The organism is Microbacterium sp. 22242, assembly GCF_052045495.1.
GTDB lineage: Bacteria > Actinomycetota > Actinomycetes > Actinomycetales > Microbacteriaceae > Microbacterium.
On record NZ_JBQEOZ010000012.1, the window covers coordinates 1 to 54884 of the forward strand.

The window sequence follows — 54884 nt, forward strand, 5'->3', positions numbered from 1 at the left end:
GAGCGGGTTCTAACGGTGGTCGCAACACCCCGAGTTTCGGGAGGTTGCGACCACCGTGTCGTTTTCAGAGGAGCAGGATCAGCGTCGGGCTGAGTTCTTCGCGTTGTTGAGTTCGGTGGGCAGTGTCTCGCTGGCAGCGCGGGAGTTGGGCATCAACCGCAACACGGCGTTCGGCTGGGCGAGGAAGGGTGGGTTCCGCTCTGGAGGGAAGTACCCCGCCCGCCCGGATCCACGTCGTGACGAGTTCGCGCGATTGCGGGCGGAGGGCATGTCGCGACGGGACGCTGCTGCCAGGGTCGGCATCCATGAGCGGACAGCCGAGGACTGGGACCATGGGGTTCGCAAGTCGCGGAACTCGCGGTTCTACCCGGACGGGCGGCGGGTGGATTACGCGACCGGGCGGGTCACGATGGAGACCATGGAAAGTCCACCACCCCTGGTTCCGGAACAGATCGGGTCCAGGTTGTTGTCCCTGATCGAGCGGGAGAAGATCGCGGATCTGCACCGGGCTGGTCTGTCGTTGCGCGCGATCGGGCGGGAGCTGGACCGACCGGCGTCCACGATCAAACGTGAGCTCGATGCGCACACGACCGATGGTCGGTATCTGCCGCACGGTGCGCACCGGGCAGCCGCCGCGGCGCGGGCGCGGCCGAAGCCGGGGCTTCTGGTCCAGCCTGGTCGGCTGAGGGACTACGTCGCGGCCGGTCTGCGAGAACAATGGTCTCCGGAGCAGATCCGCAACCGGATCCGCGAGGACCATCCTGACGATGAGGGCATGCGAGTGAGCACGGAGACGATCTACCAAGCCATCTACGTCCAAGCGCGCGGCGGCCTGAAACGCGAAATCACCGATGCTTTGCGCACCGGGCGGACCCGCCGCAAACCGCACCGGTCGCCGGAGCACCGCACCAGCCGGTTCGTCGATCCGATGGTGATGATCAGCGACCGCCCCGCGGAGGTCGAGGACCGCGCCGTCCCCGGGCACTGGGAAGGGGACCTGATCACCGGGGAACTGAACAAATCCGCGATCGTCACGCTCGTCGAACGCACCACCCGTTACGTGATGCTCGGGCACCTCCCCGGCGGGGACCACACCGCCGAGACCGTCCGTGATGTTCTCGTGGGCCTGATCGGCACCCTGCCGGAGCACCTGCGCGGGTCGTTGACCTGGGACCAGGGCGCGGAGATGGCCGGCCACAAAGCGTTTCGGATCGCGACCGGTGTCCCGGTCTACTTCTGTGATCCCGCATCGCCCTGGCAGCGCGGGTCGAACGAGAACACCAACGGACTGCTGCGGCAGTACTTCCCCAAGAGCACGGACCTGACCGTCTACGGGCCCGAGGACCTCGAACACGTCGCCCAGAAACTCAACCGCCGCCCACGCAAAACGCTCGGCTGGAAAACTCCAGCCGAGCGTCTGCTAGAACTTGTCTAGTTCAATCGGTGTTGCGACGACCCCTTGAATCCGCCAGGCGGAGCGACCGGCCCTTCGTGGTGCGTGCTTACTTCTTCTTCTTGCCCGGGGGCGCGGTCGTCGGCGCGGGCGCCGGCGCGGCGGTGGCCGGGTTCAGCGTCACGCGGTAGACCGCGGACTCGGACGTGCCGATGTAGGCGTCGGAGCCGTTCACGGCGAGAGAGCTCGAGCCGACCGGGTTCTGGATCGTGGTGGTCCCCTCCTGGAACGGCTCGCCGAGCGGGTTGGCGAACGTGGCGCGCGTCTGCCAGGTCGTTCCGTCGGTCGTGGAGGAGACGTACGACTCGCTGGCCGCCGCGTTCTGGCTCAGTGCGTACAGCACGCCGGCGGACGCGAAGAGGTCGATCACCCGGCCCGGCATCGGGACGTACGCGGGCGCGTACTTCCCCGAGGGGCGGGTGGTCGCCGGCTGCACCCAGACGCCGTAGCCGGAGCCGCTGAGGGCGAATCGGGAACCGCCCTGCACGACGTTCCCGTTGAACACCGTCGTGCGGGCGCCGTCGAAGCGGGTCCCGCCGAGGGTCCCCGGGACGTCGCGGCCGGTGAAGGTCACGCCGCCGCGCTGGGCGAAGGTGCTCCAGCTGCCGGCCGTCCAGACGTCGACGGGCTGCACCACGCCGCTGTCGAGCGTGGCCTGCGCGTAGAGAGTGTCGCCGTCGACGGTCAGCTGGTAGTAGCGGTCGTAGCCGATCGCGGCACTGCCGGAGTCGCGCCATTTCTCGATCGTCCAGGTGGCCCCGCCATCCGTGGACTTCTTGATCACGGCGAGCTCGTTCGCGGCGCCGTAGACAGCCTTGTCCGGGTTGAGGATCTGGCCGGCGAGGAAGATCGTGCTGCCGATCTTGGCGACGTCGAAGACGTGCTCGAACGGCGTGCCGAACACGTAGTGCCAGGATCCGCCCGCGTTCGTCGCATACCCGACGTTCGCATCCCAGGCGAGCTTCGGGTCGATGTCCGGTGCGTAGACGTCGCCGTCGAAGATGCGGAAGTGGTCGACCGCCTCGCCGTTGAGCGTGAAGTCGTCCGTCGCGGCGCCGGTGCCGAGGGCGTAGGACATGATCTGGGTCGGCCCGGTGTTCAGACCGTAGTCGCCGTATCCGGTGTACAGCTGGTCGCCCACGACCGCGAGGTCGCTGATCGGCATCTTCGGCCGGATGGTGTTGTCGTGGGCTGGCGCGTTCGTGGCGAACAGGACGGGGGTCGTGTCGCCGGCCATGGCCGCGGACGGGGTGAGCAGGACGCCGCCGGCGACCAGGACCGCGACGGGCAGGGCGATGGTCCGGGCGGCGGGCTTGCGGGGCGTGGGGACCGTGGTGATGCGCTGCATTGCGCTGTTCATGTTCAGGTTTCTTTCGCTGATGTCCCCAGCCGGATATCCCCTTGAGGATACCGGGATATCGGATCCGCGCCACGAGTCCGGCGTCGACGTCGTCGCGCCCGCCCGATCGGGTCCCGTCCGGATGTCCGGGGCGAGGGCTAGCGTCAGGACATGACGACTCCGCGGGGCGACGACGACCGTCGGGATGGGTTCGACTTCGACACGATCGACTTCGTCACCTCCGACACGCATTTCGGCCACGCGCGCATCAGCGAACTCGCGCAGCGCCCGTTCACGACCGTGGAGGAGATGGACGCGGAACTCGTCCGGCGGTGGAACGAGACGGTGCCGCCGGATGCGGTCGTGCTGCATCTCGGCGACCTCGCGCTCGGCCCCATCGCCGAGAGCATCGCCCGCACGGCGACACTGAACGGCCATCGGCTGCTCGTGCCGGGCAATCACGACCGCGTCTCTCCGGCGACACAGACCCGGCGCGCGGTGGAACGATTCCGCCCTGTGTACGAGGAAGCAGGCTGGACGCTGCTGCCGGAGACGCTGCGCGGCGCCCGGCGCGGACGCGTCCTGCTCGCCTCGCACTATCCGTACCACGGCGACACGCAATCCGAAGAGCGTCATGTGGCACGCCGTCCCGTGGATGAGGGGCTGCCGCTCATCCACGGGCACATCCACGCCCGGGATCGCGGATCCGATGGCCGCCAGTTCCACGTCGGCGTCGATGCTTTCGACTTCCGCCCTATCCCGTTCCGCCTGATCGACGATTGGCTGGATCGGCTGGATCGGCTGGATCGGCTGGATCGGCTGGATCGGGACGGCTGATCGGTCCGCGCGATCTGTTCAATCCTGCGTCGGCGGACGCTCGTAGCGTCGCACGGGCGGGCCGGTTCCGCGACACGTTCCATCGCGCACGTCAGGAAACGAGGTTCGATCATGGGCAAGGTCATCTGTGGCTTGGCTGTCTCCGTCGACGGCTGCATCACCGGACGCGATCCCGGACCGGGGCGCGGACTCGGCGACGGGGGCGTGCTGTTCGACTGGTACGGGAGCGGCGACGTGCCCAGCCGGGTGTTCCCCGGCTTCCGGCTCACCGCGCCCAGCGCCCGGATCTTCGATGCCCTCGCCTCCCGCGTCGGCGCGACCCTCGCCGGCCACACCACCTACACCGACTCGGACGACTTCGCAGGTGGTGGCCCGCACCCCTCGGCGCCGCTGGTCGTGCTCAGCCGCACCGCGTTCCCGCCCGCCAATAACCGGCAGACGATCGTGAGCAGCGGCATCGAGGAGGCGGTCTCGGTCGCCATCGGGCTCGCCGACGGCAAGGACGTCGGGCTGATGGGCGGCGTCCTCGTGACCGAGGCGCTGAAGGCCGGGCTCGTCGACGAGTTGATCCTGCACCAGGTCCCCGTGCTCCTCGGCGGCGGCCGGCGCTTCTTCCATGAGCTGCCGCAGCACATCCGGCTGCGCGTGCGCGAGGTCGTCTCCGCGCCCGATGTGACCCACCTGCATTACGACGTCGAGAAGCAGGACGTCGAGAAGCAGGACATCGAGAAGGCCGAGGAGCGGTGATCCTCGTCACCGGCGGTCTCGGCATGATCGGGGCGCACACCGCCGGCGCGCTCGCCGACCTCGGCGAGGACGTGCTGGTCGTCGCGCGGCGCGCGGCCGATCTGCCGTCGTTCCTCTCCGGACGGGTCGCCGTCGAGACGCTCGACCTCGGCGATCGCGACGCCTTCCTGGGCCTCGGCGACCGCCACGACATCCGGGGCATCGTGCACCTGGCGGGCAGCATCCCCGGGCCGGATCCGATCGACTTCTTCCGGCACGACACCGCCGTACTGCTCAATGCGCTCGACGCCGCGCGCACCTGGCAGGTGTCCCGATTCGCAGTGGCGAGCAGCGTCAGCGTGTACGAGGGGCGCCAGGAGAGGTCGTGGACCGAGGATCTGGCACTCCCTCTCGCAGAGCTCCCTCATGCGATCGCCGCCTTCAAGAAGGCCGTCGAGCCGATCACGATGTTCGCCCTGGCAGGCACAGGCGTGAAGCCGGTGCTACTGCGCATCGGCGGCACTTGGGGTCCGCTGATGGACGCGGAGTCGCCGTTCAACCCGATCCCGCGCACGGTCAGCGCGCTGCGGCGCGGCGAGCGACCCGCCGCCCTCAGCGAGCACGGCGACTTCTGCTACGCACCGGACGCCGGCCGGGCGATCGCGCTGCTCGCGACGGCCGACGCGCTCGCGCACGAGGTCTACAACGTCTCCAGCGGGATCCGCTGCACGGGCGAGCAGGTGACCGACGCGCTTGCCGCCGCCTTCCCGGATGGCTCGTTCGGTCCGGCCGAGGGCGGATCCGAAGACGGCGACGCTCCCCACCTCGACATCGCCCGTCTCCGCGCGGAGACGGGATTCGAGCCGGCGTTCGACGTCCCGGACGCGATCGCCCACTACGTCGCCTGGCGCGCGCAGTACCCGCGCTGAGAGTCGCGGCGGAGACCCGTTCGGCCGAGGCGGCGATCCGCGAGATCGTCGCGCTCTTCCACCGCGCCACCAGACCAGAAGGAGCATCATGACCCTGACCGCACGTCACCCCGAAGCGGTTCGGAGCGCCCTCGAATCCGTCTCACGGCTGTGGTGGCTGTGCGCGGGCGTCTCGGTCCTCGCCCTCGTCGCGGCGGCGATCCTTGCGGTCGTCGACCCCGCTGAGGTGAACTGGGTCGTATGGCTGCGCGGATCCGTCGTCGCGGCGGCGAGCCTGATCTTCGTCCTGGTGACGCGGGCCGCCGCCCGGGGGAGCCGCGCCGCGTACACGCGGATGAGGTGGATCTCGATCATCGCCCCCATCGGCATCGGCCTGATCATCGTCTCCCCGGATTCGGGCTACCCGGTCTGGATGAAGCTCGAGCAGGCCGTCGTCGGCGTGATCATCGTCGTGATCGCGGTGCTGCTCAACCGGCGCTTCATGCGCGAGTCGTTCCCGAAGGCCCGCTGACCCGGCGAGGCCGGCCGTGACCGATTCGTACGTCGAACGGGCGCCGGCTCCCGAGCTCGCCGGGGCGGTGCGGACGGTGTGGATCCAGCGCACCGGTCACGCGGCGTTCGTGCAGCGGCATCTGCCGACGGGCGGCATCGAGCTCCACGTCCCCGTGGGCGGACGCCCGCAGCTGATCGGACCCCTGACTCGGCACTGGCTCGAGCCCATCCCGCCGCGGACGACCGTGATCGGGGCGCGGTTCCTCCCCGGGGCTGCGCCGCAACTCGCCGTCCCGCTCGACGAGCTCGTGGACCAGCGGATCCCCCTCGCCGACGTGTGGGGTGCGGCGGCCGAGCGCCTGGCGGAGGAGATGGCTGCCGCGGGTAGGGCCGAGCATGCTGTCGGTGTCCTCGAGGACTTCCTGGTGCGGCGGCTGCGCATCGGAGGTGCGGATCGGGTGGTCCGCGAGGCGGTCTCGGTGCTGATGCCGTGGCGCCCGGTCGAGGTGGGAGTGGTGGCCGCGCACGTCGCTCTGTCCGAGAGCCAGCTGCGCCGCCGGTCGCTGCGGGCCGTCGGGCTGAGCCCCAAGGTGCTGCAGCGCACGCTCCGCTTCCAGGGCTTCCTCGCGCTCGCGCAGGCGGCGGCCGTGCCCAGCGGCCGGCGCGGTGCCGACGGCATCTCCGGGCTGGCGGTCGACGCGGGCTACGCGGACCAGGCGCATCTCAACCGCGAGTGCCTGCGCCTCACCGGGCTCACGCCGCGGCAGCTGCTGCACGGCGATCTCGAGCGCTGCGCCTGCGGACACGACCATTCGGCGTCGTACCTGCCGTTCCTCGCCGGGCGCGGAGCCGCCCTCGCACGTCACTGACGTCACTGACGTCACTGACGTCGCTGACGTCACTGATTACGCGCCGGCGCGGACGGGATCGTGCGGATGCGCGCTATTTAGCTTCAGTGCTAGATTGCCAACATGAGCGATGAGAACAGCGTCTTCGAGGCGCTCGCGCATCCGACGCGGAGGCAGATCCTGCAGGACCTGAAGGACGGCGAGCAGGCGGCCGGGGAGATCGCGGCGCGCTTCGCGGTGACGGGGCCGACGATCTCGCGGCATCTGCGGATCCTTCGCGGTGCCGGCCTGGTCGTCGAGCGCCGGGACGCCAACCGGATCCTGTACTCGCTCGCGAGCGACCGGCTGGCGCTCTCCGTCGGCGACTTCCTCTCGACGGTGTGCCCCGAGCAGATCGTGCTCCGCGAGGTGCGCAAGCGTCGTTCGCCTGCGGATCCCGAGCCGGCGGTCTCGCGGTGACCGTGGTGCGGCGCGTCCGCGCGCACCTGCGGCGCCGGTTGCTCGTCAGCTATCGGCTGGATCCGGAGGTCGCCAGGGAACTCGTGCCCGCGCCGCTGCGCCCACAGCTCGTGCAGGGACAGGCGCTGGCCGGCTTCTGCGTGCTCGGACTCGACGCCGTCCGCCCGTGGTGGATGCCCGGTCGATGGGGCCTGCGCTCCGAGAACGCCGCGCATCGCATCGCCGTGGAGTGGGACGAGGCCGGCGGTGCGCAGCAGGGCGTCTACATCCTCGAGCGGCACAGCTCGGCCTGGCATCCGGTGCTGTTCGGCGGACGCCTGTTCCCCGGCGTGCACCGGCACGCGCGCTTCTCCGCGGCGGAAGGCGGCGGACGCTACGCGATGACGATGGACGCGGGTGCGGCTCATCTCGATGCCGACGTGGAGGTCGGCGGTCCGTGGTCGAGCGCCCTGTTCCCCGCTGTCCAGGACGCCTCCGCCTTCTACCGCTCGGGCCACGTCGGCTGGTCGCGCGGGCATGATGGAAGGACCCTCGAGCCGGTCGCGCTCGCCGCCGAGGGGTGGGCGGTCGAGGCGGCGCAGATCCACGGCGTGCACTCGTCGTTCTTCGATGCCCTGCCGCCCGGATCCGCAGTGCTCGATCACGTCGTCGTCATGCGCGACCTGCCGATCACCATGGTGGCTGCGGATCCGCAGGGCCTGCAGCTCGGGCGGGAGTTCCTGCGCGCCGAGGCCGAGGATTGCCCGGCCGGTCTCGGTCCGCGAGGCGATCTCGGATCCACTTCTCGAGGTCATCGAGGGCCGCTCGCGCCATGCTCGTAGCATGGCCGGTGAAGCCGTGCGGTGCCGCGGGATACACCCGCAGATCGACATCGACTCGCGCCGCGGACAGCCGCCCGGCCATGGCCAGGTTGTCGTGGAGCAGGATGTCCTCCGCGCCGACGATCAGCAGCGTCGGCGGCATCCCGGTGAGGTCGGCGAAGATCGGCGAGATGTCGGGATCGGTCCGGTCTGCGGCCCGCCGGGCATAGGCCCCGAGGAACCACTCGTCGGCGATGAGGCGACCGCTCGGCGTCTGCGCGCTGAGGTCGTACGTGCCGAACTGCAGCACGGCGCCGGTGAAGGCGTCGATCCCGCGATCGCGGAGGCGGAGCGGGGCGGTCACCGCAAGGGTCGACCCGGCGGAGAACCCCGAGATCAGGAGCCGATCGGTGCCGAAACGTCCGACGGCGTTCTCGGCGAGCCAGAGCGCGGCCGTCTCGACGTCGTCGGGCGCGGCAGGCCACGGATCCTCGGGGGCGAGCCGATGGTCGACGCTGACGACCGCGACCCCGAGCGCATCCGCCAGGGCGCGGTTGCGAAGATCGTCTCGGCTGCCAGGGCCGAGGTAGAAGCCGCCGCCGTGGATCTCCAGGATCACCGCGCGCGGCGCGCCCGAGGTCGGGGTCTGGATCCGCACCGGGACCTCCCGCCCGGCGTGCATGACGCGCTCGGTGACGGCCGGTGGATCCGACGGAACCAGTGCCGGCGCCGCGGCCCGGACGTCACGGAGCTCCTGCTCGTCGCTCGGGCCCCGGCCGGTGCCGCGGCGGGCGTAGAACGCGCGCGTTTCGTCCGCCAGCGGCAGCAGGCGGGGATCGATGAGGTGCGCGAGTCCGAGCTTCACCGGATCACCCTAGCCGCGGCGCCGTGCGCATCTCATCACGGTCGTCAGCACGTCAGCACGTCAGCACGTCAGCACGTCGGCACCTCGGCACCTCGGCCGATGTCGCGGCCCGTGGGGAGGGCGCGGCCGGCGCAGTGCTCCGGTGCCGGGCGATGACGCGATCGCCGTCGACGGGACTCCGACCTCGCCGTTCCGCGCTTCGCGAGCACGAAGCCGACGGAGGACATCGCCAGCGACGCGATCGGAGCAATCCCCCCGCCCGGACGACCGGCAATTCCACGTCGGCGTCGATGCCTTCGACTTCCGTCCCGTCCCGTGCCGTTCGCCGTGATCGATGAGTGGCTGGAGGCGCTGTAGGCGCGACGTGGCCCGTCTGGCACTTCGGGACCAGGGTTCCCGGCGCGATCATAAGAGCGGTGACGACACTGAAGCGGTGAACCGTCAGGGCGGAGCCGAGTGAGCGACCATCGCCAGCGCGGGGATCTCGTCCTTCTGCTTCCGGACGTCGCGTGGCACCAGAACCGGATCCGGTGGGCACTCGCGGCAGGCTGCTTTCTGTTGATCCTTGCGGGGCCACTGCTCCTCGGCATCGTCGACGCGGTCCGCGGGACGATCGCCGACCCCGGTGGCGAGGATCCTCTCGGGCCACTGGATGTGGCCGTGATACTCGGTGGTGTCGTCTGCCTGGCCACCGCGTTCGCGCTCTTTCGCAGCGCCGCAGTCCACCGCAGGATCGCGGCCGTGCTGGTGTCGTGGCAGGCCGTCGATCGATGTGGACGTCGAGTGTCCGAGCGTCGGCTGAAGCGCCACATCGGGAGCATGGTGCGGCTGCGTCGCCGGCTGGACCGCGAAGGAGAGAGGATCGTGGAACTCTCGAGCGTGAGCGACGCTCGTCGGCGTTGGCTGCTCTACCTCGCCGCGCGGAACATGCCGGGTACCCGGCAAGAGCGGTCTGAGCGCTTCGGCGAGTCGGTTGCCGTCGACTATGAGCGTGCCCAGCGGTTGCGGTGGACCGTGGCGATCCTGAGCTGTCTCGCCGTCGTCTGCATCGGCGCGATCGCCATGATCGGATACATGCGAGACCGCTTCGTGTCATCGCCCTATCTGATCGGCCGAGAAGTGCTGGCGTTCGCGGTCATCCTGAGTCCTGTCGCCGGTGCCGTGCTGCGTCGATCGCGGCTCGGTCTGCGTCCTCTGGTGCAGCGCGTGCTGCCGGAACTGCGAACGCGGGATCCGGAGATCGATGAGAATCTCGCTCTCGCGTTGCTCGTGAAGCCGCGTCTGTACGAGGTGTGGCGTGAACTGCACCCGCTCGGTGCCGGGGAGCGCCTCAGCTTTGCGCCTCGTTCGGTGTCGCCGCCTCGGCGGTGAACGAGACCGCGTGGGCTTGCCGCCCGAGAGCGGTGAGCAGGATCACGGCGAGCGCGGCGATCCCCACGGTCGACGCCATCGCCCAGCCGTATCCCCAGTGCGGCGCGAGCGCCTGCTGGATGGGCAGGTTGAACGCCGCGATCACGTTGCCCAGCTGGTAGGTCACCCCCGGATAGAACCCGCGGATCGCGTTCGGGGACATCTCGTTGAGATGTGCCGGGATCGCACCCCATGCGCCCTGGGTCGTGAACTGGATGAGGGCGGACCCGAGGCACAGCAGGCCGGCAGTCGTCGAGAACGCGAAGATCGGGATGATCGGCAGCGTGAGCGCGGCCCCCAGGATGATCGTCGCCTTTCGGCCCCAGCGGTCGGAGAGGGATCCGAGCACGATGCATCCGATGATGGCGCCGACGTTGTACCCGACGGTGATCCACCCGGCGGTGGCCGCATCGAGCCCGGCGCCACCGTTCTCGGTGGACTTGAGGAAGGTCGGATAGATGTCCTGTGTGCCGTGGCTCATCCAGTTGAACGCCGCCATCAGTAGCACGAGGTAGACGAAACGGCGCAGCACCTTGCCGTTGAAGAAGACGCTGCGGATCGAACTGCCGCTCGCGCGCATCTTGACCCTGGTCGTCTCCCAGACCTCGGACTCGCGGACGCGGGAGCGGATGATCAGCGAGATGAGTGCGGGAAGGATGCTGAGTGCGAACATCCAGCGCCAGTTGAGGCCGAACACCGAATGGATCAGCAGAAAGGCGAGGGCTGCGAGGAGATAACCGGCCGAGTAGCCGGCCTGGAGGATGCCCGAGTAGAGCCCGCGGCGGGTGCGCGGCACCTTCTCCATGGTCAGCGCGGCACCGAGGCCCCATTCTCCGCCCATGCCGATGCCGTAGAGCAGCCGCAGGACGAACAGGACCGTGAAGTTCGGCGCGAACGCGCAGAGGAACCCGACCACGGAGTAGAAGCACACGTCGGCGATGAGCGGGATGCGCCGGCCGACGCGGTCGGCCCAGATGCCGAACAGATATGCGCCGACGGGGCGCATGATCAGGGTGATGGTGGTGAGGAACGCCATCTGCTCGAGCGGGACGTGGAACTCTTTGCCGATCTCGGCGTAGACCAGCACGATGATGAAGTAGTCGAAGGCGTCCATCATCCAGCCCAGCAACGACGCCGCGAACGCGTTGCGCTGGTCGGGGCTGAGTCGGCGGGAGGCGGCGGTGTCGGACATGGCTCTCCTCAGGATCTTCGACGATCGGCTCTCCGATTGAGAAAGCGTTTACCCGAGGGAGGTTAGACCTGTCACGAAAGGCTGTCAAACGGGATCGGCCGCCGGCACCGGCTCGCCGAGGGACAGCATCAGCCGGTTGGCCCAGTTGAAGAACGCGGCGCTCTGCACCACGTCGACGACGGCCTGGTCGTCGAGGCCGGCCGCGCGGAGCGCCTCCACATGCGCCGCCCCGAACCGCGACGGCGTGGCGGTCAGCGCCGCCGCGGCCTCGATGATCGCCGTCCAGCGCTCGTCCTGGGTGCCGTCGATCCCCTCGTCCAGGAGCCGCTGCACGTCGTCGCGGCGCGAGGGCGCCTGGATCGTCGCGAACCGCGAGTGGACCGAGGCGCAGTACAGGCAGCCGTTCACGCGCGAGGCCGCGGCCGCAGAGATCTCCCGCTCGGCGCGGCCGAGGCCGGCGTCGGTGTTGTAGAAGATGTCGTTGTCCGCGCGGGTGCGCGCTCCCAGTACGACCGGATCGCGCACGAGCAGCCGGAAGTACGGGTTCGCGGCACGGGAGCGCTCGACGAGAGCGGTGTAGTCCTCCTCGGTGAGCTCCGCCTCGGGCTTCGGCTCGAGCCACGGCACCCAGCCGAGCTCCTCCGACGTGAACACCGCCGGCGGGGTCACCTCGGGGTGACGCAGAACGTTCTCGGCCATGTCAGATCGCCTCCTTGAGGACGGTGAGGCCCGCGATCACGCGGAGCTGGAAGTGGGTGAACGCGACGAGCTGCGAGACCGTGACGACGCCGTCGGTGCTCCAGCCGGCGTCGAGCAGCGTCTGCAGCGCGTCCGGACTGGCATCCCTGGGACGGTAGGTCAGCAGATGCGCGTGCTCGAGCGCCGCGGCGATCCGATCTCCGACGACCGCGCGCAGGTCGGCCGGCGTGGTCCAGCGCAAGCCGTCCTCGTCCTCGACGCTCAGCGGCCCCTCGGGATAGGAGCCGTACGGCCCCGTGGTCAGCGCACCCGGCAGCGAGGCATCGATCGCTTCGCGCAGGGACGGATCGATCGCGTCGAGCAGCGCACGGTAGTGGCCGGCGAGGCCCTCGGCGCGGCTGAGCGCGGCGACCCAGTACCCGATCGCGGCGCGCTCCGCCGCGCTCGCCCGCACCAGGTCGGCGGGGGCGGTGACGAGCCCGTCGTACGTCGCCTGGGCGTCGCTGCGGGCGACGGGGCGCTTCGCCCGCAGCGCGTCCAGTGGGCTGCCCGGGGCGATCCCGACCAGGGTGTCGATGAGATCAGACATGGCTCTCCTCTGCGATGGCGTCCACGGACTCGGCGTCGGAACCGTCGGCCGCTGTCCCCCGACTCCAGCCGAGCGCCGGGGCGACCTCGGCGGCGATCAGCTCGAGCGAGCGCAGCAGCACCGCGTGCGGCGGATCCACCGGGTGGGACTGGAAGACGATGTCGGTCGCGGAAGTGAGCACGTGGTCCTGCGCGAGCTCCTCGACGATCCGCTGCGGCGTGCCGACGTGCAGGTCGAACAGGATCCGCAGCTCCTCGTCGCTCGCGCCCTCCGGGACCTGGATCCCGAGTGCGCGGGCGGAGGGCAGGGAGCGCTCGATGCCGCGTCGCACGAGCGGCGCGACGTCGGCCTCATCGTCGACCACGACGAGGCCGCGGGAGGCGAACGTGCGCGGCGCCACGCCCTCCGGCAGGGCTGCTGTGTACGCGTCGATGACGAGGCGCTGAGTGTCCGCGAGGGCGGTGACGCCGGATCCGACGGTGTGCGGTTGCGACTTCGACAGCATGAGCCCGGATCCGGCTGCCCCGATCCGCGTCGCGCCCTCGGGCGAGAACGTCGCCTGCCAGAGCGTGTCGAGCAGCCCGGGCGCGGCGGGGTAGAGCGCCCCGCCGTCCGCGGTGACCTCGTCGCCGCGCAGCGTCTGCTGCAGCCGGGCGAGGTGGCGCGCGTAGATGGCGCCGCGCTCCTTCGGGTCGTGCCCGAACGGCGGGAACGAGCTCGGCGTGCCGCCGCTGCCGATCCCGAGCTCGAAGCGGCCGCCGCTCAGCAGCGACAGCACCGCGGCATCCTCTGCGACGCGCACCGGCTCCTCGAGCGGCAGCGTCACGATGCTCGTGCCGAGCACGATGCCGGTCGTCCGCGCGGAGGCGTGCGCGAGGAACACGAACGGCGAGGGCAGGCCGCCCTCGGCCTCGTGGAAGTGATGCTGCGCCACCCACGCCGTGTCGAACCCGAGCCTCTCCGCGGTGCGGATCTGCTCGAGGGCGAGCCGGTAGCGCTCGGCGGGCGGGGCGTCGTCGAGCACCCGGGTGAAGAATCCGAGTCTGGGGTTGCCTGCGGTCATGAGCCGCTCCTTCCGAGGTAGGCCTCCTGGATGCGGGGGTCGTGCAGGAGCTCCTGCGCCGACCCCTCGGCGACGATCTCGCCCGTCGCCAGGACGTAGCCGCGGGACGCGATCGACAGCGCGAGCTCCGCCTGCTGCTCCACGAGCAGCACCGCGACGCCGAGCTCGCGGTTGAGTCGCGCGATCTCGTCGAGCACCTGATCCACGAGCTTGGGCGACAGCCCCATGGTGGGCTCGTCCATGCAGATCAGCCGCGGCCGGCTCATCAGCGCCCGGGCGAACGCGAGCATCTGCTGCTCGCCGCCGGAGAGCGTGCCCGCTTCCTGGCGTCGTCGTTCGGCGAGGCGCGGGAAGTGCTCCCGCATCCGCTCGATGTCCTCCGCGATCCCGGCGCGGTCGCGACGCGTGTAGGCACCCGCGTACAGGTTCTCGTCCACGGTCATCTGCGGGAACACCCGCCGCGCCTCGGGCACGCTCGCGATCCCGGCCCGCACCCGGCGCGCCGTGGACTGGTGGGTGATGTCGGCGCCCGCGAACGCGATCCGCCCGCCCTTGACGCGGTTCAGCCCGAGGATCGACTTCATGGTCGTCGACTTGCCGGACGCGTTGCCGCCCAGCAGTGACACGATCTCGCCCTCGCCGATGTGGATGGACACTCCGCGCAGCGCATGGAACGGGCCGTAGTAGACGTCGACGGCGTCCAGGCTCAGCAGCTCGCTCATGCGGGTCCCTCCTCGCCGTCGCTCGCTTGCGGGTTCTCTCGCCGCCGGCCGAGATAGGCCTCGATCACGGCAGGGTCGTTGCGCACGGTCTGCGGGTCGCCCTCGGCGATGATCCGCCCGCCGTCCATCACGATCACCCGGTCGGACACCGTCATCACGAGGTCGAGCTTGTGCTCGACGAGCAGGATCGTCTGCCCGGATGCCTTGAGCTCGAGCAGCTGGGCGAGCACCTCCGCGGTCTCGGACTGGTTCATGCCGGCGGTCGGCTCGTCGAGCACGAGCAGCTTCGGCTGCAGCGCGAGCGCTCGCGCGATCTCGGTGCGCCGGCGGTTGGCGTAGCTCAGCGTGTACGCCGGATCGTTCCGCCGCGGTCCCAGCCGGGACTCGAACCGGTCGACCTCGAGAGCCACGACCGCGTCGATCTCGGCCCGCTCGCGGCGCGCCGCCGGGGTGCCGAAGATCGCGACGAACAGCTCCGCGAGCAGCGGGATCCAGCGCAGCAGGAACAGGTGCGAGAGCCGGCGGAACGGCCGGTGCGCGTGCAGCTGGGAGTGGATCCCGACTTCGATGTTGTCGGCGACGGACAGCGTGGCGAACACGCGCCCGTTCTGGAAGGTGCGCGCGATGCCGTGCTCGGCGATGTCGACCGTCTTGGCGTGGTCGATGCGGGTGCCGTCGAGTGCGATCGTGCCGCCGTGCGCGGGGATCGTGCCGGTGACGAGGTTGAGCGTCGTCGTCTTGCCGGATCCGTTGGGTCCGATGATCGAGACGACCTCGTGCGGCTGCACCCGGAACGAGACGCCGTCGACGGCGCGCACGCCCTCGAAGTGGCGCTGCAGGTCGGTGACATCGAGCAGCGCGGTCATGAGTTCCTCACCAGGACGCCGCCGGGCCGGAAGCGCACGACGAGGATGAGCACGAGGCCGTAGACGATGATCCGCCACTCCGGGGTGAAGCGCAGCAGCTCCATCGCCCCGATCAACACGATCGATCCCACGACCGCGCCGTAGGGCAGGCCGACGCCGCCGAGGATCACGATCGTGACGACGAGCAGCGACATCATCATCGTGAACATCGTGGTGTCGATGTAGGTGTACTGATGCGCGAGCAGGGATCCGCCGATGCCGGCGAAGAACGCCGAGATCGCGAAGGCGAGGGCCTTGTAGTCCCGCACCCGCACGCCCGAGGCGAGCGCGGCGACCTCGTCGGATCCGACCGAGGAGATGATCCTGCCGAGGTGCGAGCGCCGGATCCGCCACATCACCAGCAGCGTGAGCACGAGCACCACGAAGTCGATGAGGTAGTACGCGACCGGGGCGTTCAGCTCGACGCCTGCGATCGACGGGACCGGGATCCCGTACACACCCTGCGGCACGATGAGCTGGATCACGGCGACGATCGCGACGCCGAGGCCGAGCGTGGCGATCGAGATGTAGTGGCCCTTCACGCCCCAGATCGGCGAGGCCAGGACCGAAGCGATGACCGCGGCACCGATGCCTGCGAGCGGCAGCGCGAGCCAGAACGACAGGTGCAGGTGCACGCTCAGCAGCGCGGAGAGGTAGGCGCCGATCGCGATCGGGCCCGCCTGGCCGAGCGCGAGCACGCCCGCCTGCCCCGCCGTGACGGTGAACCCGGCGGCGATGATCGCGTAGATCAGCACCTGGGTCCCGGTCGTGAGCACGTAGGTGTCGGCGAGGATCGGCACCAGCACGCCGAGCACGACGAACGCGGCAGCCCACACCCAGCGCGGGATCCGCAACGGGCGACCCTTGCCGAGGAACGTCCCGGTGAGCGGCTCGGTGGAGATGAGCGGCACCCGGCCGAGCAGACCGCCCGGCCGCACGATGAGCACGATCAGCAGCACGACGAACACGATGATCTGCCGCGAGGCGTCGCCGAACCAGTAGATCCCGAACGCCTCCAGGATGCCCAGCACGAACCCGCCCACGACCGCGCCGACCAGCGATCCCAGCCCGCCGAGCGCAGCGGCCACGAACGCCGTCATGCCGATGTTCATACCCGAGGTGGGGTTCACGACGCCGATGTAGAGCGAGAAGAAGATGCCGGCGAGACCGCCCAGTCCCGACGCGATCACGAACGAGATGTTCTGCACGGATCCGACCGGGATGCCCATCTGCAGGGCGGCCTCCTGGTCCTGGGCGGTCGCACGGATCGCCCGCCCGGTGCGGCCGAACTTGAGGAACAGCGACATCGCGACCATGACGACCGCGGTGACGCCGAGCATCACCAGGTCGCTGGTGCCGAAGCGCATGTTCCCGAGGTGCAGGTTCGAGGTGGGCAGCACCTGCGGGAAGGAGCGGAACTGCGCAGAGAACGCGAGCTGGGATCCGTTGTCCAGGATCTGCGCGACCGCGTACGTGGACAGCATGGCGGCCAGCGGCAGGAACTTCGCGAGGGGGCGCACCACGGCGATGTTGATCACGAGGCCGAGCGCGGCGCAGATGACGAGCACGAGCGGCAGCGCGATCCAGAACGGCTGCTGCAGCTGCACGACGAAGAACCAGGCGAGCATCGCGCCGAGCCCGAAGAAGGAGAACTGCGCGAAGTTGACGACGTTCATGACGCCGAAGACGAGCGAGATGCCGACCGCTCCGAGGGCGTAGACGTTCCCTCGGAGCAGGCCGGCGATCAGGGTGTCGAGCATGCGGCGGTCAGCCCTGGAGCGCGGCCCAGGCGCCGTTCTTCAGCACGACCGGGGTCAGCTGCGGCGAGGCGACGCGACGGGTCGAGGGGTCGAAGGTGATCTTCCCGTAGATGACGCTGGGGACGTCCTTGACGGCCTTGAAGCCCTTCAGGATGCCGGCGCGGTCGGTCCCGCCCTTCTTCGCCGCCGCGACGGCGACGTGCAGCGCGTCGTACGCGTTGGCCTCGAAGAGGGTGACCTCCTTCTCCTCCGGGTACTTCTTCTTGAACGCCTTCACGAACGCCTGCACCTCGGGGTTCGGGCTGCTGGAGACGAACTCGGTGCCGATGACGGACCCCTCCGCGTCGGGCGTGCCGTCGAAGGACTGCTCGTCCTGGCCGCCGTAGAACGTGCCCGTGAAGCCGATCGCGCGCAGCTGCGTCACGAGCTTGGCGGCGTCGGGGCCGTACCCGATGTGCGCGAACGCCTTCGGGCTGCCGGCGACCGCCTTGGTGAGCGAGGGGCGGTAGTCGTCGGACGCGGGGTCGATCGCCTCCGCATCGGTGATCTTCAGGCCGATCTTGTCGGCCTCGGCCTTGAAGGCCTGGAACGCGGGGATGCCCCAGTCGGCGGTGTTCAGGTAGGTCACGCCGATCGAGTCGACGCCCTGCTTCTTGATGTAGTCGGCGGTCCACGCGTAGGTCGCGCTCGTGGTGATCGAGGTCGACCACTGGTACTCGGTGCCCTTGGCGGTGAAGTCGGGGTTGGAGTTGTTGAAGCCGTACTGCATCAGCTTCGCGGACGTGTAGATCGGCGAGGCCGGGATCGACGCCGCCGACGAGTAGTCGCCGAACACGAGCGAGATCTGCGGGTCGTTCACGAACTTCTGCGCGACCGTCACCGACTGCTTCGGGTCGGACTGCGAGTCCTCGTATTTGAGTGCGACCGGGTGCCCGTCGATTCCGCCGTCCTTGTTGACCTCCTCGACAGCGAGGTCGAACGCCTTCTTGAACTGCTCGCCGTACTGCGCGTACTGGCCGGTCTGCGCGGCCGAGACGCCGAAGTAGACGGTGCTGCCGGCCGAGGCGCCGCTGGAGGGGCCGCCCGCGGAGGCGGTGAGGCTGCACCCGGCGAGCGTCACGGCGGCGGCCGCGGCCATGAGCCCGGTGATCGCGATGCGTCGAGTCTTCCCTGCCATGGTGGCCTCCCTCAGGTCGTCGCACCCGGACCGGTGCGTTCGGACGCCGTGCGATGGACGGCGCCCCGCGGTCGCCCGCGGTGCGGGTCGACCCGGGCGTGACTCCACCGTCACACGGTCGAGGCGTCGTGTGCTGTTGTGTGTCGGTTTTCGACGGCGTGTGACGTCATGGGAATGCGGCGGGTGGCGGACGGTGTTCGGGATGGGCGGAGTCTGCACCTCCGGCCGTGACAAGTCTCCTTGACAGCGCTTCGGTGCCGGACGTAGCCTGACACCATGACAAGCGACCTTGACACGGCGGGGGAGTCCCCCTCCGAAGTCCATCGGCGGCGGCGTTTCCAGATCCGCATCTGGATCGGATCCGGACTCTTCGTGCTGTCGTTGTTCGCGCTGTCCGCGTGGGGTCATCAGCAGACGCCGTGGCGGTGGGTGCTCGTGGTGCTGCCGCTGATCCCGTTCCTCTGGATGGTGATCGTCACGGTGCTGCGGGTGCGCGAGATGGACGAGTGCCAGGTGAAGCTGTTCTTCCCTGGTCTCGCGGTCGGCTTCATCGTGGCCTTGCTGGCTTCGGTCACGTTCGGCGTGCTCAGCTCCGCCGGGCTTGCGGTGCCGAACGGGGGATGGTTGATCTGCGTGGTCAGCGTGCTGGCGTGGCAGGTCACGAACGTGCTCAGCAACGCCCCTCGCGCCTGATGCAGAACCGGATCCGCGCCGAACGCGAGGAGCGGGGCTGGACGCAGGCCGGGCTCGCCGAGCAGCTGGACGTGTCGCGCCAGACCGTGGTTGCGCTCGAGACGGGCAGGTACGATCCGTCGCTGCCCCTGGCGTTCCGCATCGCCGCGGTGTTCGGCAAGCGCATCGAGGAGCTGTTCACCCCGGCGGCGAAGCCCGCGAGCAGGAGGTAGACCGCGCCGCTGTGCTCGGCTGGGTCACGAACGGCCGGCGGGGCACGCGGCGACCGGTCGGCCCTGCTCGGCGTGGACGCGGTTGCTTCAGGCGCCCGCGCCGGGTGCGTTCCGTCCGTTGCGGGAGCGTGCCGCGAGGAGGATCCGCGAGCGACGGTGCTCCTCGGTGAGGTCGTGCCGCCGCGCGTGCAGGAGATCCTGCACGTCGATGCGCCCGATGACGGCGCCGGTCTCGTCGACGACCGCGGCGGAGGACTTCCCGGTCTCGGCGAACCGGTACGCGACCGCACGGAGGGTGTCGCTGGAGCGCACGCACTCGGCATCGGCGGTGGCGGACGCCGGATGGGACAGGGGCGTCATGACCTCCCGGACGAAGAACGTCTCCAGCGGATCGGTCGAGTACTCGCGGGTGAGGTGCAGGTTGCGGCGCGCGATCTTCTCGGTGAGGACGGACCGCTTGAGCAGCAGGACCGAGAGCGCGTAGGCGGACGTCGACGCGATCACCAGGGGGAGCAGCGCGCCCCAGGCGTGGGTCAGCTCGAGCGTGAAGACGACGCCGGTCAGCGGTGATCGCATCACTCCGCCGACGACGGCGGCCAGCCCGCACATCGCCCAGAAGCCCGGGATCGCCGCGGGGAAGATCGTGCCTTCCAGCGCACCCAGGGCGCCGCCGATCATGAAAACCGGCGCGAGCACGCCACCGGAGGTGCCGGATCCCAGGGACAGAGACCAGATCAGCGTCTTGACGACCAGGATCCCGAGGATGAGGCTCAGCGTCGCCCGCCCGGTGAGCAGCTCATCGATGACGTCGTAGCCGACGCCGAGCGCACGGGGCTCGACGAGGCCGCCGAGGCCGATGATCAGGCCTCCGATGGCCGGCCACCACATCCAGTGCACCGGCAGCTTCTGGAACGCGTCCTCCGCACGGTAGACGAGCCAGGTCGCGGCGATCGCGAGCAGGCCGCCGGTGAGTCCCGCGGCGACCGCGAACACCTCGATCGCGGGAGTCAGGTGCAGGCCGGTCGCGTCCACGGGGAAGACCGGTGCGTCGCCGAGCAGGAAGCCGCGCACGACCGTTCCGACCGCCACGGCGGCGACCGTGGGCACGAAGCTGCGAGGGCGCCATTCGAACAGCAGCAGCTCGACGGCGAGCAGGATCGCGGCCAGCGGCGAGTTGAACGTCGCGGCCATGCCAGCCGCCGCGCCGGCGACCAGCAGGGTCTTGCGCTCGTCCGCGCTCAGGTGCACCAGCTGCGCGAGCATCGAGCCGAGGGCCCCGCCGGTCATGATGATCGGGCCCTCGGCGCCGAACGGGCCGCCCGTGCCGATGCTCACGGCGGCGGATATCGGCTTCAGCGCCGCGACCTTCGGCTGCACGATGCTCCCGCCGATGAGGATCGCCTCGATCGCCTCCGGCATGCCGTGCCCGCGGATCTTCTCCGAGCCATACCGGGCCATCATCCCCACGATCAGGCCGCCCACGATCGGGGCGCCGAGGATCAGCCACCACGGATGCGGGCCGGACCCCGGAGCGACGAGCGTCGTGTCCCAGCGCCAGAAGAAGACGAGATTCGTGGTCAGGCCGATCAGGCGGAGCAGCGCCCAGGCCGCGAGGGCGCCGAGCGCGCCGATCGGGAGCGCAAGGGCGGTGATCAGCAGCATCCGGGGCCGCACGGCGAAGTCGCCCAGGGCCGCCTGCCGGACTCGCGTGGCCCCGCTCACAGCGCCACCGGCCCGGGAAAGCCGCTCGAATACGAGGCGGCAGCCGTTTCGGCGAACTGCTCGAGGCCGGCGGTCGTGGCCGAGCGCAGCTCCGGGTCGAGACCTGCCAGGAGCCGGCCGAGCTCCTCATGCCGCCACGCGAGAACGCGATCCACCAGCCGGCGACCGGCCTGGCTGAGCTCGAGCGTGACGACGCTGCGGGAGTGCTCGTCCGAACCGCGCGTCACGTAGCCTTCGTGGACCAGGCGGTCGGCGAGGCGCGTGACGGAGGAGGCGTTCACTGCGAGCGCGTGCGCGACCCGCGTGGATGGCGCGCGGCCGAGGTCGTTCAACGCGAGCAGCATGCGGAACTTCGGCAGCGAGAGTTCGTCGCCGGCCACATCCAGGCTGCGCAGCGCGATGCCGATCAGATCTCGGCCGGCGGCATGGAATGCACGCACCTCCCGCTCCGACGGGAGCGGCCGGGGGGCGGCGGAGTGAGGTTCTTGCATATAACAAGGGTTGCATACTGCAAGAGGTGGGCAGCGCCTCGAACGTCACCGCGCGTAACCTCTTACGGCGGTGTCGTCGTGGCCGTCGTCGTGGCGTCTTGCGGGGTCCACGCAGGCGACGGTATGGATCGCGATGATGTCCGCGTGCGCGACACCGACGACGGCGAGCGGGGGCGGGTCCGCGGCGCCGCGATCCGGATGGAGCTGGAGCTGGCGCTAGCGACCCCCAGTTTGGTCGCGGGCGTTGCGCCGCGCTGCCTCGCTCGACGATCGGGTGAGCGGCATCGAAGGACCAGTTGAGAAGTCATCCCCACCAGGGAAGCGATTCCGAGCGATCACCGTATGGATCGGACTTGCATGGATCCGGGTGACCTTTCGATTTTCAGTTGGATTCGGCGAGGTAGCAGGTGCTCGTTGGTCGCGGTTGTCCGCGTGATTCCGCGGAAGTTGTCGCGGTTGGTCACGGCTGGTTGAGGGTGGTATCAAGGGAGCTACCGGCACGGAACCGGCACACCGATCGCGCTGGCGCGGTTGCTGAGTGCGCAGTAGGTTCGCATCTAAAACCAACGAAGCCGCTTCGCTGGCCGATCCATCCACAGTCTGTCGTTGTGAAGTAGAGTGTGAAGCGTGATGACTGAGTCTGAGGGGCCCTTCGCCCGCGAGCACCCGGAAGTTCATCTCGATCGCGCGCCACTTGTGCGCGTGCTGTGTCAGGTGCAGTGGCCTGAGCACACGCTACTGTCGACGCGTTTCTCGACGGTCTCGGACGAGATCGGGACCAGGCTATCGGACGAGTATCCGCTAAGCCCAGTCTCGCAGGGCATTGCGTTTGAGCTGGACGCTCAGACCGGTCAGGTTCGCCCTCAGGCTGTCCCGGCGGTTCGGCAGTGGGTGTCAGTGGACGACTCCTGGAGTGTCCATTTTGCGCCCACATTCGTAACACTCGAGAATCGTGGGGCCTACACTTCGCGGAAGGACATGACGCAGCGCTTCGCTCGAATATTGGATGTAGTGTCTGAACTGACCAGTCTTCCCGCGGCGCAGCGCGTCGGATGGCGATACGTCAATCGTATTAGTGATCCCTCGGAGTACAAGGATCTTCACGAGCTGGTTCACGCGACCGTGCTTGGCGCTGGCGCCGTCCCCGCTCCGGACAACGTCGAGCTTGTCCACTCGTTTAGCGAGTCGCTGTTTCGTTCGGATCGCGGAAATCTGCTCGCTAAGTGGGGGTTCATGCCACCGAATGCCATCCACGATGCTAGCCTTGCCGCGGTTGCCGATCCGAGCTGGGTATTGGACATTGACGCTTTTGATGAGACGCGTAGCGCGTTTGAGCCTGCACAATTGCTAAGTCGGCTTGAGGGCCTCGCGGTATTGGCATACGGGTTCTTCCGCTGGTCAGTGAAAGACTCGTTCATCGAGAGATTCGGGGGTTGAGCAATGCTCACGACGCTTGATGCACCGTCGCGCGCTCCGGGTGCTACCAGTGGTGACTATTCGCGCCCCTCACTCCACCCGAAGCCCGCGCCAGTCCTGTTTTTTGTCGTCGGGGCAGCGACGGCAACATCCGTTCTACTTGGCGCGCCCGCCGTGTTGCCCACTGTGATGAACGGAACGTCCGTCATCGCAAAGGCGCCAGCGATGACGCCGCAGAAAGTGGTGGAATCCACGGCTTCGATCGTGAAACGGGTGCGCGAAAGATCTGGCTTGACTTGGGACCAGTTCGCACGAGCCTTCAATGTGTCGCGTCGCGCTGCCCACCACTGGGCGTCAGGCGGAAAGCTCAGCGCCTCAAACTCAACGCTTCTCGCGGAATTCAATCAGCTTGTGACTGCCATCGACTCAACAGACCCGGATGAGGTGCGGAACCGGCTCATCAATGCTGACGGCTCCGGAGAGAGCCCCTTGGAAGCATTCCGGAAGCTTGCGCTTGGAGCGTTTGCAGAGGCTCGTCCACGTGTTGCGTCGCTGGAAGCGACACTGGACCAGAGCTAAGCGTGGACGATGGTGAGCGTCTCGACGCGTTCTGTCGGGAGCTTCGACAAGGAGACATGCTCGCGTTGCGCGAGATCTATGTTGGTTCAGAACTCGTCGACTGCCCGGATGGCGTAGTGATTATCTCGCAGACGTGCGATCTAGTTCGTCCCGTCGAGCGGCCCAACATTGTGGTGGCGAAAGCCGTGCGGCTGGATCCCGGCGTCGCAAACGATGCTCTGCGCGGAAAACGTCCAAGATGGGTCGCGGTCCGCGAGGAGCCCGATGTTGTCTTCGCGGACCTAGAGATGATTTCCTCGATCTCGAAATCGGCGGCGTTGGAGCTGTCCGTCGAGCGATCCATACCTGACCACCAATGGGACGCCCAGCGGCGATTTGCTCAACGAGTAGGGCGTAGGTTTTCGCGGCTGGCGTTGCCGGATAACGTCGTGCCGTGGTTCGGTGGGCTCAGTGATCTGGTTCTCAGCAAAGCAGGAAAGCCGAATAGTCCCGTGGGCCGCGCGATCGAAGCGATCGCGGAGATACGAGTTGCGGCCGACGACTGGACCAGGATCGGCGCATCCGTGGACCTGTATATCGTGTTGGAGCCGGGTGAACTGCCTATGCTGCCTGACGAGCCAGAGGAATGGACTCCTTCGTCATCCGACGAGAAGTCGCTCCGCACTATGGCGGGCGTAGCCGAGCGCTTGTTCCCGGCTAACGGAGTCCGGCCCAGCGGTGCTGAGCGAAATGCATTGTGGTGGCGGGTGGCGGAATTCGTCCAGGAGATCATCGTCCCGACAGGCCCATTCGCCCAGGTCTCAGCAGTGAAAGAAGCTATCGCGTCGGTGGCCGTGTCGATTGTCGATGAGACCGAGTTCACGATGGCCCAGTACCGCCGGTCTGACGAACTGGATCTGTCTCATCTTTCGCCGCCACTGCCTCTCGCGAATGACGGTGGGGTGATCGATCAGGAAGCGTGAGGAGCGCCCGGACCGCGGCGGGGCGAGGACCGGACGCACGGCAGAGCGGCCATGCCCGCGCCGGCCGGAGGCCGGCCATGAACGAGTAAAGAAAGTTCTCACAGCTCCCACGCCCTCATCGTGGCACCTCTCTACGTCCGGCACGTTTTGCGAACGCGTCAATCGCGTCGAGGATTTCCGTGCTGCGCCAGAACGGGCCGAGCTTGTGCTCCGCTTTCGCGGTGAGGATGCCCGCCTCCACGAGCGTCTTCAGCGGTGGGTAGACGTTCGGGCGCTGGACTCTCAGTTCTTGCGCTGCCGTGGCGGCATCCAGCACTGGCCGGCGGGCGAGGACTTCGAGAAGCCGCCAGGCGTTGCTCGATCGGCGAACGGTGAGCCTTGTCGTCCACGACTCCTGGATCCGGTCGATATCTGTGACGAGTTGCCGGGCGTTGTCGATGGCGCGCATCGATGCGTTGGCGAAGGCCATGACGATCGGGGAGACATCGCCTGACCGGTACTCCGTAAGTGCTCGGTGATAGCCCCCTACATCTGCGAGCAGTCCGGCGGAGACGGGCGCAGCAACGTTCCGCGTGACGCCTCTGTGACGGAGCATGGCCTGCGCCAGGGCGCGTCCGGTGCGCCCATTGCCGTCGCTGAACGGGTGGATTGTTTCGAACTGCGCGTGTGCGACGGCCACCGCGGTGAGCGGGGGAAGATCCGTCCGCTCAGCGAAGGCGGCAAGGTCCGACATGAGGGAGGGGATTCGGTCGTGGCTGGGTGCGACGAACTCGGCGCCGATCGGGCTGTCCGATCGAGTTCCGATCCAGACCGGTTCGTCGCGCCACTCGCCCGGCGTGTGGCGTGGTTGCCCAGACATGAGCACGCGGTGCATCTCGCGCACTGCAGCGGGAGACACATCATCGCTGAGTTCGAGGGCGGCTCGCAAGGCGAGTGTGTTGGCGGCGATCAGCTCCGCATTGCGACTTGTCTTCGCTCCGAGTTCTGCGCTGAAGATCGCTCGGGCGCTCGCGGTTAGGTTCTCTATTTGCGATGAAGAGGCCGACTCGGATCGGAGCAGTACGGGGGCGAACGCGGCGACGCGATGACCCAGTTCCGCATCGAATCGACTCAGCTCAGTGGTTGCGGTCGCGGCCGCATCTGTGGCTTCGAGGGACGGGGTGGGCATCAGGCCGGCGATCGGCGGCGGGATGGATGCCCTATATGGTCCGAGGCCGAAGCCACTCGTCGGCCGCCAGGTCTTGTCTGCCCAGGTCAGCGACGGCCAGGCGTGGACGGGGGTGCTCATACCCGCCCGCGGCTCTCCGTATGGGTAATCGAGTTACTCATAACATGAGACTACGTCGTGTATGAGTAAGTCGTACAACAAGTGGAGGAGAATCTTCACGACCATGCCACTCCGAACAGGCGGATGCGGAGCGTGATGGCGTCGGCGACAGGCCGTTCGATTAGCGGCTTAACGAGACGGACGATGATCGCGTCTTCGCCCGGCTGGCCAGCGCCTTGTCGACATCGTGGGGGTGCCTGGTCCAATTAGGTGGCTAAACGGCATCTGTGCGCTCCTACGCGGTCGGGGCCCGCGGGGAGGGATAGGCGTGGGGTGGCCTTCGGTTGCCCTTGCCGGCACCAAACCGGCCCAACTCTCGTTGGCGGCGGGTCTTGTCTCGCTTCGCTCGCTCAGCGACCGGGGGCTTCACTCGCTCAGCGACCGGGGCTTCACTCGCTCTACGACCGGTCGTAACAGCCAAGGGCACCGGCCGAGAAACCGTCTCTCACCTGGGGAAAGACGAAACCCCCGCGATGTAGAAGCTACGCGAGGGTTCCTGGGGTGATTGTAACGATCACCCGTGTGGCTCCGACCGGCATCGATCCGGTGACCTTTCGATTTTCAGTCGAACGCTCTACCAACTGAGCTACAGAGCCGCACAAGCCGGAAGGTGGAAGCTTCTGACCTGCGCCCTAGACGAAAGGCCTTTCCGAAGAAAGGCCCGTCGCTTGGAGCGACCCTGACGGGACTTGAACCCGCGACCTCCGCCGTGACAGGGCGGCACGCTAACCAACTGCGCTACAGGGCCAGAACTATGAAATTGTATCGGAAAGAGTGACCCCAACGGGATTCGAACCCGTGCTACCGCCGTGAAAGGGCGGCGTCCTAGGCCGCTAAACGATGGGGCCGGAGGCGAACCTCGGGGGTTCCCTTGCCGACGCTCAAGCATAAGGGGTTCCCGAGCGAAAACGCCAATCGAGGGCGCGTCAGGCTGGATCCCGGGCGTGTCCAGGAGGATGATGGCTGGTGGCCCGAACCCGACCTGGCACCCTGTCCACCCCTCCTGATCCGCAGAGATCCGCGATCCGAAGGGGATGCGAGGGTTGCGCCCGTGGCTGATGTTGTTAGTGTGACATGAGTGAAACCGGCGAAAGGGAGCCGCGTGAACCATCCGAACTTCTCAGGCGTCAGGCGCGGATCCGGGCCGACGTCCGCCGTTCGGCGTGCCCGCGCGGCCCGCCGCTCCCGCCGCGGCCTCTTCAGCGCCGCACTGAGCCTCGGCGCCGTGGGCGCCCTGGTGCTCAGCCTCTTCGTGGGGACGCCCGCCGCCCTCGCGGACGACTACCCCTCCTGGGATGACGTGCAGGCGGCGAAGGCCAACGAGGCCGCCGCGGGCGCCGAGGTCTCCCGCATCCAGGGCCTGATCGCCGGCCTCACGCAGAACGTCGCCGACACCAAGGCCGCGGCCGAGGCCGCCGGAAACGAGTTCTTCGCCGCGCAACAGGCGATGAACGAGCAGGCCCGCCGCACCGACGAGCTGCAGGCGCAGGCCGACGCGAAGAAGAAGCTGGCCGACGAGACGGCGAGCAAGGCCGGCCAGATCGCCGCACAGCTCTCCCGCGACGGCGGCGACACCACGGCGCTGCAGCTCTTCTTCTCCGAGTCCAAGAGCAACACCGACCAGCTGCTGCACCGCCTGGGCCAGATGGACCGGGTCCTCGCCGGCACGCAGGCGATCTACGACCGCGCGCTCCAGGCGAAGAACACCGCGCAGTCGCTGACGGATCAGGCCACCGCGGCGAAGAAGGAGCGCGACCGCCTCGCCCAGGTCGCCCAGGACAAGATGCAGAAGGCGCAGGCCGCCTCGCAAGCCGCACAGGCCGCGCTCGCGGATCAGCAGGCCCACCTCGGTCAGCTGCAGGCCCAGCTCACCGCCCTTCAGGACACGACGGCGAAGACCGTCGCGGGCTATCAGGCCGGAGAGGCCGCCCGTGCGGCCGCCGAGGCAGCCCGTCAGGCGGCCGAGGCCAAGGCCCGTGAAGAAGCCGCAGCAGCTGCGGCCGCTGCCGCGAACAACGGCGGAGGCGGCGGTGGCGGCGGAGGCGGCGGCGGTGGTGGCGCATGGGTGCGTCCGTTCGGCGGCTACCAGTCCTCCGGCTACGGCCCTCGCGTTCCCGACTGCAACTCGAGCGGCTACTGCTCCTCGAGCTTCCACTACGGCGTCGACCTCGCCGACGGCAGCTGCGGAGATCCCATCTACGCGGCGCACTCCGGCACCGTCGACTACGCGGGCTGGAACGGCGGCTACGGCAACTACATCCGCATCGAGAACAATGACGGCACCGGGATGGGCACCGGCTACGGGCACATCAAGGACGGCGGGTTCAACGTGGGATCCGGTCAGTGGGTCAACGCCGGACAGGTGATCGCCTACGCGGGCAACACCGGCGGATCCTTCGGCTGCCACCTGCACTTCGAGGTCTACCAGGACGACAGCCCGATCAACCCGATCATCTTCATGGAGAACCAGGGCGTCGACATGTCCTGATCCCCGGGATCCGACGACAAGACCCCGGACCGCTCATGCGGTGCCCGGGGGTCTTTGTCGCTGCGGGGTCCGCGACCGACCGGGGACGAGCCGGCGATCGGTCGCGGAGCGGTCAGTGGCCGTCGTCGGCGAAGCGCTCGATCGCCTCGTTCAGGATCCGCTGCGCCTCGGCGGCGTCGCCCCACGCGTCGACCTTGACCCACTTGTTGGGCTCGAGGTCCTTGTAGTGCTCGAAGAAGTGCGCGATCTCCTTCTTCGTGTACTCGGCCAGGTCGTCCACGTCCTGGATGTGCGACCAGCGCGGATCCTTCGAGAGCACGGCGACCAGCTTGTCGTCGCCGCCGGCCTCGTCGCTCATCTTCAGCACGGCGACCGGGCGCACGTTCACCACGACGCCGGGGAAGATCGCCTGGTCGAGCAGCACCAGCACGTCCAGCGGGTCGCCGTCCTCGCCGAGGGTGTTGTCGAAGTAGCCGTAGTCGGCCGGGTAGCCGAAGGTCGTGTAGAGCACGCGGTCGAGGTGCACTCGCCCGGTCTCGTGGTCGACCTCGTACTTCACGCGGCTGCCGCGCGGGATCTCGATGACGGCGTCGTGTGCGCTCATGCCTGTGCTCCTGTGGTGATGCGAAGGAAAGACGGGAAGGATGGCGACCAGCCTACCGGGGCGGATGCGGGCGGCTAGCGTGGGGACATGCCCGATGCCCCGCTCTCGCCCGCCGTCGCCGAGGTCAGGCTGGCCGTGCGCGCCGCGCTCACCGCGCTGCCGGATCCCCCCGCCGCCGTGATCGTCGCGCTCTCCGGCGGTGCGGATTCCCTCGCGCTCGCCGCCGCCACCGCGTTCGAGGCCAGGGCGGCGGGGATCCGGACGCTGAGCGTGACCGTGGATCACGGGCTGCAGGAGGGCTCCGATCGCATCGCCGCCGACGCTGCAGCCGCGGCGCAGAGCCTCGGGATCGACGCGAGGGTGCAGCGGGTCACCGTCGCAGCTTCCGCGGACGGGCCGGAGGCGGACGCCCGCGTCGCGCGCTACGCGGCGCTGCGCGCGGTCGCGCAGGCCGAGAACGCGCCGGTGCTGCTGGGGCACACGCTCGACGATCAGGCCGAGACCGTGCTGCTCGGGCTCTCCCGGGGATCCGGCGCCGCGAGCCTGCAGGGCATGGCTCCGGTGCGCGCCGACGACGACGGCGTGCGCTGGGTCCGCCCGCTGCTCGCCGTGCGCCGCGCGACCACGAGGGCCGCCTGTGCCGCGTCGGGCCTGGGCGCCTGGGACGACCCGCACAACGCGGATCCGCGCTACCTGCGCGTGCGCGTGCGGGAACGGGTGCTGCCCGTGCTCGAGGCAGAGCTGGGCCCGGGCATCGCCGAGGCCCTCGCCCGCACGGCGGAGCAGCTGCGCGAGGACGCCGAGGCGTTCGACGAGATCATCCACGAGACCATCGAGGACATCGTCGAGCACGCGGAGGCAGGCATCTCGGTGAGCGCCGCCGCGCTGGCCGCCAATCCGGCCGCCCTGCGCAACCGCATCATCCGTCTGGTCGTGCAGAGCGAGTTCGGAGTCGGGCTGACCCGCCGCCAGACCCTCGAGGTCGCCCGGCTCGTCACGGACTGGTCCGGCCAGGGCCCGATCGACCTGCCGGGGTGCACCGCCGCACGCCGGGGCGGGCGGATCGTGTTCCGGTCCCGCTGAGCTCGCCGCCCAGAGGAGACGTCTACTTCTTCGCGCCGAAGAGGCCGCCGAGGATCTCGCCGATCACGGCGCCGGCGCCCGCGGCGGTCGACGATCCGCCGGATCCGGACGAGCTGCCGCCGAACAGTCCGCCGAGACCGCCGAGGATCTCGCCCAGCCCGCCGGATCCGCTCGTTCCGCCCGTGCCTCCGGAGCCGCCCTCGCCGCCGAGCAGGCCGCCGAGGATGTCCCCCAGCCCACCGCCCCCGGAGGCGGACCCTCCTGTCTTGCCCTTCCGGCTGTTCGCGATGATGCCCATCACGATCGGGGCGAGGATCGGCAGCAGCTTGCCGAAGTCGATGCCGGCGGTCTTCGGCGCGTTCGTGAGCGCCTCGGCGACCTGCTTCTTGTCGTCGCCGAACACGTGCGACACGATCTTCTCGCCGTCCGCCTGATCGACGTCGTTGACCGAGGAGGCGCCGGAGAAGCCGTCGTGCTTCGAAAGGGCCTGCTCGAGCGCGGCGGAGCCCTCCGGCGTCTCGGCGTTCTTCGCGAGCCCGCCGATGAGCGCGGCCCCGCCCTCGTGGACGGCCTGACGGGCGACATCGTCGCTGACGCCGAGCTTCTGGGCGATGTCGCTGATCGGCACCTGCGCGAGGATCTCGTCGATGTCCATGGGAATCCTTCCGTTCCGGCGGGTGCTCGGGTTCCGGTGCACTCTGCCCGCCGTTCCCGCTCACCGTATCGGTCAGCGCACTGTCGAGGACAGAGCCACCCTGTCGCATAAAATCGACGCATGCGCGCTGCGGACATCCAGGACGACCTCTCCCAGATCCTCGTCACGGAGGAGGAGATCCGCGCGAAGCTCGACGAGCTCGCCGCGCGCGTGGCCGAGGACTACGCGGGCAAGGACCTGCTGCTGGTCGGCGTGCTCAAGGGCGCGATCATGGTCATGGCCGACTTCGCCCGCGCGCTCCCGTTCCACGCCCCGATGGACTGGATGGCGGTGTCGAGCTACGGGGCGAGCACCAAGTCGAGCGGCGTCGTGCAGATCCGCAAGGACCTCGACACCGACCTGAACGACAAGCACGTGCTGATCGTGGAGGACATCATCGACTCCGGCCTGACGTTGAGCTGGCTGCTGGAGAACTTCGCGTCGCGCGGGGCGGAGTCGATCGAGGTGCTCGCGCTGCTGCGCAAGCCCGAGGCCGCGAAGGTGCACATCGACTGCAAGTACGTCGGCTTCGACATCCCCACCGAGTTCGTGGTCGGCTACGGCCTGGACTACGCCGAGCGCTACCGCAACCTGCGCGACGTCGCGGTGCTCGCCCCGCACGTGTACGCCTGAATCGACGCGCGCACCGCGGTTCGCCATGGGCGAATCCCCAGCAGGGGCCAAGCGCTGTCGCGATACGCTGATCCGATCATGGATGTCAAGAAGATCACGCGCAATCCGCTCACTTATGTGGCGTTGATCGGTCTGCTTCTGGTCGGCGGGTTCCTGCTGATCACGAACCTCGGATCCTCCTCGCAGGTGTCCACCCAGCAGGGGCTGGACCTGCTCAAGGGCGGATCCGTCACCAAGGTGCTCAACACCGACGGAGACCAGCGCGTGGACATGACGCTGTCCAAGCCGTTCCACGGCGCCGACACCGTGCAGTTCTACTACGTCCAGGCCCGCGCCGCGGAGGTCGTCAAGGCGGTCGACGATGCCGCCCCCAAGGACGGCTACAACGACGCCGTGCCGAAGGCGAGCTGGTTCGACAGCTTCCTGTCCATCATGATCCCGGTGCTGGTGCTCGCCCTGCTGTTCTGGTGGCTGATGTCCAGCGCGCAGGGCGGCAACAGCAAGATCATGCAGTTCGGCAAGTCGCGGGCGAAGCTCGTCAACAAGGAGAACCCGACGGTCACCTTCGCCGATGTCGCGGGTGCCGACGAGGCGATCGAGGAGCTCCACGAGATCAAGGAGTTCCTGCAGGATCCGGGCAAGTTCCAGGCGATCGGCGCGCGCATCCCGAAGGGCGTGCTGCTGTACGGCCCTCCCGGAACCGGAAAGACCCTGCTCGCCCGCGCCGTCGCCGGTGAGGCGGGCGCCCCGTTCTACTCGATCTCCGGATCCGACTTCGTCGAGATGTTCGTCGGCGTCGGCGCCTCGCGCGTGCGCGACCTGTTCACCCAGGCGAAGGAGAACGCCCCCGCGATCATCTTCATCGACGAGATCGACGCCGTCGGCCGGCACCGCGGCGCGGGACTCGGCGGCGGCAACGACGAGCGCGAGCAGACACTGAACCAGATGCTCGTGGAGATGGACGGCTTCGATCCGAACGCGAACGTCATCGTGATCGCGGCGACCAACCGCCCCGACATCCTCGACCCCGCGCTGCTGCGTCCGGGCCGCTTCGACCGGCAGATCGGCGTGGACGCGCCCGACCTCAAGGGCCGCCAGCGGATCCTCGAGGTGCACGCGAAGGGCAAGCCGCTCGCGAACGGCGTCGACCTCGAGGTCGTCGCCCGCAAGACGCCGGGCTTCACCGGCGCCGACCTCGCCAACGTTCTGAACGAGGCGGCGCTGCTGACCGCCCGCTCGAACGCGCAGCTCATCGACAACCGGGCGCTGGACGAGGCGATCGACCGCGTCATCGCCGGCCCGCAGCGCCGCACCCGCGTGATGAAGGACAAGGAGAAGCTCATCACGGCGTATCACGAGGGCGGTCACGCGCTCGCGGCGGCGGCGATGAACTACACGGATCCGGTCACCAAGATCACGATCCTGCCCCGCGGCAAGGCCCTCGGCTACACCATGGTGCTGCCGCTGGACGACAAGTACTCGGTCACCCGCAACGAGCTGCAGGACCAGCTGACCTACGCGATGGGCGGCCGCGTCGCCGAGGAGCTCGTGTTCCACGATCCGACCACGGGCGCCTCGAACGACATCGAGAAGGCCACGGCGATCGCCCGCAAGATGGTGCTCGAGTACGGCATGACGACCGACCTCGGGCCCGTGAAGCTGGGCGCCGAGGGCGGCGAGCCGTTCGCGGGCCGCGACATGGGCCGTGGCCGCGAGTACTCCGAGACCATCGCCGAGCGGGTGGACACGCAGGTGCGCGCGCTCATCGAGCAGGCGCACAACGAGGCGTACCGGGTCATCAGCGAGAACCGCGACATCCTCGACCGGCTCGCCCGCGAGCTGCTCGAGAAGGAGACGCTGGACCACAACCAGATCGCCGAGATCTTCACCGAGATCCGCAAGCTCCCGGAGCGCCCGCAGTGGCTCTCCAGCGAGGACCGCCCGGTGTCGCTGCTGCCCCCGATCGAGATGCCGCAGCGCGGCGTTGAGGTGGGCGCCGCCGCGAACGAAGCGGCGCAGCCGTCATCCGAGCGGCGGCCCGCGGGCGGCGGGAAGCCGCGTCCCGCGACGGCCTGACCGTGGCCGTCGACCGGGAGCGCGTCGCCGCGCTGACCCGCGAGCTGCTGCTCGCGATCGGCGAGGATCCGGAGCGGCCGGGGCTGAAGCAGACCCCGGCCCGGATCGCCGACCTCTATGCGGAGTTCTTCGCGGGTGTCGGCGAGGACCCCGCGGCTCCTCTCGCGCACACGATCAGCGTCTCGCACGGGCCCGCGCCCGACACGCTGCCCTCCGGAGCGGTGCTGCTGCGCGGGATCCGGTTCCGTTCCGTGTGCGAACACCATCTGCTGCCGTTCGCCGGGCACGCGCACATCGCGTACCTGCCGGGGGAGCACGTGGTCGGGCTGGGCACCCTGGTGAAGGTCGTCGAGATCCTCGCCGCCCGTCCCCAGGTGCAGGAGCGCCTCGGCGAGCAGGTCGCCGAGGCCATCGCCTCCCACCTCGACGCGCAGGGCGTGCTGGTCGTGATGGACGCCGTGCACGAGTGCGTCACGATGCGCGGCGGCCGGCAGACCGAGGCATCCACGCTCACGATCGCCGCCCGCGGCGTGTACACGGATCCGGTCGCCCGCGCCGAGCTGATCGCGCTGATCGGCCCTTCGACGGGCTCAGGGGCCGGTTCGTCCGCGGGCGCGAGCGGATGACGGCGATCTGGGGGATCGTCAACGCCACCCCCGACTCGTTCAGCGACGGCGGCCGCTACGCCGACGTCGACCGGGCCATCGCGCGCGGCCTGCTGCTGCGCTCCCAGGGCGCGGCGGTGCTCGACATCGGCGGCGAGTCCACCCGCCCCGGGGCCGAGCGCGTTCCCGTCGCCGAGGAGCAGCGCCGCGTCCTCCCGGTGATCGAGCGCCTGGCCGCCGAGGGGATCCCGGTGAGCGTCGACACCCTCAACGCGACGACCGCGGTGGCGGCCGTGGCCGCGGGAGCGCGGATCGTCAACGACGTGTCCGGCGGACTCGCGGATCCCGACATGCTCGTCGCCGTCGCCGAGAGCGGCGCCGACATCGCCCTCGGACACTGGCGCGGCCCCTCCGCGGACATGTATGCGCGGGCCGAATACACCAGGGTCGGACGCGAGGTCGCCGCCGAGCTGCGTGCGCGCATCGCGGCGGCCGCAGCCGCCGGCATCGCCCCGTCCCGGATCATCGTGGACCCCGGCGTCGGCTTCGCGAAGACTGCGGGGCAGAACTGGGACCTGCTGCGCGAGCTCTCCGACGTCGTCGCGCTGGGGCCGCGCGTGCTCGTGGGCACCTCGCGCAAGCGGTTCCTCGCCGATGCGCTCGGCGGCGACGCCGATGAGCGCCGCAGAGACCTGGCGACGGCGGTGACGAGCGTGCTCGCCGCGCGCGCCGGCGTCTGGGCCGTGCGCGTGCACGACGTGGCGGCCACCCGCGACGCCCTCGCCGTGCGCAGCGCCTGGGACGGCTGAGCGCTTGCTCGACCACGCGGTGCTCGGGATGTGTCCCCGGGCCGCCGTACGCTAGGGGTCATGGACTTCCTCGACGAGATCTCCTTGACGGGACTGACCGTCTACGGCTACCACGGCGTGTACGACCACGAACGCGCCGAAGGGCAGCCCTTCCTCGTCGACCTGCGTCTGCACCTCTCGCTGCGGACTGCCGCGGAGAGCGACGACGTCGCCGACACGGTGCACTACGGCGAACTGGCCGAGCGGGTCGCCGCGGTCGTGGCGGGTGAGCCGGTGAACCTGCTCGAGAAGCTCGCGGCGCGCATCGCCGACATCGTCCTGGAGGACGAGCGCGTACGTCACGTCGCCGTCACCGTGCACAAGCCGCAGGCGCCGATCCCGCTGACCTTCGCCGACGTGTCCGTCACCGTGCACCGCGGCCGGAGCGACGCATGACCCCGCCCATCCGCCCGATCCCGCCGCGCGGTCACCGCCTGCCGGCGATCGACCCGCGCCCCGAGGAGGAGGCGGTCCCCGCGGTCGTCGCGCTCGGCTCCAATCTCGGCGACTCCGCCGCCACGATCGCCGAGGCGGTGCAGGCGATCCGCCGGCTGCCCCTCGTCGACGACGTGCGGGTGTCCCGGATCTTCCGGACCGTGGCGGTGCGACCGGAGGGGCCGGATCCGGCCGCACCCGAGTTCGCGAACGCCGTCGCGATCGTGACGACGCGGCTCGCTCCGCCGGTGCTGCTCGGCATGCTGCACGCGATCGAGGAGCAGCACGGCCGTGTCCGCGCCGAGCGCTGGGGCGACCGGACCCTCGATCTGGATCTGATCGCGTACGGCGATCTGCAGAGCGACGAGGAGCACCTGCTGCTGCCGCATCCCCGTGCGGCGGAGCGGTCCTTCGTGCTCGCCCCCTGGCTGGACGTCGATCCCGACGCCGTGCTGCCGGGGAAGGGCAGGGTCGCCGATCTGCTGGCCGCGCTCGAGGGCAGCGCATGAAGCGCATCTCCCCGATCCTGCTGCTCGTGCTGGCGCTCGCCGGCGCCGCGGCGGGCTTCCTGCTCGATCACGCGCTGACGATGGCGGGGCGGGCGACCTTCACACCGGCGCTGGTGCTGCCGATCTTCCTCGTGCTGCTGGGCATCTCCGTGTTCGTGTTCGCGTGGCCCATCCGGCGCAGCGTCCGCTCGACGCCGCGGCGAAGGGTGGACCCGTTCCGCGCCGTGCGCGTGGCCATGCTGGCGCGGGCGTCGAGCCTGCTCGGCGCCGTCATCCTCGGCATCGGCGTCGGTCTGGGCGCGTACCTGCTGCTCCGGCCGATCGAGCCGCCGATAGGCTCGATGACGGCCGTCGTCGCCACCGCGGTCGGTGCGCTGGTGCTGACGGTCGCGGCGATGATCGCCGAGAGCTTCTGCATGCTGCCCGGTGGGGGTGGCCCGCACGACCCCGACGGCCCGACCGGGCCGCACCTGGAGGACGACGATGACGACCATCCCCGAGCCGCCGCGAACACCGGGCACTGAGTCGGCGTCGGCGCCGGAGGCGCCTCACACGGCGCCCGTGTCCGCGCCCGTGCTCGACGAGGACACGTACCCCGGTCTGCGTCTGCCGAAGGGGCGGGGAGCGCTCGCGCTCGACGGATCCTGGCACCAGATCTCGCCCAAGTTCGTGGTCGCCGAGGTGATCCTGCGCGTCTTCTGGCTCGTCGTGCTGGCCGTCGCCGCCTATGCGATCTCGACGTTCGTGCAGCAGACCTGGGCGTGGTTCGTGGCGGGCGTGCTCGCGGTCGTGATCCTCGTCGAGCTGGTGATCCTGCCGCGCCAGGCCAAGGCGATCGGGTACATGCTGCGGGCGGACGACATCGTGTTCCGCCGGGGGATCATCTGGCAGCGCATGATCGCGGTGCCGTACGGCCGCATGCAGCTCGTCGACATCACGCGCGGTCCGGTGGATCGTGCGTTCGGGATCGCGAAGCTCAAGCTCGTGACCGCGGCCGCGACGACCGGCGTGGAGATCCCGGGGATGACCGAGGCGGCCGCGGAGGCGCTGCGCGACATGCTCATCGACGTCGCCGAGATGCGCCGGACGGGCCTGTGAGCACGGCCGGCGGGCAGCCGCCCTACGGTGCACCGGGCGCGGCCGGCCCCGCATCGACGACCGGGCTCGCATCGACGACCGCGCCGCGGACGTCCGGCTCCTCGCTCGCCGACGGCGCCTGGCACCGCATGCATCCGCTCACGCCGCTGCTCAAGGGCGGCCTGGTGCTGGTGGTGGTCCTCGGCTACCTGGTCGCGAACCTGCGCGAGCGGCTGGTGTACTGGGCGATCTCGCTGTTCACCCCCACGCGTGTGCCGGAACTCGGCGGCGACCCGGTCGACTGGGTCGTGAACAACAACCTCGTGCTGGTCGTGCTGCTGGGCGTCGTGGTGGTCGTGGTGGTGCTCATCGGGCTGTTCTGGCTGATGTGGCGGTTCCACGACTTCCGGATCACCGAGGCGCACGTCGAAGTGCGCAAGGGCGTGATCTTCCGGTCGCACCGCCGTGCGCCGCTGGACCGCGTGCAGGGCGTGAACCTGACCCGGCCGTTCCCGGCGCGGCTGATCGGACTCGCCAAACTCGAGGTGGACGGCGCCGGCAACGACGCGAACGTGCCTCTCGAGTACCTCTCGACCGCCAAGGCGGAATCGGTGCGCGCCGACATCCTGCGTCTCGCCTCCGGGGCCAGGCACGCCAGGGAAGCCGCGCACGGCGGCACGGATCCCGCCGCCGCACGCACCGTGCGCGCCCAGCTGGCCGATTCGATGAACGTCGGCGTGACGGGGCTGATCGCGGGCGTCGACCTGGACGACGTGGCGCCGGAGCAGCTGCTGCGGATCCCCACCGGGCGGCTGGTCGGCTCGCACCTGCTCTCCGGGCTGGTCTGGCTGGGATTCCTCGCTGTGATCTTCGGGATCGGCATGGCGGTGTTCGTGCCCACCATGGTCTCCGAGGGGGACGCGGGAGCCGGGCTGGCGGTGCTCGGCATCGGTCTGGTGATGGGCATTCCGCTGCTGTTCGCCGCCGTCGCGGTCACCTGGGGCAGGATCGCGCGGGCGCTGCGGTACTCGATCGCGGCGACGCCGGACGGCGTGCGGATCACGTTCGGGCTGTTCACGACGGTGACCGAGACGATCCCGCCGGGGCGCATCTTCGCCGTGGAGGTGTCCCAGCCGTTGCTGTGGCGTCCGTTCGGCTGGTGGACCGTGCGGATCAACCGGATGACCGGCCGGACGGCGTCGCGGCAGCAGTCGAGTCAGGCGCAGCAGTTCAACGTCGTGCTGCCGGTGGGCGCCAGGACCGACGTCGAGCGCGTCCTCGCGCTGATCCTGCCCGACACCCCGGCCGAGGTGGTCCCGCTGATCTGGGAGCAGGGCGTGCTCGGTCCCCGCGAGGGCGACCCGTACGCGACGATCCCCGCGCGGGCCGGCTGGCGTCGGCCGCTGTCCTGGCGGCGTCACGGCATCGCGCTCACCGACTTCGCGCTGCTCATGCGACGGGGGCGGATCTGGCGGCAGCTGGTCGTCTTCCCGCTCGCGCGGCTGCAGGGCTTCTCCCTGCACCAGGGGCCCATCGATCGGGCGCAGCGGGTGGCGAAGGCCAGGGCGCACTCGGCGACGGGGCCCGTCCGCGGCGACGTCTCGGGCATCGACAGCGCGACGATCCTCGGGATCCTGAACACCCTGTCCGCCTCGGCCGCTCGCGCCGCCGCGGCGGACCGGGCGCACCGCTGGGCGGAGGGGCGCGAGACTCCGGTCGGGGTCTCCGCGGCGGCCGGGCACGCCCTGCCGGGTATGGGCGGGTTCTCCGGACCGGGCTTCTCCGGGCCGGGCCAGCATTTCTCCGGACCGGCAGAACCCGGCCGGGACGGATCCACGTCGGAGGCACGATGACGCGCGCGGGGCGGCTCGACGTCGGCATCGTCGGCGCCGGGCACGTGGGGCCCGTGGTCGGCGCGGCGCTGGCGGGAGCGGGACATCGTCTCGTCGGCATCACGGCGGGATCGGATCCCGATCGTGCCGCCGCCGTGCTGCCGGGGCTGCCCGTGCTGGCGACGCCGGACCTCGTCCGGGCCAGCCAGCTCGTCGTCCTCGCGGTGCCGCACGACCAGCTGCCCGACCTCGCCGCGGGCCTCGCGGAGGTCGAGGCCTGGCAGCCGGGCCAGCTCGTCATGCATACGGATCCGGCCTACGGCACGGACGTCCTCGAGCCGGCGGTGCGCCGCGGGGCGATCCCGCTCGCGGTGCACCCGGCGATCTCGTTCACCGGGACGACGCTCGATCTGCGCCAGCTGCAGGCATCGTACGCCGGGGTGACGGCGCCCCCGATGGTGCTGCCGATCGCCCAGGCGCTCGCCGTGGAGCTCGGCTGCGAGCCGGTCGTGATCGACGAGGCCGATCGGCCGGCGTACGCGGAGGCGATCGCGACCGCGTCGGAGTTCGCCCGCTCGATCGTCGGCCAGGCGACGGGGATCCTCCGTGGCATCGGAGTGGAGAACCCCGGAGGCTACCTCTCGGCGCTGGTCTCCTCGACCTTCGACCGGGCGCTCCGGGAGGCGTCGTCGGACTGACGGCGGCGAACGCCCGGCGGGACCGGATGCCCGGCGGGACCGCGGGTGCGCGCCGGTAGACTGGGCGGCGACTTTCCGAGGAGCCCCACCCATGACTGACGCGCCCGCGCCGAACACTGCCACCGCCGACCCCGAGACCGCGTCCGGGGCCGACGGCGAGGACGTCCGCGGCGCCGAGCTCGCCGAAGCGTTCGAGCAGAAGGCCGTCCGTCTGGCCAAGCGCGAGCGCCTGATCGCCGAGCGGGCGGACGCCGCCGGCGGGGCCTTCCCGGTCGCGGTCCCCGTGACGCACACGATCCCCCAGCTGCGCGCCGAGTACGGCGATCTCGAGGCCGGTGACGAGACCGGCGTCGTCGTCGGCATCGCCGGCCGCGTCGTGTTCAGCCGCAACACCGGCAAGCTCTGCTTCGCCACGCTGCAGGCGGGCGACGGATGCCGGATCCAGGCGATGATCTCGCTCGCGAACGTCGGCGAGGAGTCCCTCGCGCAGTGGAAGGAGCTCGTCGACCTCGGGGACCACGTGTTCGTGCACGGCGAGGTGATCTCCAGCCGTCGCGGCGAGCTGTCGGTCATGGCCGACGAGTGGCGGATCGCGTCGAAGGCGATCCTGCCGCTGCCGAACGCCTACGGCGAGCTCAGCGAGGAGGGCCGCGTGCGCAGCCGCTTCCTCGACCTGATCCTGCGCGACCAGGCCCGCACCACCGTGCGCGCCCGCGCCGCGGTCAACGCGAGCCTGCGCCAGACCTTCACGAGCCACGGCTTCCTCGAGGTGGAGACCCCGATGCTGCAGGTGCAGCACGGCGGCGCCTCGGCCCGGCCGTTCATCACCCACTCGAACGCGTTCGACACCGAGCTGTTCCTGCGCATCGCCCCGGAGCTCTACCTCAAGCGCGCCGTCGTCGGCGGCATCGAGCGCGTGTACGAGATCAACCGCAACTTCCGCAACGAGGGCGCCGACTCCACGCACAGCCCCGAGTTCGCGATGCTCGAGGCGTACCAGGCGTACACCGACTACAACGGCATCGCCGACCTGACGCAGGAGCTGATCCAGAACGCGGCGATCGCGGTCGCCGGTTCCACCACCGTGACGTGGGCTGACGGCACCGAGTACGATCTCGGCGGCGAATGGGCCCGCATCTCGATGTACGACTCCCTGTCCGAGGCCGCCGGGCGCACGTTCACTCCGGCCGACCCGGTCGAGGACCTCATCGCGTTCGCCGAGGAGAACGGCGTGGAGGTCCCGCCGCACGCCATCCACGGCAAGCTCATCGAGGAGCTGTGGGAGCACTTCGTGAAGGGCGGGCTGGAGCGGCCCACGTTCGTGATGGACTTCCCGGTCGACACGTCGCCACTCGTCCGCGAGCACCGTTCCCTCCCGGGCGTCGTCGAGAAGTGGGACCTGTACGTCCGCGGCTTCGAGCTCGCGACCGGATACTCCGAGCTCGTCGACCCGGTCATCCAGCGCGAGCGCTTCGTGGAGCAGGCGCGCCTCGCAGCGCGCGGCGACGTGGAGGCGATGAGCGTGGACGAGGAGTTCCTGCGCGCGCTCGAGCACGGCATGCCGCCGACCGGCGGCATGGGCATGGGCATCGACCGCCTGCTCATGGCGGTCACCGGTCTCGGCATCCGCGAGACGATCCTGTTCCCCCTGGTCAAGTGACAGCCCCCTCCGGCGCCTGAACGCAGGCCCGGAGGCGCGCCGGCACCTGGCTCATGCCGCAGCCGCCGCGCCGAACGCCCAGTCCGGCAGCAAGCCGGAATCGACGACTGCGCGCAGCAGGTGCGCGAACGACAGGTCCGGATCGATCCCGTCGAGCAGATCGAGGTAGTGCGCGGCGTGCGTCGACCGTCCCGTCGCCCACGACAGCCAGGCCGCGGCTGCCAGCGGCCCGGCCCTGGTCGGCCGCGGTGCGAGTGCGATCGTGCGGCGCACCAGGGTCAGCGCGATCCCCAGCCGATCGGGGTCGGGGCGAGGTCCGTGCCCGATCATGGTGCCGCCCACGTCCTCGGGCACGTCCGCGCCGCTCTCCCGGAAGGACAGCTGCGCCGCCAAGGCGGCATCCCCGTGATCGATGTTGCGCGCCCACTGCACGAGAGCGACATCCCGCAGGGCCGGGCGGTTCAGGATCCAGATCAGGACGGCGGTCGCGAACGGCGACTGCGCCTCAGGGGCATCCAGCACCTCCTCCAGGAACGACGGCAGATCGTCCAGCATCAGGGCGGCTTCGTGCGCTCGAGGATCCACCGGGTCCGTGCCCGCCGGCGGTCTCCGACCGGGCCCCGCCGGCCCCAGCACCCGTTCCACCGCCTGCAGCGCCCGCCCGACCGACTCCGTCTCCACCACCCCCGGCCGGGGCAGCGCGGCCCCGCTGACCTGGTCCGGCGCAGGCCCCGCGAAGCCCGGCACCTCGGGGGTCGCCGGAACGCTGTCCAGCGGATGCGGCGCGGCGGACGGATCCAGGTAGTCCGACCATGCCGTGCCGCCGACGTGCAGCGCCTCCACGATGCGCAGACCGCAGGCCTCCGCCCGCCGCATCAGCGCTGCCACGAGCTCGGCCGCCGGAAGCGCCGTCGCGGCCTCCGGATCCTGCGTCCGCGCCCGCTCGCCCTCGTCGCCCGCGTACACGGCGAGCGCGAGCGCGTCCGTGTCGGGGACGCGGCAGGCCAGCCCCACCGCGGTCGCCGCGAACTCGGCCGGGTCGGGCGCGGTGCGGTCGCGCTCGGCGGCGGAAGGGCCGGCGGCCCGTCGTCGCGTCGAGTTCGGATGCGGGCCGCCGTCCGCCCGCGGACCGGGCAGATCGAAGCGCAGCGCGCCCACGGTGCGAGATCCGTGGAACGGCAGCAGCACGAGCGAGTCCCGGGGCGTGAAACCGGTGAGCACGGGTATGGCGGCGAGCAGCTCGGCGGCGCCCGCGGCGTGGACGATCGTTGTCATGCGTCCACGATCGTCCCGACGGACACCCCGGACTCCGCGTCAGGAACGGAGCAAGGGGGAAGAATCCGGGAACCCGCGATTGTGCGGAACGAAGGGCCGGCGACCGGCCGCTCTCAGCCCTCGCACCGGACCCGCCGATAGGATCGGAGCATGGACGAGTTCTGGGTCGCGGCCGCGTGGTCGATCATCCCCACCATCGTCGTCTGCGCCGTGTTCTGGTTCGTGCTGCGCGGCATCGTCCGCTTCGACCGCACGGAGCGACGCACCCACGCCCGCATCGAGGCCGAGGAGCGCGCCGCGCGGGGCCTCCCGCCGCGGTCCTGACACAGCGCAGAGCCGGCCGCCGCAGCCGGGTCCGAACCGGACTCGTCGGCGACGCCTCGCCGCAGCATCGGCGATCCGGACGGCAGCGAGCCCGCGGATCCCGGGTGCGGAGCGGCATCGCCGGGCATGTCCCCGCCGCCCGCTACTGTGAGAGAACGCCGCCGTCCGGCGGCGGCGCAGCCAGCTGGGGGTGTCCATGTTCTCGCCGGACTCGTTGGCGTGGTGGATCGCCGCGGTCGCGGTGCTGGTCGACCTGACGATACGGATCATCGCGATCATCGTCGTGCCGCGCAACCGGCGCCCGACGGCCGCGACCGCCTGGCTGCTGGCGATCTACTTCATCCCGTACCTCGGGGTGCTGCTGTTCCTGCTGATCGGCAACCCGCGCCTGCCGCGGGCGCGACGCAAGAAGCAGGATCTCATCAACGAGACCATCGCCGAGGTGATCCGGGACATGCACCTCGGCGGGCCGCACCCCGAGCTGCCGGAGGGCTTCGCGTCCCTGGTGCGCATGAACCAGAGCCTCGGGGCGCTGCCGCTGTTCGCCGGCAACGGCGCGCACCTGATCTCCGACTATCAGACCTCCCTCGACGCCATGGCCGACGCGATCCGCAGGGCGAAGCAGTTCGTGCACGTCGAGTTCTACATCCTGCAGTCCGACGTCTCGACCGACAACTTCTTCCGCGCGCTCGAGGAGGTCGCGGAACGCGGCGTCCCGGTACGCGTGCTGCTCGACCACTGGGCCAACCGCTGGAAGCCCCGCTACCGGCAGACGATCGCGCGCTTGGACGCGATGGGCGCCGACTGGCATCTCATGCTGCCCGTGCAGCCGCTGAAGGGCCGCACCCAGCGCCCCGATCTGCGCAACCACCGCAAGCTCCTCGTGGTCGACAACGAGGTGGCTTTCCTGGGATCGCAGAACGTCACCGACTCCACCTACAACCTGCCCAAGAACATCAAGCGCGGCCTGCACTGGGTCGACCTCATGGTGCGGGTCGACGGCCCTGTCGTCGCGAGCGTGAACGCGGTGTTCCTGTCGGACTGGTACAGCGAGACCGACGAGGTGCCGGAATCCGCCGTGTTCGCGCCCACCGAGGGCGGCAGCGGCGACCTGGACTGCCAGATCGTGCCGTCGGGGCCCGGCTTCGAGGCGGAGAACAACCTCCGGCTCTTCCTCGGGCTGCTCTACGGCGCCAAGCGCACGATCATGATCGTCAGCCCCTACTTCGTGCCGGACGAGGCTCTGCTGCTCGCCGTCTCGACCGCGTGCGACCGCGGCGTGCAGGTCGAACTGTTCGTCTCGGAGGAGGGCGACCAGGCGATGGTCTATCACGCCCAGCGCAGCTACTACGAGGCGCTGCTGCGGGCGGGGGTGCGGATCTGGATGTACCGCAAGCCCTACATCCTGCACACGAAGAGCCTCACGATCGACGACGACATCGCGGTCATCGGGTCCAGCAACATGGACATGCGCTCCTTCGGCCTGAACCTGGAGATCTCAATGCTCGTGAGGGGCGAGGAGTTCGTGAACGAGGTGCGGGTGGTCGAGGATCAGTACCGCGCGCTCAGCCGCGAACTGACGCTCGAGGAGTGGCTGGAGCAGCCGCTGCGCTCCACGGTGCTGGACAACCTGGCACGGCTCACCTCGTCGCTGCAGTAGCAGGCTCAGGCGGGGCTGATCACATGCCCGTGCGGCACCGCGATGAGCAGCGCGCCCGGATCGATGCGGCAGCGGATCCGCACCGCCTCGCCGAACTCGTCGCCGTCCAGCTCCACGGGCGCCGGCTCCGTGGTCGCGGCCTCGGCGTCGCGCCCGCGCAGGAAATGCACCGAGCGGCCGGATCCGGCCAGCTCGATCATCCGGCGCCCCGCCCTGCTGCGCCGCAGCACCGAGTTCTGCCACCACACGGTGCGCCACACGGCGAGCCAGCCGAACGGGCCGCGCCCCTGGAACACGGCGACGTCCAGGTGTCCGTCGGTGATCGAGGCGTCGGGGATCAGCGCGATCCCCGCGGGAAGCGCGCCGCAGTTCGCGAACAGCATGCTGTGCACCTTCATGGAGTGCAGCCGCTCGTCCTCCACCGCGTACACGATCCGGAACGGCTTCGCGCCGGGCAGGGAGCGCGCGGCGCCGTCCACGTACGCGACCCAGCCCACCGACTTCTTCAGTCCCGGCCGGGTGTTCGCGATCATGTGCGCGTCCAGCCCGATCCCCGCGAGCACGACGAAGCCGTGCTCGTGCTGGTCGCCGTCGGCCCTGGTCAGCTCGGCCCAGCCGATGTCGACCGGGTGCCGGTCGCCGTGGAACACGGCGTCGATCGCGGTGGCGGGGGAGTCCAGCGCCAGCCCGAGGTTGCGCGCGAGGAGGTTGCCGGTGCCGCTCGGCACGATCGACAACGGCACGCCGGTCCCGGCCATCGTCTCGGACACGGCGCGCACCGTGCCGTCTCCGCCGGCCACGAGCACGGCCGCCGCGCCCTCGGCGAGGGCGGTGCGGGTCGCCTCCTGGCCCGGATCCTCGACGCTCGTCTCTACGATCCGGGGGACGGCCCAGCCGGCCTGTTCGGACAGCGTGCGCAGCAGCCGGATCAGCTTCGGGGCGTCGGCCTTGACGGGGTTGACGACGAGCGCCGCGCGGAGGCGTCCGTCGTCGTTCATGCGCTCAGCCTATTCCGGCGCCCTGCCGATCCGATCCGCGACCCGGCGCGACCGGCCGCCCGCCCCGCCCCGATCCCGCCCCGATCCCGCCCCCGCCCCGATCCTGTCGCCCCGACCAGCCGCAGCACCCGCCTGTGGTGCACGCCGCTGCGCATCGCTGATCCCGCACAGGGCCCGGAAAGCCGCGTCGTATCGGCTGACTAGACTTGACGGGTGATCGATCTCGCCCTCCTCCGCGACGAGCCCGAGCTCGTCCGCCAGTCCCAGGCCGCGCGCGGCAACGCGCCCGAGACCGTCGATGCGGCGATCGAGGCCGACCGATCGCGCCGCGCCGCGCTCGCCGCCTTCGAGGAGCTGCGCGCCGAGCAGAACGCGTTCGGCAAGAAGGTCGCCGCCGCGCCCAAGGAGGAGAAGGCCGCGCTGGTCGCGCAGGTCAAGGATCTCGCCGAGCAGGTCAAGCAGGCCGAGGCCGCCGCGAAGGAGGCCGCCGAGGCCGCTGCGGAGGCGCTCGCCCGGATCGAGAACGTCGTGATCGACGGCGTGCCCGCGGGCGGCGAGGAGGACTTCGTCGAGCTGCGCCGGGTCGGGGAGACGCCGACGTTCGACTTCGAACCGCGGGATCACCTGGCGATCGGCGAGCTGCTCGGCGCGATCGACATGGAGCGCGGAGCCAAGGTGTCCGGCGCCCGGTTCTACTTCCTGAAGGGCGTCGGCGCCCGTCTCGAGATCGCGCTGATGAACCTCGCCCTCGACAAGGCACTCGCCGCCGGTTTCACCCCGATGATCGTGCCGACCCTGGTGCGCCCCGAGATCATGCAGGGCACCGGCTTCCTCGGCAATCACGCCGACGAGGTCTACCACCTCGACAAGGACGACGACCTCTACCTCGTCGGCACCAGCGAGGTCGCCCTGGCCGGCTACCACAAGGACGAGATCGTCGACCTCTCGCAGGGCCCTCTGCGCTATGCAGGCTGGTCCACCTGCTACCGCCGCGAGGCCGGCTCGTACGGCAAGGACACCCGCGGGATCATCCGCGTGCATCAGTTCAACAAGCTGGAGATGTTCGTCTACACGACGCCCGAGGACGCCGAGGCCGAGCACCTGCGACTGGTCGCCCTGCAGGAGGAGATGCTCACCGCGCTCGGCCTGTCCTACCGGGTCATCGACGTCGCCGCGGGCGACCTCGGATCCAGCGCCGCGCGCAAGTACGACATCGAGGCCTGGGTGCCCACGCAGGGCGCGTTCCGCGAACTCACCTCGACGTCGAACTGCACCACGTTCCAGGCGCGACGGCTCGACATCCGGCACCGTCCCGAGGCCGAGGACGGCAAGGCGAAGACCCGGCACGTGGCGACGCTGAACGGCACACTGGCCACCACGCGCTGGATCGTCGCGATCCTCGAGACGCACCAGCAGGCCGACGGATCCGTCAGGGTCCCGGAGGTGCTGCGCCCCTACCTCGGCGGCATCGACGTGCTGAAGCCGCTCGCCTCGACCGCTGCCGGCGCGAAGGCCGAGGGCGCGGACGCATGACCTCGCCCTGGCTCATCGGTCTCGACATCGACGGCACGATCCTGCTGCCGGACGAGACGATGAGCCCCGGAGTGGTCGACGCGGTCGGGCGTCTCCGTGACGCGGGTCACGAGGTCATGCTCGCGACCGGCCGCAGCTGGATGGGGACGCACCGCTTCCTCGACGCGCTCGGGATCCGGCCGGAGTTCGTGGTGTGCTCGAACGGCGCGGTCACGCTGCGCCGCACGGCAGCAGGCGTCGACGCTCCGGCGGAGGCCTGCTACGAGCGCTGGCACGTCGAGACGTTCGACCCCTCGGCCGTGCTCGCGCTGCTGCACGAGCGGCTCCCGCACGCCCGCTACATGGTCGAACTCGGATCCGGTCAGCGCCTGTACACGGCGGAGCTGGACGACTGGACGCTCGACGGCGGGCGCCAGGTGGGCTTCGCCGAACTTTCCGCCGAGCAGGTCTCGCGCGTGGTCGTGGTCTCGCCGGGCCACGACGAGGACGACTTCCACCGGCTCGTGCAGGACGCCGGGCTCAACGAGGTGTCCTACGCGATCGGCTGGACGGCCTGGCTCGACATCGCGCCGCGCGGCGTCGACAAGGGCACGGCGCTCGAGCGGGTCCGGCACGAGCGCGGCGCGGAGGGGGATCGCGTCCTCGTCGCCGGCGACGGCCGCAACGACATCGGCATGTTCGCGTGGGCGCTCGCGCTGGGCGGCCGGGCCGTGGCGATGGGGCAGGCTCCGGATGAGGTCAGGATCGCGGCGGGCGAGGTGACCGGCGACGTCGAGGACGGCGGGCTCGCCTCGGCGCTCGACCGTATCGTCGCGGCGGTCGTGCCGCGAGGCTGACAGCCTTCTGCATCCTGATCAGGGCGTTCAGCACCTCTCCAGGCGTGCACGGCACAATGGAGGAGCGCCCGCAGGGGCGCTCACCGGTTCTCGGCTAGACTCGACGCCTGATCGGCGTGCCTCGCGGCGCGCCGAGGAGAGTTGTCCGAGCGGCCGAAGGACCTGGTCTTGAAAACCAGTGGGCAGCGATGTCCCGTGGGTTCGAATCCCACACTCTCCGCAAGTTTCGTGAAAGGCACCGAGTGAGCGTGACGTCCCGATCCCGGCGCCCTGTCGCCGGTCACGGCCAGCTGCGCCGTTCCTCGGCGTGGAGCGAGCTGCTGAAGATGGTGGGCATCGCCGCGTCGATCGTCCTGGTCGCGGGCATCGCCGTCGCCGGATACGTGGTGTACGACCTCGGCCAGACCTTCACCGCGAACGCGGTCGCGCTGGACGGTCAGGAGTCGGTGCCGCCGGACATCGGGGCGATCAAGGGCGGCGTGAACATGCTGCTCGTGGGCAGCGACGCGTGCGAGCCGGAGTTCGCGGCCGAGTTCGGCGACCGCTGCTCGGATCCCGCGAACGGAGGGGAGCGCAATGACACGAACATCGTGCTGCACATCTCCGACTCTCCTCGCCGTGTCACCGTGATCACGTTCCCTCGGGACCTGATGATCCCGATCCCCTCCTGCGTGGACTCGGACGGGAACAACACGAGTCCTGCGTCGAAGCAGCCGTTGAACGAGTCCCTCGGGATCGGCGGGCCGAAGAACGGCCTGGCCTGCGTCGCACGCACGATCACCAAGCTCTCCGGACTCGACATCCAGTTCGCCGCGAAGATCACCTGGGGCGGCGTGATGAAGATCACGGACGCGATCGGCGGCGTCGACGTGTGCGTCGCGAACGGCATCACGGATCCCGACACCGGACTGAACCTGAAGCCCGGCACGCACACGCTGCAGGGGCTGTGGGCGCTGCAGTTCCTGCGCACCCGGCACGGTGTGGGAAACGGCAGCGACCTCGGCCGCGGCAGCAACCAGCAGGTGTACATGTCGTCGCTGGCGCGCAAGATGGTCTCGAGCGAGGTGCTCGGCAACCCCGGCACGCTGCTCAAGCTCGCGCACACCGTCATGTCGAACGTCACGCCCAGCACCACGCTGACCAGCCCGACCCTGCTCGTGCAGATCGCCCTGGCCATGAAGGACGTGCCGCTGGATCAGATCAACTTCGTCAACTACCCGGTGCTCGACGACCCGGACAACCCGAACGTCAAGGTCGTGCCCGACAACGACAGCGCCGACCAGCTCTGGGCCGCGCTGGCCGCCAACAAGGCGATCCAGGTCGCCGGTCAGCGCAGCGACGCCGTGGTCTCGGCCACCCCGTCCCCGACACCGACCGAGGGGACGCCGTCGGACAGCGCGTCGCCGAGCACCGAGCCCACCCCGGATCCGTCGTCGACGTCGGTCGCCCTCCCGCAGAACGTGTCCGGTCAGTCCGCGGCGCAGCAGACCTGCTCGAACGGCAACGGGTACGAAGGCTGAGACCGGCCCTGGTTCGCGCCCCCTCCGCGGACCGGTTAGGATAGTCTCCGGTGTTCGGTTCGCCCGGGCATCTGGAGACGTCGCATAGTCAGGCCTAGTGCACCACCCTGCTAAGGTGGAGTCCTCGCAAGGGGACCGAGGGTTCAAATCCCTCCGTCTCCGCCACGAAATTCCTGTTCAATAGCGGTTTTGTGTGCTCCGATCCGACGTCGCTGGGCCGCCATTTGGCGTGAGAAATGGTCACCCAGACTCCCCTTGGGCGACGACGGGGAGTAGCAGCTCGCGCTGCGCGGGCAACGTGCTCGCGTGATCATGCGGTTTCGACCCATGGTTGGCGGAAATGTGCACCTCGCCGCCGGGGTGGTGCACCTCCTGCTGACCAGGATGCGTCTCCTGCCGACGTTCCTTGGAAATCCGGACTCCGGGAAACCCGCTTGACCACGACTTGCAGCCGCAGCCGATCGCGGCCATTGCTCTGACTTGCAATTTCGGAGCCATCCGGCCGTCGATCGCCGTGACTTCGCTACAGGCCGTGTAGGTCTGGGCGCCGACGGCCGCCGTCGGTCGGCGTCGGTCGGCGGAACGAGGATGTCGGCAGTTTCGAGTGCTCCCTTCGTTGTCAGAACGGAGGCTGTGCGTCGCGACCGTGAACTCACGACCAGACGGGAGATGTGGGGGTGGGCGCCCGCACAATCAGTGGGCCGAGTGAACCAGCCCCCCTCGCTCCTCGCGTGTCAGGAGAACTGCGAGTGCGACGGCGACGGCGGCGATGAGGAGTCCGAGCGACCCGAGTGCGGGCTGAAGGCCGCCGATGCCCGCGGCGATGCCGGCGACGACGAGCGGGGAGGCGAATTGCCCGAGCCAGATCGCTCCGGTCCACCATCCCGTTGCTCGTCCGCGCTGAGCGATGTCGAGGCGGGCGAGGGTCCAGATGATCAGCGTCGGGAACATGAGCCCGCTGCCTGCCGAGGCGATCGCTGCGCCGATCACTGCGGTCGGACCGCCTGGAGCCCACCACATCGTCACAAGCCCGAGGCCGGACAGCCCGAAAGCGATCGGGAGCAGCAGGGCCACGCCGAGGCGCGCGATCCACCGGAACGAGATCGCACCGATCGCTGTTGCCAGGGACGCCGCGGCGGTTGCCAGACCGATCATCGCGGGCGCCTTCACACCGAGTGCGTTGAGGATGAAGGGAAGCTCCACGATGATCGCGTAAAACGATATGCCGCACAGGAATGCCACGATCAGTTGCAACGCGAGACGCCCCCACGGCAAAGGTGGGAGTGCCTCGCGCCCGGCTGCGGGGTTGCTGGTGATCGGGGGCTGCCATGCGAACAGCCCGACCAAGATGGCTAGGAGCAGGCTCGAAGTGTAGAGCCAGAACGGCGTACGCCAACCGCCGGCACCCACCGCTCCGCCGATGGCGAAGAAGGCGGTGGCGGCGAGCGCCATCACGACGGTCTGCAGGCTCATGTACCGGTTCCTGCGGGCGCCGGTGAAGTAGTCCGCAAGCATCGCCGTGCAGCACGTCATGACGCCGGCTTCGGCGATTCCGACACCGACGCGGCTGGCAAGGATCGTTCCGAGGGAATCGAGGAAGAGCGGGGCGGTCCCGAACAGTCCGTAGGCGATCAGCGAGCCGATCAGCAGTCGTCGTCGCCCCAGTCGATCCGCGATCGCTCCCGCGAACGGTGCGGCAACCCCGATGAACAGTGCCGGGGTCGACAGCACCAGCGGTACGAGGATCTCGACACCGCGCACAGCCCGGAAGTGCTCCGACATGGCGGGCAGGATCGGCGCCAGCAGCACGGACCCGAGAAGGGGCAGGCAGCACCCGATCAGCATCAGGACGCCTTGAAGCGCGGATGCTGATCGCCCGGTCTTCGGGTTGATCACGGCATCGTCAGGCGACGTTACTCGGGTGGGCGACAAAGACTCAGTCATCGTTGACTCTCTCTTGCACGGACTTCGGGTGGCCGGATCAGTGCCGAGAGCACAACACCGGTTGAGTCCTGCCATTAAATACGCCTGTCCTGTAAATCGCAACACGATCGCACGGCCTTCGACGCGAATGTGACTGCGGAACGGACGCACTCTCGGGAGAGATCGTGCGAATGGCGTGGTGCGCCGCATCGCGGCGCCCGACGAGATCGGGGCAGTAGTCATGACGTGGCCCGCTCACGTTCCCACGAACGGGCATCTCTCGCCCTTGCCTCGAGCGCTGTCCCTCAGACCGGAGTTCTCGCGAGTAGATGCGGGGCTGGGCAGAGACCCGCTGAATGGCAAGGCGCTCAGCGCGTGAATCCCAGGCTTCTCGAAGCCACTCGCGCCCGGGATCCGCCGACTACTCGCCGTCGAGCAAGATGGTGCTTGCGGAGATACGGGCAGCGGCCTCAACGACGGCGGTGGAGATCTCGCCGATCTCGCTCTCACCGGTGCGGGACTGGATCAGCACCACGCTGAGCGCCGCGATCACCCGCTGTCCGCCACCGAAGATGGGGGCGGCGATGCCCATCGCGTCGGGGTCGACTTCGCCGTGCGAGACCGCGTATCCCTCCGCGCGCACGTCCCGCAGCCGATCCACGATCGAGTCGGCATCCGTGAGCGTCGTCGCGGTGAACCTCTCCAGCTCGACGCCGTCGAAAAGCGCGCGCAGCTCGGCCTCGTCGAGCCAGGCAAGCAGAGCGTAGGCGGAGGCTCCCGCGTTCAGGCTCAGCACTTGCCCGCGCTCGTAGGAGAGGCGGATGTACTGAGCGGCGGCCTCCTCCCGTTCCAGGCAGATGACACGGTCCTTGAGGCGACGAGTGAGGAGCACCGTGTGATGGAAACGCTCGGCGAGCTCGCGCATCACCGGGACCGCGATCTCCGACAGCCCGAAGCCGCGCCGAGCCAGACGCGCGAGTTCCAGGACGCGCACGCCCAGGTAGAAGCCGCCACGACCGTCGTCGGCGAGGAACTCGGACTGTACGAGCGATTGCAGGTATCGGTATGCCGTTGACCTCGCCACGCCGAGGCTGTCGGCGACCTCCGTGGCCGACAGCACCAGCCGCGTCTCGGTGAACATCATCAGGATGGTGAGAGTGCGATCAGCGGTGCTGTTCTTCCCGCGGTATCCGGTCGTCGCCTGCGCCATCCGATCATCCAATCAGATCGGGGCCGCAGAACGGCGCCGCGATTCCGTGTCACAAGGTGTGCGCGAGCTGGTGCTTTCCGGCGACCGCTGTCGCGGCCTGCCGCAGATCGCCCCGGATTCCGCTCAGGTCCACGGCAGCGAGACGCGAAACTGGAGAGACCAGGCTCAGGCCGGCGATGACCTGTCCGCCGGACATCACCGGCACCGCCACGCCCACCGCGTCTTCGTCCACGTCGGAGACTGTGACGGCGGACTCGTCGGACCGGATCCGGGAGAGGGCATCGCGGAGCAGCGACTTGTCGACGATCGAGCGGCGGTTGAAATATCCGAGCGGGCGTCGCAGCAGGGCATCGAGTTCTTCGGGGGGCTTCCAGGCGAGAAGCACCAGAGCGGATGCCCCGGCGTTGACCGGCAGCCGTACTCCGGGCTCGTAGGTCAGGTGGGTCTGCCACCCTTCCCGCTCCAAGCAGACAACCTCGTCATCGATGAGGGTCGTGAGCAGGACGACCTGGTTGTACTTCGCCGCAAGCGCCCTCATGGCCGGCGTGGCCAATGCTGACAGCGTGTACTCGCGCCGGGCGGATCGTGCGAGGTCGAACACCTTTGCACCCAGCCGGAGTGAGCCATCAGGCGTGGACTCGAGATACCGCTCGCGCACGAGCGACTGCATATAGCGGTAAGCGGTGGCTCGTGAAATACCGAGGTCCACAACGACGTCATCGATGGTGATTACCGACCGGCTCTCGGTGAAGAGCCCCAGAACGTGAAGGGTGCGATCGGCGGTCAGGTTGCGGCTGACACGACGCGGCGTTACGTCATGCATGGCGACATCTTACGGCGGGGATCACCCCGTGCGGCAGTTGTCTCGCAATTCGAGACTGCGGACGTTCCGGCGGGTTCTTTTGCTGGGATTGGCTGGGGGCATGGACGTCAACAGCACACAGCTCCCCGAATTCGAGGTGGTCACGCCGCTTGGGGGAGACATCGTATCCAGACACCCCGCGTTCGATCGCTCCGCTGCGGTAAAGGCGGCGGCACGTGCTGCGGCGGCACAGCCCGGATGGGCGGCACTCCCGTTCACCGATCGGCGTAGGATCCTGCTCGCAGCGGCGGATATTCTGGAAGGCGACGTCGAGGACATCCGCGAGGTGTTCGCGGCCGAGACCGGAGGCACCACTGCGTGGGCACGCATGAACGTGCACGAGGCTGCCGCGACTCTCCGCGAGGCTGCCGGGCTGGCGTCCTACCCCCGCGGCGAGATCCTGCCGTCTCAGGATCCGGGTACGGTGGTCCATTCCGAGCGCGAAGCCGCGGGTGTGGTCCTCGCGATCATCCCGTGGAACGCGCCGCTCGTGCTCGCTGCTCGCAGCGTGGCGATCGCGCTCGCCGCGGGCAACGCCGTGCTTCTCCGCCCCAGCGAGCGAGCGGGCGCCGCGCACGGCAGGGGGTGTCTTGGCCGATGCCCTGCATCACGCGGGGGTGCCTCGCGACGTCGTCCAGCTGGTCACCACGCGCCCCGGCGAGGGCCGCGATGTGATCGGAGCGCTGATCGAGAGCCCGCATGTGCGGCGCGTCGTGTTCATCGGATCCACGTCGATCGGGCGTCGGATCGGCGCGCAGGCGGGGGCGGCGTTGACGCCGGCCGTGCTGGAGCTCGGCGGGAAGAACGTCACGATCGTGCGTGCGGATGCGGACCTGGCGGAGTGGATTCCCCGTCTCGTCTTCAGCGCGTTCGCCAACAGCGGGCAGGTCTGCATGTGCACCGATCGGATCATCGTTCACCACTCTCGGGCCGACGAACTCACCCGTGGCCTGGCAGCGGCAGCGGATGCGCTTTCTGTCGGCGATCCGCGAGAGGCGGAAGTCGACCTGGGCCCTGTCATCGGGATGGATGCGGCGCTCCGCTTCGACGAGCTGGTCGCGGATGCGGTCGACTACGGTGCGCGCATCGAGGCGGGCGGACGGCGGGACAGCTTGCTTGTGCGCCCCACGGTGCTGACGGGTGTGACGGAGCGGGCGCGGTTCCATGCGGAGGAGGGCTTCTTGCCCATCGTGTCGATCCAGCCGTATGACGATGACGACGAGGCCGTCGCGCTCGCGAACGCCGGTGAGTACGGACTCATCGCATCCGTCGTCTCGCGCGACCGCTCCTCCGCTGAGCGTATCGCTCACGACATCCGTGCCGGTGTCGTTCATATCAATGGACCCTCGGTGGGAGACGAACCGCACGTGCCGTTCGGCGGGCTCGGCGCATCAGGCGCCGGTCGCCTCGGCGGGACGGATTCGGTGCGGTTCTTCACGGAGCAGCGCACGTTCTTCTACCACGCATGACGCGCGCTGTCCCGCCTCGCGGCCATGACTCGACGACCGAGCAACAGTCCGATGCGTCGCTGAACTACGCGTCGACTCATCGAAGGAGCTGAACCCATGACCACTGACCTCCAATGGAGCGGCAAGAGCCCGCTCGCACCACAGACGTCTACGACACGGTGGAGCCTGATCCTGGTCTGCCTCGCTGTCACCGTCGTCGAGGGGTACAACCTGATCGTCTACGGGTCGATCGTGCCGCTCCTGCTCGCCGACCCCGGCATGGGGCTGAACAGTGAGACCGTGGGCCTCGCAGGAAGCGCCGTCTATGTCGGCATGCTCGTGGGGGCGACATCCGCCGGTGTGCTCGGTGACCGCCGAGGGCGTCA

Annotated in this window: 53 protein-coding genes, 5 tRNA genes and 2 pseudogenes (1 of these 60 running past the window's edge); 37 read left to right on the forward strand and 23 right to left on the reverse strand. The window is 69.6% G+C overall.

Annotated elements, in window-relative coordinates; all coding sequences use genetic code 11:
* Window positions 1–268: 268 nt before the first annotated feature.
* Window positions 269–1435, forward strand: a complete 1167-nt coding sequence (locus ACTJJZ_RS13140) for an IS30 family transposase (RefSeq protein ID WP_440721084.1) — start codon at window positions 269–271, stop codon at window positions 1433–1435.
* Between the two features lie 67 nt (window positions 1436–1502).
* Here ACTJJZ_RS13140 and ACTJJZ_RS13145 read toward each other — a convergent pair whose 3' ends face one another.
* Window positions 1503–2813 carry a hypothetical protein gene (locus ACTJJZ_RS13145; protein ID WP_440721639.1) on the reverse strand — a complete coding sequence of 437 codons (1311 nt, stop codon included), beginning with the start codon at window positions 2811–2813 and terminating at the stop codon, window positions 1503–1505.
* A 150-nt stretch (window positions 2814–2963) separates the two neighbouring features.
* On the opposite strand from ACTJJZ_RS13145, the gene ACTJJZ_RS13150 reads away from it, so the two are divergent.
* The 7 genes and pseudogenes from ACTJJZ_RS13150 to ACTJJZ_RS13180 all read left to right on the forward strand — a co-directional run.
* Window positions 2964–3629, forward strand: a complete 666-nt coding sequence (locus ACTJJZ_RS13150) for a metallophosphoesterase (RefSeq protein ID WP_440721640.1) — start codon at window positions 2964–2966, stop codon at window positions 3627–3629.
* A 111-nt stretch (window positions 3630–3740) separates the two neighbouring features.
* Window positions 3741–4376: a dihydrofolate reductase family protein gene (locus ACTJJZ_RS13155; protein WP_440721641.1), complete on the forward strand. Its 636-nt coding sequence runs from the start codon at window positions 3741–3743 to the stop codon at window positions 4374–4376.
* Entirely contained in the window at window positions 4373–5284 is a 912-nt protein-coding gene (locus ACTJJZ_RS13160) for an NAD-dependent epimerase/dehydratase family protein (RefSeq protein ID WP_440721642.1), read from the forward strand. Before ACTJJZ_RS13155 ends, ACTJJZ_RS13160 begins: the two co-directional genes overlap by 4 nt.
* Before the next feature lie 88 nt (window positions 5285–5372).
* The gene (locus tag ACTJJZ_RS13165) at window positions 5373–5795 is read left to right on the forward strand and encodes a hypothetical protein (RefSeq protein ID WP_440721643.1); all 423 of its coding nucleotides are present in this window, start codon (window positions 5373–5375) and stop codon (window positions 5793–5795) included.
* 16 nt (window positions 5796–5811) lie between these two features.
* Entirely contained in the window at window positions 5812–6645 is an 834-nt protein-coding gene (locus ACTJJZ_RS13170) for a DUF6597 domain-containing transcriptional factor (RefSeq protein WP_440721644.1), read from the forward strand.
* A gap of 102 nt (window positions 6646–6747) precedes the next feature.
* Complete coding sequence (locus ACTJJZ_RS13175; protein WP_440721645.1) at window positions 6748–7083, forward strand: metalloregulator ArsR/SmtB family transcription factor; 336 nt, start codon at window positions 6748–6750, stop codon at window positions 7081–7083.
* A 5-nt stretch (window positions 7084–7088) separates the two neighbouring features.
* Window positions 7089–7664 (forward strand): annotated as a pseudogene (locus ACTJJZ_RS13180) (DUF2071 domain-containing protein); the annotation flags it as partial.
* An 88-nt stretch (window positions 7665–7752) separates the two neighbouring features.
* Here ACTJJZ_RS13180 and ACTJJZ_RS13185 read toward each other — a convergent pair.
* Window positions 7753–8748, reverse strand: coding sequence for an alpha/beta hydrolase (locus ACTJJZ_RS13185; RefSeq protein WP_440721646.1), 996 nt, complete (start codon window positions 8746–8748; stop codon window positions 7753–7755).
* Window positions 8749–9204: 456 nt separating this feature from the next.
* Between ACTJJZ_RS13185 and ACTJJZ_RS13190 the strand changes: the two genes are divergently transcribed.
* Complete coding sequence (locus ACTJJZ_RS13190; RefSeq protein WP_440721647.1) at window positions 9205–10119, forward strand: hypothetical protein; 915 nt, start codon at window positions 9205–9207, stop codon at window positions 10117–10119.
* On the opposite strand, the gene ACTJJZ_RS13195 is transcribed toward ACTJJZ_RS13190, so the two are convergent.
* The 8 genes from ACTJJZ_RS13195 to ACTJJZ_RS13230 all read right to left on the reverse strand — a co-directional run bounded on the left by ACTJJZ_RS13195 (window position 10079) and on the right by ACTJJZ_RS13230 (window position 18265).
* Window positions 10079–11350 (reverse strand): MFS transporter, encoded by a 1272-nt coding sequence (locus tag ACTJJZ_RS13195; protein ID WP_440721648.1) that lies wholly within the window; start codon window positions 11348–11350, stop codon window positions 10079–10081. The genes ACTJJZ_RS13190 and ACTJJZ_RS13195 overlap by 41 nt on opposite strands.
* 84 nt (window positions 11351–11434) lie before the next feature.
* On the reverse strand, window positions 11435–12049 hold the full coding sequence (locus ACTJJZ_RS13200) for an alkylhydroperoxidase domain protein (RefSeq protein WP_440721649.1): 615 nt from the start codon (window positions 12047–12049) through the stop codon (window positions 11435–11437).
* A gap of 1 nt (window position 12050) precedes the next feature.
* A complete protein-coding gene (locus ACTJJZ_RS13205) occupies window positions 12051–12638 on the reverse strand; it encodes a CMD domain protein (protein ID WP_440721650.1) in 588 nt (195 codons plus the stop codon).
* Entirely contained in the window at window positions 12631–13701 is a 1071-nt protein-coding gene (locus tag ACTJJZ_RS13210; RefSeq protein ID WP_440721651.1) for a putative FMN-dependent luciferase-like monooxygenase, read from the reverse strand. Before ACTJJZ_RS13210 ends, ACTJJZ_RS13205 begins: the two co-directional genes overlap by 8 nt.
* The gene (locus tag ACTJJZ_RS13215) at window positions 13698–14423 is read right to left on the reverse strand and encodes an ABC transporter ATP-binding protein (protein WP_440721652.1); all 726 of its coding nucleotides are present in this window, start codon (window positions 14421–14423) and stop codon (window positions 13698–13700) included. The genes ACTJJZ_RS13210 and ACTJJZ_RS13215 overlap by 4 nt, the downstream gene beginning before the upstream one ends.
* On the reverse strand, window positions 14420–15289 hold the full coding sequence (locus ACTJJZ_RS13220) for an ABC transporter ATP-binding protein (RefSeq protein ID WP_440721653.1): 870 nt from the start codon (window positions 15287–15289) through the stop codon (window positions 14420–14422). Before ACTJJZ_RS13220 ends, ACTJJZ_RS13215 begins: the two co-directional genes overlap by 4 nt.
* Window positions 15286–17088, reverse strand: a complete 1803-nt coding sequence (locus tag ACTJJZ_RS13225) for an ABC transporter permease (protein ID WP_440721654.1) — start codon at window positions 17086–17088, stop codon at window positions 15286–15288. Before ACTJJZ_RS13225 ends, ACTJJZ_RS13220 begins: the two co-directional genes overlap by 4 nt.
* 7 nt (window positions 17089–17095) lie before the next feature.
* Window positions 17096–18265: an ABC transporter substrate-binding protein gene (locus ACTJJZ_RS13230; RefSeq protein WP_440721655.1), complete on the reverse strand. Its 1170-nt coding sequence runs from the start codon at window positions 18263–18265 to the stop codon at window positions 17096–17098.
* Between the two features lie 276 nt (window positions 18266–18541).
* On the opposite strand from ACTJJZ_RS13230, the gene ACTJJZ_RS13235 reads away from it, so the two are divergent.
* Window positions 18542–18958, forward strand: a complete 417-nt coding sequence (locus tag ACTJJZ_RS13235) for a hypothetical protein (protein WP_440721656.1) — start codon at window positions 18542–18544, stop codon at window positions 18956–18958.
* A complete protein-coding gene (locus ACTJJZ_RS13240; protein WP_440721657.1) occupies window positions 18958–19170 on the forward strand; it encodes a helix-turn-helix transcriptional regulator in 213 nt (70 codons plus the stop codon). The genes ACTJJZ_RS13235 and ACTJJZ_RS13240 overlap by 1 nt, the downstream gene beginning before the upstream one ends.
* 87 nt (window positions 19171–19257) lie before the next feature.
* Here the strand turns inward: ACTJJZ_RS13240 and ACTJJZ_RS13245 are convergent, their stop codons facing one another.
* Together ACTJJZ_RS13245 and ACTJJZ_RS13250 are read right to left on the reverse strand one after the other, a co-directional pair.
* A complete protein-coding gene (locus ACTJJZ_RS13245) occupies window positions 19258–20892 on the reverse strand; it encodes a chloride channel protein (RefSeq protein ID WP_440721658.1) in 1635 nt (544 codons plus the stop codon).
* Window positions 20889–21332 carry a MarR family winged helix-turn-helix transcriptional regulator gene (locus tag ACTJJZ_RS13250; protein ID WP_440721659.1) on the reverse strand — a complete coding sequence of 148 codons (444 nt, stop codon included), beginning with the start codon at window positions 21330–21332 and terminating at the stop codon, window positions 20889–20891. The genes ACTJJZ_RS13245 and ACTJJZ_RS13250 overlap by 4 nt, the downstream gene beginning before the upstream one ends.
* Window positions 21333–22013: 681 nt before the next feature.
* Here ACTJJZ_RS13250 and ACTJJZ_RS13255 point away from each other — a divergent pair.
* The 3 genes from ACTJJZ_RS13255 (at window position 22014) to ACTJJZ_RS13265 (ending at window position 24340) form a co-directional block, all read left to right on the forward strand.
* Window positions 22014–22820 (forward strand): TIGR04255 family protein, encoded by an 807-nt coding sequence (locus tag ACTJJZ_RS13255; protein WP_440721743.1) that lies wholly within the window; start codon window positions 22014–22016, stop codon window positions 22818–22820.
* Window positions 22821–23024: 204 nt separating this feature from the next.
* The gene (locus tag ACTJJZ_RS13260) at window positions 23025–23378 is read left to right on the forward strand and encodes a hypothetical protein (protein WP_440721660.1); all 354 of its coding nucleotides are present in this window, start codon (window positions 23025–23027) and stop codon (window positions 23376–23378) included.
* A gap of 56 nt (window positions 23379–23434) precedes the next feature.
* Entirely contained in the window at window positions 23435–24340 is a 906-nt protein-coding gene (locus ACTJJZ_RS13265; protein ID WP_440721661.1) for a hypothetical protein, read from the forward strand.
* A 115-nt stretch (window positions 24341–24455) separates the two neighbouring features.
* On the opposite strand, the gene ACTJJZ_RS13270 is transcribed toward ACTJJZ_RS13265, so the two are convergent.
* From ACTJJZ_RS13270 to ACTJJZ_RS13285, 4 genes are all read right to left on the reverse strand, one after another.
* Window positions 24456–25628 carry a Fic family protein gene (locus tag ACTJJZ_RS13270; RefSeq protein WP_440721662.1) on the reverse strand — a complete coding sequence of 391 codons (1173 nt, stop codon included), beginning with the start codon at window positions 25626–25628 and terminating at the stop codon, window positions 24456–24458.
* Window positions 25629–26190: 562 nt separating this feature from the next.
* Window positions 26191–26263: transfer RNA gene (locus tag ACTJJZ_RS13275), tRNA-Phe, on the reverse strand.
* A 78-nt stretch (window positions 26264–26341) separates the two neighbouring features.
* Window positions 26342–26415 (reverse strand) — tRNA-Asp (locus ACTJJZ_RS13280).
* Between the two features lie 27 nt (window positions 26416–26442).
* Window positions 26443–26515 (reverse strand) — tRNA-Glu (locus tag ACTJJZ_RS13285).
* Between the two features lie 377 nt (window positions 26516–26892).
* Here ACTJJZ_RS13285 and ACTJJZ_RS13290 point away from each other — a divergent pair.
* A complete protein-coding gene (locus ACTJJZ_RS13290) occupies window positions 26893–28155 on the forward strand; it encodes a M23 family metallopeptidase (RefSeq protein ID WP_440721663.1) in 1263 nt (420 codons plus the stop codon).
* A 112-nt stretch (window positions 28156–28267) separates the two neighbouring features.
* Here the strand turns inward: ACTJJZ_RS13290 and ppa are convergent, their stop codons facing one another.
* Window positions 28268–28759, reverse strand: a complete 492-nt coding sequence (ppa, locus tag ACTJJZ_RS13295) for an inorganic diphosphatase (protein WP_440721664.1) — start codon at window positions 28757–28759, stop codon at window positions 28268–28270.
* Between the two features lie 87 nt (window positions 28760–28846).
* On the opposite strand from ppa, the gene tilS reads away from it, so the two are divergent.
* Entirely contained in the window at window positions 28847–29842 is a 996-nt protein-coding gene (gene tilS / locus ACTJJZ_RS13300) for a tRNA lysidine(34) synthetase TilS (protein ID WP_440721665.1), read from the forward strand.
* 22 nt (window positions 29843–29864) lie between these two features.
* On the opposite strand, the gene ACTJJZ_RS13305 is transcribed toward tilS, so the two are convergent.
* Window positions 29865–30497: a DUF937 domain-containing protein gene (locus ACTJJZ_RS13305; RefSeq protein ID WP_440721666.1), complete on the reverse strand. Its 633-nt coding sequence runs from the start codon at window positions 30495–30497 to the stop codon at window positions 29865–29867.
* Window positions 30498–30617: 120 nt separating this feature from the next.
* On the opposite strand from ACTJJZ_RS13305, the gene hpt reads away from it, so the two are divergent.
* The 11 genes from hpt to lysS all read left to right on the forward strand — a co-directional run bounded on the left by hpt (window position 30618) and on the right by lysS (window position 40909).
* Window positions 30618–31169 carry a hypoxanthine phosphoribosyltransferase gene (gene hpt / locus ACTJJZ_RS13310; RefSeq protein WP_440721667.1) on the forward strand — a complete coding sequence of 184 codons (552 nt, stop codon included), beginning with the start codon at window positions 30618–30620 and terminating at the stop codon, window positions 31167–31169.
* A gap of 78 nt (window positions 31170–31247) precedes the next feature.
* Window positions 31248–33245, forward strand: coding sequence for an ATP-dependent zinc metalloprotease FtsH (gene ftsH / locus ACTJJZ_RS13315; RefSeq protein ID WP_440721668.1), 1998 nt, complete (start codon window positions 31248–31250; stop codon window positions 33243–33245).
* A gap of 2 nt (window positions 33246–33247) precedes the next feature.
* Window positions 33248–33871: a GTP cyclohydrolase I gene (gene folE / locus ACTJJZ_RS13320; protein WP_440721669.1), complete on the forward strand. Its 624-nt coding sequence runs from the start codon at window positions 33248–33250 to the stop codon at window positions 33869–33871.
* On the forward strand, window positions 33868–34659 hold the full coding sequence (gene folP / locus ACTJJZ_RS13325; protein ID WP_440721670.1) for a dihydropteroate synthase: 792 nt from the start codon (window positions 33868–33870) through the stop codon (window positions 34657–34659). Before folE ends, folP begins: the two co-directional genes overlap by 4 nt.
* Before the next feature lie 60 nt (window positions 34660–34719).
* Window positions 34720–35094, forward strand: coding sequence for a dihydroneopterin aldolase (gene folB, locus ACTJJZ_RS13330; RefSeq protein WP_440721671.1), 375 nt, complete (start codon window positions 34720–34722; stop codon window positions 35092–35094).
* The gene (gene folK / locus ACTJJZ_RS13335; RefSeq protein ID WP_440721672.1) at window positions 35091–35642 is read left to right on the forward strand and encodes a 2-amino-4-hydroxy-6-hydroxymethyldihydropteridine diphosphokinase; all 552 of its coding nucleotides are present in this window, start codon (window positions 35091–35093) and stop codon (window positions 35640–35642) included. Before folB ends, folK begins: the two co-directional genes overlap by 4 nt.
* Window positions 35639–36166: a DUF3180 domain-containing protein gene (locus ACTJJZ_RS13340; RefSeq protein ID WP_440721673.1), complete on the forward strand. Its 528-nt coding sequence runs from the start codon at window positions 35639–35641 to the stop codon at window positions 36164–36166. The genes folK and ACTJJZ_RS13340 overlap by 4 nt, the downstream gene beginning before the upstream one ends.
* Window positions 36167–36203: 37 nt before the next feature.
* Entirely contained in the window at window positions 36204–36740 is a 537-nt protein-coding gene (locus ACTJJZ_RS13345) for a PH domain-containing protein (protein WP_440721674.1), read from the forward strand.
* On the forward strand, window positions 36737–38572 hold the full coding sequence (locus ACTJJZ_RS13350; protein ID WP_440721675.1) for a PH domain-containing protein: 1836 nt from the start codon (window positions 36737–36739) through the stop codon (window positions 38570–38572). Before ACTJJZ_RS13345 ends, ACTJJZ_RS13350 begins: the two co-directional genes overlap by 4 nt.
* Window positions 38569–39249: a Rossmann-like and DUF2520 domain-containing protein gene (locus ACTJJZ_RS13355; RefSeq protein ID WP_440721676.1), complete on the forward strand. Its 681-nt coding sequence runs from the start codon at window positions 38569–38571 to the stop codon at window positions 39247–39249. The genes ACTJJZ_RS13350 and ACTJJZ_RS13355 overlap by 4 nt, the downstream gene beginning before the upstream one ends.
* A gap of 91 nt (window positions 39250–39340) precedes the next feature.
* A complete protein-coding gene (lysS, locus tag ACTJJZ_RS13360; RefSeq protein WP_440721677.1) occupies window positions 39341–40909 on the forward strand; it encodes a lysine--tRNA ligase in 1569 nt (522 codons plus the stop codon).
* 51 nt (window positions 40910–40960) lie between these two features.
* On the opposite strand, the gene ACTJJZ_RS13365 is transcribed toward lysS, so the two are convergent.
* Complete coding sequence (locus ACTJJZ_RS13365; protein ID WP_440721678.1) at window positions 40961–42184, reverse strand: DUF4192 family protein; 1224 nt, start codon at window positions 42182–42184, stop codon at window positions 40961–40963.
* Between the two features lie 150 nt (window positions 42185–42334).
* Between ACTJJZ_RS13365 and ACTJJZ_RS13370 the strand changes: the two genes are divergently transcribed.
* Both ACTJJZ_RS13370 and cls read left to right on the forward strand, forming a co-directional pair.
* Window positions 42335–42508: a hypothetical protein gene (locus tag ACTJJZ_RS13370; RefSeq protein WP_440721679.1), complete on the forward strand. Its 174-nt coding sequence runs from the start codon at window positions 42335–42337 to the stop codon at window positions 42506–42508.
* Between the two features lie 196 nt (window positions 42509–42704).
* Window positions 42705–44168 carry a cardiolipin synthase gene (cls, locus tag ACTJJZ_RS13375; protein ID WP_440721680.1) on the forward strand — a complete coding sequence of 488 codons (1464 nt, stop codon included), beginning with the start codon at window positions 42705–42707 and terminating at the stop codon, window positions 44166–44168.
* Between the two features lie 5 nt (window positions 44169–44173).
* Here cls and ACTJJZ_RS13380 read toward each other — a convergent pair whose 3' ends face one another.
* Window positions 44174–45166 (reverse strand): diacylglycerol/lipid kinase family protein, encoded by a 993-nt coding sequence (locus ACTJJZ_RS13380; RefSeq protein WP_440721681.1) that lies wholly within the window; start codon window positions 45164–45166, stop codon window positions 44174–44176.
* Window positions 45167–45379: 213 nt separating this feature from the next.
* Between ACTJJZ_RS13380 and serS the strand changes: the two genes are divergently transcribed.
* The 5 genes from serS to ACTJJZ_RS13405 all read left to right on the forward strand — a co-directional run bounded on the left by serS (window position 45380) and on the right by ACTJJZ_RS13405 (window position 49220).
* Window positions 45380–46699 carry a serine--tRNA ligase gene (gene serS, locus ACTJJZ_RS13385; RefSeq protein ID WP_440721682.1) on the forward strand — a complete coding sequence of 440 codons (1320 nt, stop codon included), beginning with the start codon at window positions 45380–45382 and terminating at the stop codon, window positions 46697–46699.
* Entirely contained in the window at window positions 46696–47535 is an 840-nt protein-coding gene (locus ACTJJZ_RS13390; RefSeq protein WP_440721683.1) for an HAD family hydrolase, read from the forward strand. The genes serS and ACTJJZ_RS13390 overlap by 4 nt, the downstream gene beginning before the upstream one ends.
* 135 nt (window positions 47536–47670) lie before the next feature.
* Window positions 47671–47755 (forward strand) — tRNA-Ser (locus tag ACTJJZ_RS13395).
* A gap of 28 nt (window positions 47756–47783) precedes the next feature.
* On the forward strand, window positions 47784–49055 hold the full coding sequence (locus ACTJJZ_RS13400; RefSeq protein ID WP_440721684.1) for an LCP family protein: 1272 nt from the start codon (window positions 47784–47786) through the stop codon (window positions 49053–49055).
* A 73-nt stretch (window positions 49056–49128) separates the two neighbouring features.
* Window positions 49129–49220: transfer RNA gene (locus tag ACTJJZ_RS13405), tRNA-Ser, on the forward strand.
* Window positions 49221–49748: 528 nt separating this feature from the next.
* Here the strand turns inward: ACTJJZ_RS13405 and ACTJJZ_RS13410 are convergent.
* The 3 genes from ACTJJZ_RS13410 to ACTJJZ_RS13420 all read right to left on the reverse strand — a co-directional run bounded on the left by ACTJJZ_RS13410 (window position 49749) and on the right by ACTJJZ_RS13420 (window position 53011).
* A complete protein-coding gene (locus ACTJJZ_RS13410) occupies window positions 49749–50999 on the reverse strand; it encodes an MFS transporter (RefSeq protein WP_440721685.1) in 1251 nt (416 codons plus the stop codon).
* Window positions 51000–51399: 400 nt separating this feature from the next.
* Window positions 51400–52188, reverse strand: coding sequence for an IclR family transcriptional regulator (locus tag ACTJJZ_RS13415; protein ID WP_440721686.1), 789 nt, complete (start codon window positions 52186–52188; stop codon window positions 51400–51402).
* Window positions 52189–52237: 49 nt separating this feature from the next.
* Window positions 52238–53011 carry an IclR family transcriptional regulator gene (locus ACTJJZ_RS13420; RefSeq protein ID WP_440721687.1) on the reverse strand — a complete coding sequence of 258 codons (774 nt, stop codon included), beginning with the start codon at window positions 53009–53011 and terminating at the stop codon, window positions 52238–52240.
* Between the two features lie 100 nt (window positions 53012–53111).
* Here ACTJJZ_RS13420 and ACTJJZ_RS13425 point away from each other — a divergent pair.
* From ACTJJZ_RS13425 to ACTJJZ_RS13435, 3 genes and pseudogenes are all read left to right on the forward strand, one after another.
* Window positions 53112–53591: pseudogene (locus ACTJJZ_RS13425) on the forward strand (aldehyde dehydrogenase family protein); the annotation flags it as partial.
* On the forward strand, window positions 53503–54519 hold the full coding sequence (locus ACTJJZ_RS13430) for an aldehyde dehydrogenase family protein (RefSeq protein WP_440721688.1): 1017 nt from the start codon (window positions 53503–53505) through the stop codon (window positions 54517–54519). The pseudogene ACTJJZ_RS13425 and the gene ACTJJZ_RS13430, both read left to right, overlap by 89 nt.
* 96 nt (window positions 54520–54615) lie before the next feature.
* Window positions 54616–54884: the start of an MFS transporter gene (locus tag ACTJJZ_RS13435; protein WP_440721689.1), read on the forward strand. The gene runs 997 nt beyond the window's last position; only the first 269 of its 1266 coding nucleotides appear in the window; the start codon lies at window positions 54616–54618; its stop codon lies beyond the right edge, outside the window.

What these genes read in the sequence shown, in the direction of transcription:
- ACTJJZ_RS13140 (WP_440721084.1), top strand. Translation starts at nt 269, where the DNA reads ATGTCGCGACGGGACGCTGCTGCCAGGGTCGGCATCCATGAGCGGACA.
- ACTJJZ_RS13145 (WP_440721639.1), bottom strand. Translation starts at nt 2,813, where the DNA reads ATGAACAGCGCAATGCAGCGCATCACCACGGTCCCCACGCCCCGCAAG.
- ACTJJZ_RS13150 (WP_440721640.1), top strand. Translation starts at nt 2,964, where the DNA reads ATGACGACTCCGCGGGGCGACGACGACCGTCGGGATGGGTTCGACTTC.
- ACTJJZ_RS13155 (WP_440721641.1), top strand. Translation starts at nt 3,741, where the DNA reads ATGGGCAAGGTCATCTGTGGCTTGGCTGTCTCCGTCGACGGCTGCATC.
- ACTJJZ_RS13165 (WP_440721643.1), top strand. Translation starts at nt 5,373, where the DNA reads ATGACCCTGACCGCACGTCACCCCGAAGCGGTTCGGAGCGCCCTCGAA.
- ACTJJZ_RS13175 (WP_440721645.1), top strand. Translation starts at nt 6,748, where the DNA reads ATGAGCGATGAGAACAGCGTCTTCGAGGCGCTCGCGCATCCGACGCGG.
- ACTJJZ_RS13195 (WP_440721648.1), bottom strand. Translation starts at nt 11,350, where the DNA reads ATGTCCGACACCGCCGCCTCCCGCCGACTCAGCCCCGACCAGCGCAAC.
- ACTJJZ_RS13200 (WP_440721649.1), bottom strand. Translation starts at nt 12,049, where the DNA reads ATGGCCGAGAACGTTCTGCGTCACCCCGAGGTGACCCCGCCGGCGGTG.
- ACTJJZ_RS13205 (WP_440721650.1), bottom strand. Translation starts at nt 12,638, where the DNA reads ATGTCTGATCTCATCGACACCCTGGTCGGGATCGCCCCGGGCAGCCCA.
- ACTJJZ_RS13210 (WP_440721651.1), bottom strand. Translation starts at nt 13,701, where the DNA reads ATGACCGCAGGCAACCCCAGACTCGGATTCTTCACCCGGGTGCTCGAC.
- ACTJJZ_RS13215 (WP_440721652.1), bottom strand. Translation starts at nt 14,423, where the DNA reads ATGAGCGAGCTGCTGAGCCTGGACGCCGTCGACGTCTACTACGGCCCG.
- ACTJJZ_RS13220 (WP_440721653.1), bottom strand. Translation starts at nt 15,289, where the DNA reads ATGACCGCGCTGCTCGATGTCACCGACCTGCAGCGCCACTTCGAGGGC.
- ACTJJZ_RS13225 (WP_440721654.1), bottom strand. Translation starts at nt 17,088, where the DNA reads ATGCTCGACACCCTGATCGCCGGCCTGCTCCGAGGGAACGTCTACGCC.
- ACTJJZ_RS13230 (WP_440721655.1), bottom strand. Translation starts at nt 18,265, where the DNA reads ATGGCAGGGAAGACTCGACGCATCGCGATCACCGGGCTCATGGCCGCG.
- ACTJJZ_RS13235 (WP_440721656.1), top strand. Translation starts at nt 18,542, where the DNA reads ATGACAAGCGACCTTGACACGGCGGGGGAGTCCCCCTCCGAAGTCCAT.
- ACTJJZ_RS13240 (WP_440721657.1), top strand. Translation starts at nt 18,958, where the DNA reads ATGCAGAACCGGATCCGCGCCGAACGCGAGGAGCGGGGCTGGACGCAG.
- ACTJJZ_RS13255 (WP_440721743.1), top strand. Translation starts at nt 22,014, where the DNA reads ATGACTGAGTCTGAGGGGCCCTTCGCCCGCGAGCACCCGGAAGTTCAT.
- ACTJJZ_RS13260 (WP_440721660.1), top strand. Translation starts at nt 23,025, where the DNA reads ATGACGCCGCAGAAAGTGGTGGAATCCACGGCTTCGATCGTGAAACGG.
- ACTJJZ_RS13265 (WP_440721661.1), top strand. Translation starts at nt 23,435, where the DNA reads ATGCTCGCGTTGCGCGAGATCTATGTTGGTTCAGAACTCGTCGACTGC.
- ACTJJZ_RS13270 (WP_440721662.1), bottom strand. Translation starts at nt 25,628, where the DNA reads ATGAGCACCCCCGTCCACGCCTGGCCGTCGCTGACCTGGGCAGACAAG.
- ppa (WP_440721664.1), bottom strand. Translation starts at nt 28,759, where the DNA reads ATGAGCGCACACGACGCCGTCATCGAGATCCCGCGCGGCAGCCGCGTG.
- tilS (WP_440721665.1), top strand. Translation starts at nt 28,847, where the DNA reads ATGCCCGATGCCCCGCTCTCGCCCGCCGTCGCCGAGGTCAGGCTGGCC.
- ACTJJZ_RS13305 (WP_440721666.1), bottom strand. Translation starts at nt 30,497, where the DNA reads ATGGACATCGACGAGATCCTCGCGCAGGTGCCGATCAGCGACATCGCC.
- hpt (WP_440721667.1), top strand. Translation starts at nt 30,618, where the DNA reads ATGCGCGCTGCGGACATCCAGGACGACCTCTCCCAGATCCTCGTCACG.
- ftsH (WP_440721668.1), top strand. Translation starts at nt 31,248, where the DNA reads ATGGATGTCAAGAAGATCACGCGCAATCCGCTCACTTATGTGGCGTTG.
- folP (WP_440721670.1), top strand. Translation starts at nt 33,868, where the DNA reads ATGACGGCGATCTGGGGGATCGTCAACGCCACCCCCGACTCGTTCAGC.
- folB (WP_440721671.1), top strand. Translation starts at nt 34,720, where the DNA reads ATGGACTTCCTCGACGAGATCTCCTTGACGGGACTGACCGTCTACGGC.
- folK (WP_440721672.1), top strand. Translation starts at nt 35,091, where the DNA reads ATGACCCCGCCCATCCGCCCGATCCCGCCGCGCGGTCACCGCCTGCCG.
- ACTJJZ_RS13340 (WP_440721673.1), top strand. Translation starts at nt 35,639, where the DNA reads ATGAAGCGCATCTCCCCGATCCTGCTGCTCGTGCTGGCGCTCGCCGGC.
- ACTJJZ_RS13355 (WP_440721676.1), top strand. Translation starts at nt 38,569, where the DNA reads ATGACGCGCGCGGGGCGGCTCGACGTCGGCATCGTCGGCGCCGGGCAC.
- lysS (WP_440721677.1), top strand. Translation starts at nt 39,341, where the DNA reads ATGACTGACGCGCCCGCGCCGAACACTGCCACCGCCGACCCCGAGACC.
- ACTJJZ_RS13365 (WP_440721678.1), bottom strand. Translation starts at nt 42,184, where the DNA reads ATGACAACGATCGTCCACGCCGCGGGCGCCGCCGAGCTGCTCGCCGCC.
- ACTJJZ_RS13370 (WP_440721679.1), top strand. Translation starts at nt 42,335, where the DNA reads ATGGACGAGTTCTGGGTCGCGGCCGCGTGGTCGATCATCCCCACCATC.
- cls (WP_440721680.1), top strand. Translation starts at nt 42,705, where the DNA reads ATGTTCTCGCCGGACTCGTTGGCGTGGTGGATCGCCGCGGTCGCGGTG.
- ACTJJZ_RS13380 (WP_440721681.1), bottom strand. Translation starts at nt 45,166, where the DNA reads ATGAACGACGACGGACGCCTCCGCGCGGCGCTCGTCGTCAACCCCGTC.
- ACTJJZ_RS13390 (WP_440721683.1), top strand. Translation starts at nt 46,696, where the DNA reads ATGACCTCGCCCTGGCTCATCGGTCTCGACATCGACGGCACGATCCTG.
- ACTJJZ_RS13410 (WP_440721685.1), bottom strand. Translation starts at nt 50,999, where the DNA reads ATGACTGAGTCTTTGTCGCCCACCCGAGTAACGTCGCCTGACGATGCC.
- ACTJJZ_RS13415 (WP_440721686.1), bottom strand. Translation starts at nt 52,188, where the DNA reads ATGGCGCAGGCGACGACCGGATACCGCGGGAAGAACAGCACCGCTGAT.
- ACTJJZ_RS13420 (WP_440721687.1), bottom strand. Translation starts at nt 53,011, where the DNA reads ATGCATGACGTAACGCCGCGTCGTGTCAGCCGCAACCTGACCGCCGAT.